Origin of the sequence: Ketogulonicigenium vulgare WSH-001 (assembly GCF_000223375.1) — a bacterium.
GTDB classification, from domain to species: domain Bacteria; phylum Pseudomonadota; class Alphaproteobacteria; order Rhodobacterales; family Rhodobacteraceae; genus Ketogulonicigenium; species Ketogulonicigenium vulgare.
In genome coordinates this window covers 906020-962283 of record NC_017384.1, presented here as the reverse complement: position 1 = coordinate 962283, position 56264 = coordinate 906020, and the positions used below count along the sequence as shown (strand labels likewise).

The window sequence follows — 56264 nt, the reverse complement described above, 5'->3', positions numbered from 1 at the left end:
GTGGTCGATACCGGCGATCGCGCAGCCTTGGCCGATTTCTTTGCCGCCGCGCCGCAGCTCGTCGGCCTTTTCACCCCAGCCGCCAGCTATCAAACCGGCGCCTTTCGAGACGGCGATCCGGCTAGCAGCGAGGGGCTGTTTGCCGCGAAATTCTGGGGACAATATTGGGCGACTCTGGCGGCGCTGCCCGCGCTGCGCGAGGGTGCCGCGGTGGTTCTGATGTCGGGCGCCGCCTCGGCCCGGCCCATTGGCGCGCCCGCCTATGCTGCCTGCAACGCCGCGCTCGAGGGGCTGGCCCGCGGTCTTGCGATCGAGCTGGCGCCGCTGCGCGTCAACTGCCTCTCACCCGGCACTACCGATAGCGATCTGTGGCGTAACCGTGCGGAAGATATCAGAAATTCGGCCTATACGGCCTGGGCCGGCATGACGGTTCAGGGCCGTCCCGCGACGGTTCAGGAACAGGCCCATGCCGCGATTTTCCTGCTGGACAACACGCATATGACCGGCAGCACCCTCTATTGCGATGGGGGCTATACACTGCGCTAAGCTTGCGAGCCGCGACAATTTGCGCCATCAACCCGCAAACAGCCGCGGGCAAGGACGTGCAATGACCGATGTCGCAACCCCTACCACTCCCGCGCGGGCAGCCATTGCGGCCCGTGCGGCACAGGCCCGCGCAAGGCGCCGGGCGCTTATCATTTCCGCACAGATTGCAATCGCCGTTTTGCTGCTGGCGGGCATGTATGCGCTGAACGGCGCGCAGGGCAATCTGGTCATGCCGCGCCCCGATGCCGTCGCGCGCCAATTCGTGGCGATGACACTGGATGGCACCATTCCGCGCGCACTGGGGCAGACGCTGACGGTGCTGGTTGCGGGCTTTGTGATCTCGGCCGTGACCGGGGTTCTGGGCGGCATTATCCTTGGCGGCTTTCCGACCATCGGCCGCGTGATGGAGCCGTTCGTGAACGCGATCAACGTCACGCCCTCGGCCGCGTTTATCCCGCTGCTGATCGCCTGGTTCAGCCTGTATACCGAGGCGAAGATCGCCCTTGTCTGGCTGGCGGCGTTTTTTCCGATCCTGCTGAATACGACCTCGGGGATTGCCAATGCGAACAAAGACCTGACCGAAATGGCGCAGGCCTTTGGCGCGCGGCGCCGGGCGCTGTTCTGGTCGGTGATGGTGCCGGATGCGCTGCCCTCGATCCTGACAGGGCTGCGCATTGGCGTTGCGATTTCCACCATCGGCACCGTGATTGCAGAGCTGACGATGGCGCAATCCGGCCTTGGAGGTCTGCTGACCGCTGCCGGAAACCGCTTTCAAATGGATCGCTATTTCGCGGTGGTCGTCGTGCTGATGGCGCTGGGGATTCTGATCACATCGGGCATACGGCGGGTCGAGCGTCACTTTGGCCGCTGGCGGATTTCGCAGGCCGAGGGGCGCTGAACATGCTGATTTCCCTGAAAAATGTCGATAAAACCTTTAAAGACGGCAAGGTTGTCGCGCTGGAAAATATCTCGCTGGATATTCGCGCTGGCGAATTTGTCAGTCTGGTCGGGCCCAGCGGTTGCGGCAAAACCACCCTGCTGCGCCTGATCAACGGGCTGATCACGCCCGATGCGGGGCAGGTGCTGTACAAGGGCAAAGCGCCGTCGCCCGAGGCGGATATGGCCATGGTGTTCCAATCCGCGCGCCTGCTGCCGTGGAAATCTGTGGCGGAAAATATCACCTTCGTCCTTGGCCTGCGCGGCATGGCCCGCAAAGACCGCTTGCCCCGCGCGCAGGCTTTGCTGGGTGCGGTGGGCCTGCGCGATTTCGCGGACGCTTTCCCGCATGAACTTTCGGGCGGGATGCAGCAGCGCGTCGGCCTTGCCCGCGCTTTGGCGGTCGAGCCAGAGGTGCTGCTGATGGACGAGCCTTTTGCCGCACTCGACGCCATGACGCGCGAGACTTTGCGCGCCGAGCTTGCCCGTATGTGGGCGCGCAGACGCATGGCCGTTGTCTTTGTCACTCATGATATCGACGAGGCGATCCTGCTGTCGCAGCGCATCGTGATGCTGAAACCACGCCCGGGCCGCATCGATACCATTGTCGATGTCGATCTGCCAGAGGCGCGCTGGGACGGCGATATTCGAGCAAGCGCGGCCTTTACCAGCCTGCGCGCCCAGCTATGGGACCGGATTCACGGCATGGCAGGCGATGGCGCGGTGCTAGAGGAACTGGCGCGGGCGTTTGATGACACCCCATAGGATAATCCTATGGGGTGAATAGGGCGACAGTAGGTCGCAGGCGGATTAGGTCTTCGCGCGTCAGCCTATCAGGTTGATGCACAAGGGAAGACCAATGGATACGCTGCTTTCGCATAACCCTGCCGGGGCCGAGGATTTGACCCAGATCACCCCCTCGGACTGGACGGCGGCGCGCGCCAGCCATCTGCTGGAACGCGCAGGATTTGGCGGAACGCCGAGCGATATCGCCGATCTTGCTGCGATGACGCCCCAAGCTGCGGTCGAGCATCTGCTGCTGGGCGCGGGCACATCCGATCTGCAACCCTTTGACGCATCACCCATTTGGGATGAAACGCTGAAAGATTTTCCCGTCAGCCGTCCCGCCGCGACCGCATTGGCCGAACGCACCGGCTGGGCGATGGGGGTGGCCGTCAAACCCGGCGGCAGTCGTCCGCTGCAACCTGTGACGGATCGGTTCTTTTACTGGCTGCGCGCCACCGTGCTGGAAACGCACCGGCTGGCGAACTGGTGGATGGACCGCATGGTGCGATCAAACCATCCGCTGCAGGAAAAAATGGCGCTGTTCTGGCACGGCCATTTCGCCACCAGCGAAGAAAAGCTGCGCGATTACCGCAAGATCCAGCTGCAGCTAAAAACGCTGCACGCGGGCGGGCTTGGGTCGTTCCGCGATCTGCTGAGCGCCATCGCCAAAGACCCGGCGATGCTGGTGTTTCTGGACGCCGCGCAGAACGTCAAAGGCGCCCCGAACGAGAATTTCGGCCGCGAGGTCATGGAACTCTTCACCATGGGCGTCGGCAATTACACTGAGGACGACATCCGCGAGGCGGCCCGCGCCTTTACCGGCTGGGGCAATGACGATCTGACCTTCGTGATCGACCCCGAGAAACACGACGCGGGCGACAAGCATTTTCTGGGGCAGGTGGGGCCGTTTGACGGCGATGACATCCTGCGCATCATCCTGGATCAAAAGCAGACGGCGATCTATATCGCCCTGAAAATCTATCGCTTTTTCGTGCGCGAGGAAGTCTCGCCCGCTTTTGCCGAACGCTTGGGCGCGCTGCTGCGCGATGGCGATTACCAGATCACGCCATTTCTGCGCGCGATTTTCCTGTCGCAGGATTTCTATGCCGCGCCCTCGGTGGGCACGCATATCAAATCTCCGACCGAGCTGATCATCTCGACCTATCGCAAGCTGGGTGTCCGCGCGCTGCCCGGCGTGCCCGATGCGGGATCGGTCGGCAAGGTGCTGGGGCAGGTGCTGCTTTACCCGCCGACGGTTGCGGGCTGGGGCGAGGGGCGGTCGTGGATCACGCCGGGCCTGTTGTTCGAGCGCGGCAATTTCGCGCAAGACGTGCTGTTCCCCGATATGATCAGCTTCCGCGATCCGCAGCTGAACCCGGGCGCAGAGGTCCGCCGCGTGAACCGTAACATCAATGCCGGTATGGAAATTACCGCCGCAACGCTGGAAGATGGCGCCGCGCCCAGTTCCTCCGCCGGTCTGCGCGAGACATTCAACACCCGCTACGCCAGTCTGATGGGCTGGCAAGAGGCGATGCGCCGCGTGAAGCCCATACCCCGCAGCGCCGCCGATTTCAGCCTGTCCGATATGGTGCGCGACGCGGGCGCAACAACGACCGGCGACGCCGTCGATGTGCTGATGGTCCGCTTTCTTCAGGTTGCGCTGCCCGACAGCGTGCGCACCAGCCTGATCACATCGCTGAATGAACAGCTAGGCACAGAAAACCTCGCCGATGCACAGAGTTACATGGAACACCCGCTGCGGCTGATCGCACACGGGATCATGAGCTCGCCCCAATACCAACTCGCCTGAGCCAGGCGCAGCGGGAGACGACAGATGGCAAAGACACCCAAACTCACCAGTGCCGAACGCGATGGCCTGATCCGCGACGGCTATAGCAGCCTTGTGATGGAGGGGGCAGGCGGCATCACGACCTCGCCGGTCTTCTCAAAGGTCGCGGGGCGCGATCAGGGCGACAAGATCCTTGTGATTGTTGAACTTTCTGGCGGCAATGACGGGTTGAACACGGTCATTCCCTATCAAAACGACGCTTATTATAACGCGCGCCCCCATTTGGGTATCCGCAAGAACAACCTGATCCCCATCGACGACACATTCGGCTTTCAAAAGACGATGACCGGGTTCGAGCGGCTGTTCAAAGACGGCAATATGGGCCTGATCCACGGCGTCGGCTATGATCAGCCCAGCTTTTCGCATTTCTCGTCCATGGCCTTTTGGCAGACCGGCGCGCCCAATAGTGGCGAGGCCTATGGCTGGCTGGGTCGGATGGCGGATGCGCTGGACCCGCTGGGGCATAATGCCAATCTGCTGGTGAATATTGATGATCATCAATCCCTTGCGGTGCGGGCGATGAACCATGTGCCGCTGGTGTTCGACGCGCCCGAAAAGTTCACCCGCCGCGCCTATCACGAACAGGCCGATGTGATGGAGGCGATTGACCGGCGCAGCAACGGGGCAGGGAACGCATCGCTTGATTTCATGATGGATATCGCCGCCAGCGCCAGCCAGTCCGAACAGCTGGTGCGCGATGCGTGGAATGCCTATGCGACGCCGGTGGATTACGGCCTTGTCCGCTTTGGCCTTGAACGCGTGGCCGCGCTGGTCGCCGCCGACTTCCCGACCCGCGTTTACTATGTGCCGTATCGCAATAATGCTTTTGATACGCATGTTTACCAGGGCGATCTTCATGCGCGGCTGTGGTCCTATACATCCGATCACATCGCGGCCTTCGTCGCGGATATGGAGCGGCTAGGGCGGGGCGATGATGTCGTGGTCATGGTCTTTAGCGAATTCGGTCGCCGCGTCGCGGAAAACACCAGCCTCGGCACCGATCACGGCACCGCTGGGCCCGCCTTCATCATCGGCAAGCCCGTTTTGGGCGGGCACTATGGCGCAATGCCCAGCTTGAGTGATCTGGATGATGGCAATCTGAAATATACCACTGATTTCAGGCGGATATATTCAACCTTGATCAAGGGATGGATGGGGCATGACAAAGTCTCGCAGGTGCTGCACGACGACTTTTCACCCTTCAAAATGTTTAAACAATAACAACATCTAACCGTGTGATATTCACACGAGGAGTGAAGAATGAAGAAGCTTTCTCTTGGCGTGGCTTTGGCCGCTCTGGTTGCCGCTGGCCCGTTGGCCGCGCAGGACGCCAATCCGCAGCTGAACGTGGCGCTGGCCGTGATCGATGCTAACTTCAACGTGACCAATGCCTCGGCGTTTCGTCTGGCCGAAAGCATGGGGTACTTTGAGCGTCACGGCGTTGATGTGAACTTCATTACGCTTGACGGCACGCCGCAGGCTGTTGCGGCCCTGCGTTCGGGTGATGTGGATCTGGCCGATATCAGCATTGATGCCGCCATCCGTCTGCGCGCCGAAAACGACATCCCGGTGCGCGGCGTTGTGGCCGTATCCATCGGCAGCGCATTCCTGATTGCGGCGAAATCCGATATTGAAACCGTCGCGGATCTGTCGGGCCGCAGCTTTGCCATCGCGGACAACGGCAGCCTTGATCATACGCTGACCCAAGCCGTAACGCGCGGCTATGATGTGGATCCGGCATCGCTCAACTACGTCGCCATCGGTGCGCCGGATGTGCGCGTCCATGCGCTGGCGGCTGGCCGGGTTGATGCGACAACGGTGTCCTTTGGCACATATTCGTCGATCGCTGGCACCGAAGGCATCCATGTTCTGGTCAATCCGGATGACTTCTCGCAACGCGCGCCGGCGCTGTCTAAATTCGTCGCGGGTCTCGAGCCAGTGCTGGAAGAGAAAGCCGACGCGGTCGAGCGTTTTACAGCAGCTCTGATCGAAGTGTCGCGTGACATGCGCGCCAATCCCGAAGCATGGGTCGATGCCGCGGCAGCTGCGCGCAGCGATCTGTCGCGCGAAAGCCTGGAGCGGACGGTTCAGATCCTTGCTCGTCGCTGGTGCGTGAACGGCTGTCTTGGCGAGGAGGATCTGAGCGGGTCGATCGCGTTCATCTATCAAGGCGCCGATTTCGCCAACACGCCCGTGCTGGGCACGCAGGATCTTGTTGATTTCCGCTTTACCGATGCGGCGATTGCGCAGCTGGGCGTTGCAACGGGCGACGCATTCGACGCACGTAACTGATTTTAACTGGCGCTGCGGCCTATGCTGCAGCGCCAATTGCTTTAATATTACATAATATTGATTAGATGCAATTTTTTCGTAATTTCGTTGATTTCAAGGCAGGAGCGAGGGGTTCCTTGCCCTTCTAAGCCTATATGTTATTCGCATAATCAATATTATGTAATATTAACGAAAAACGCCGCGCAGGATGAACCCACGCGGCGCCTTATTTTCAACGCTTTTCAGCGCAAATCAGCCTTGCAGCGTCTTTGCAACTTCAGCAGCGAAATCTTCTTCGACTTTCTCGATGCCTTCGCCGACAGCGACGCGGGCATAGCCGGTGATCTCGACGCCCGCCTCTGCCGCAGCTTGCGCAACGGTCAGGTCGGGGTTGATGACGAAGGCTTGGTTCAGCAGCGTCACTTCCGACAGGAACTTCTTCATGCGGCCCGGGATGATGTTGTTGTGGATCACAGCATCAGGCTTGGGCTTGGCGGATTCGGCGTTCTCTTCCAGTGCTTTCTGGGTTTGAACAGCCAATTCGCGCTCGAGCACAGCAGCGTCGACGTCAGCTTCCGACAGCGCCAGCGGTGCAGTTGCAGCGATGTGCATTGCGAATTGCTTGCCGATTTCCAGCGCTTTGTCTTCGGGACCGTTCAGCGCAACCAGCACGCCGATACGGCCAAGGCCCTCGGCAGCAGCGTTGTGAACATAGGACACGATGGTCGTGCCTTCCAGAACGTGCAAGCGGCGCAGGTTCAGGTTTTCGCCGATACGTGCGATAGCGTCGGTCAGCACGTCAGCAACGGTCTGGCCGTTCAGCTGGGTGGCTTTCAGCACTTCAACGGTCTCGCCGGTTTCCAGTGCAACCTTGGTGATATCACGCACCAGGTTTTGGAAGTCGACGTTTTTGCCAACGAAGTCCGTTTCCGAGTTGATCTCGACAGCAACACCGCGACCGCCCGAAACGGCAACGCCGATCAGACCTTCAGCAGCGACGCGATCAGCTTTTTTAGCGGCTTTAGCCAGGCCTTTGGTGCGCAGCCAGTCGGTTGCAGCTTCCATATTGCCATCGGTTTCGGTCAGAGCTTTTTTGACATCCATCATGCCTGCGCCCGTCATTTCGCGCAGCTCTTTAACCATTGCGGCGGTGATCGACATGGTCATCTCCATCAAATGGGTTGGGTGCGGGTAGGAGTAAGCCCCCTACCCGACAGTTTCGCGAAAGCCTTAGGCTTGCTCGCCAGCAGCAGCGACAGCGGCGGCGGCAGCGGCTTCTTCAGCCACGGTTGCTTCTGCCAGCACTTCCATGGCGCCCAGATCGACGCCAGCGGCGCCCAGCTGTGCATCCATACCGTCCAGAGCCGCGCGTGCGATCAGGTCGGTGTAAAGAGCGATGGCGCGTGCGGCATCGTCGTTACCCGGGATCACATAGTCAACGCCTTCGGGCGAGCAGTTGGTGTCAACGATCGCCACAACCGGGATACCCAGCTTGTTGGCTTCTTTGATGGCCAGTTGCTCTTTGTTGACGTCGATGACGAACAGCAGGTCAGGAACGCCACCCATTTCGCGGATGCCGCCCAGCGAGGCTTGCAGTTTGGCCTGCTCGCGCTCAAGACCCAGACGCTCTTTCTTGGTCATGCCTTCAAAGCCACGATCCGAGTATTCGTCGATCTGCTTCAGGGCCTGAATGCGCTGGCTGATGGTCTGCCAGTTGGTCAGCGTGCCGCCCAGCCAACGGTGGTTGATGTAGTATTGTGCCGACTTTTCAGCAGCATCGGCGATTGCCGATTGAGCCTGACGCTTGGTGCCGACGAACAGCACACGGCCGCCACGGGCGACGGTGTCGCGCACGACTTGCAGGGCTTTGTCCAGCAGCGGGACAGTCTGCGTCAGGTCAAGAATGTGGATACCATTACGCGAGCCGTAGATGAACTCGCCCATACGGGGGTTCCAGCGCGAGGTTTGGTGACCAAAGTGAACGCCTGCCTCAAGCAGCTGGCGCATGGTGAACTCGGGAAGAGCCATGTTCTTTCCTTTCCGGTTTTATGGCCTAGACGAAGGGTTCAGGGTTTCCCCCAACCGGTGGACCTTGCAGGATTTCTCCCTGCTCGACCCGCCTTCGCCTGTGAAGTGACGCCCCATTAGCCGAAGTGCACGCCCTTGTCCATAGGCCCACTTGCGCAAATCCGCGCGTCGCGGCATCTAAAGCTATGGAAAAAACACCTGATATCCTTTGTATCGGCGCCGTCCTATGGGACATTATCGGCCGCAGTGCCAGCCACATGCGGCTGGGGTCTGACGTGCCGGGGCGCATTACCCGCCTGCCCGGCGGCGTTGCTATGAATATTGCCATGACGCTGGGCCGTTTCGGTATGGCCCCCGCCGTCCTTTGCGCCACCGGTCGCGACGCCGAGGGCGATGCCCTGCTGTCCGAGGCTGAGACCTTTGGCATCATCACCGATTATGCCTATCGCTCGGAAGATCTGCCAACCGACCGCTATATGGCGGTCGAGGGTGCAAATGGCCTGATCGCCGCAATCGCCGATGCGCACTCGCTGGAAGCGGCCGGCGCCAAGATCCTGCGCCCGCTGGAAGATGGCCGTTTGGGCACGCTTGATCGGCCTTGGTCCGGGCCGATTGCGCTTGATGGCAATCTGACGGTCGATCTGCTGCACACAATCGCGCATTCGCCGCTGTTTCGCGCCGCTGATCTGCGCGTCGCGCCCGCAAGTCCCGGCAAGGCCGAGCGGCTTTTGGCACTGGTCGGCCATCCCGGCGTCACCCTCTACGTTAATCTTGAGGAAGCCGGGCTTTTGTGCCAATGCGAGTTCTCCGACAGTAGCGCAGCCGCAATGGGGCTGATGCAACGCGGCGTAACCCATGTTCTGGTGACAGACGGTGGGCGTGCAGCGGCGGACGGGCTATCGGGTGATATCATCACCCATTGTCCGCCTTCGGTGCTGGTGACGCGCGTGACTGGTGCAGGTGATACATTCATGGCGGCGCATATCGTATCCGAACGCGCCGGAATGGACAGGGCCACCAGCCTTGCCCGTGCTGCGAAAGCCGCCGCTACATACGTTTCGGGAGATACACCCCTATGACGACCCTACCCATGGTTTTCGCCCCCGAGGTCGAAGCCGCCCGCGCCGCCGGTCAACCCATCGTCGCGCTGGAATCCACCATCATCACCCATGGCATGCCTTTTCCGCAAAACGTCGAAACCGCACGTCTGGTCGAGGCCGAAGTGCGCGCTCATGGCGCCACCCCCGCGACCATTGCGATCCTGGACGGCACGCTGCATATCGGCCTGACCGATGCGCAGCTTGATCATCTGGGCCAGTTGAAAGACGTGATGAAGGTCAGCCGCGCCGATATGCCGGTCTGCATCGCAATGGGGCGCAATGGCGCGACAACTGTGGCCGCCACGATGATCGCCGCGCATCTGGCGGGGATCAAGGTCTTTGCCACCGGCGGCATCGGCGGTGTCCATCGCGGCGCGGAGACCAGCTATGACATCTCGGCCGATCTGCCGGAACTGGCGCAAACGCCGGTGACTGTGGTTTGTGCCGGGGCAAAGGCGATCCTCGATCTGCCAAAGACCTTTGAATATCTGGAAACTTTGGGCGTGCCGGTGATCGCCTTCGGCCAAGACAACCTGCCCGCCTTCTGGTCGCGCGACAGCGGCATCAAGGCGCCCCTGCGCATGGATGACGCCGCCGATATCGCCCGCGCCGCCCAAATGCGCGCGGCCATGGGCCTGCCGGGCGGCCAATTGGTCGCAAACCCGATCCCGCTCGAGGCAGAGATCACCGCTGATATTCTGGCCCCTCATATCGCCGCCGCCTTGGCCGAGGCAGATCAAGGGTTTATCGCCGCAAAAGCGGTCACGCCCTTCTTGCTGCAACGACTTTTTGAACTGACGGATGGCGCGTCACTGGTCGCCAATATCGCGCTGGTGATGAATAATGCACGTCTGGCGGCAAGAATCGCCGCGGCGCATCACTGATTCGTAGAACTGGCGGATTTCAGCCACTTAGCGGGGGATTGGGATCAATTCCCCGCGAAAGCCAACAAAACAAAGAAAAAAACGCCGGCACAAGGCCGGCGCTAAGTCTTTGAGGCAGGTTTCATACAGGCAAGAAACCTATCGAGCAGTGACTTCTTCATAACCACTTTACCCCTGCGATTCCAGCTAAAAGTTTGAAAAGCCTCAGGTGAGCGGCTATCCTGCCCAAAACGACAAACCATCCATACGGGGCAAGGGAAATGATCACTTTACGCAGGACATGCACGCTCGCGGCCTTCGCGCTTTTACCCAGCTTTGCAGTGGCTGAGGCGCAGCACGGCATCGCCATGTATGGCGCACCTGCCCTGCCCGCCGACTTTACCCACCTGCCCTATGCCAACCCCGATGCGCCCACGGGCGGCCGTGTGGTCACGGCCGAAGTTGGCAGTTTCGACAGCCTGAACCCCTATGTTCTGCGCGGCTCGGTGCCGTGGCAACTGGCCTCGCTGACGGGCGAAAGCCTGATGGGCCGCACGCTGGACGAGCCGTTCACCCTGTATGGCCTGCTGGCCGAAAGCGTCGAGACGCCCGAGGATCGCTCTTGGGTCGAATTCACGCTGAATGCTGCCGCGACCTTTTCCGATGGCACGCCTGTCACGACCCAAGATGTGATCTGGTCGTTTGAAACCCTCGGCACCGCCGGCCATCCGCGTTACGCCACCTTTTGGACCAAGGTCGAAAGCATCGAACCCGTAGGCGAGCGCGGTGTGCGGATCACCTTTAACACGCCCGATCGCGAACTCGCGCTGCTGGCCGCCCTGCGCCCGATTTTGCAAAAAGCACAATGGGAGGGCGTCGATTTCGCCGCCAGCGACGGCTTGCAGCAGATCCCCGTCACCTCTGGCCCCTATGTCATCGACCGGTTTGAGGGGGGCCGCTATGTCAGCCTGCGCCGCAACCCCGATTACTGGGGCGCCGACATTCCGTTTCGCGAAGGCACGATGAATGTCGACGAGGTACGGTTTGAATTCTTTGGCAATGAAACCTCGGCGTTCGAGGCCTTTAAAACGGGCGAAGTGAATTTCACCCGCGAAACCAATGTGCTGCGCTGGAACACGCAATATAGCTTTCCCCGCGTGCAATCGGGCGAGGTTGTGCTGGAAGAGCTGCTGCATCAGCGCCCCACCGGCATGACCGGCCTTGTGATGAACACCCGCCTGCCGCAACTGGCGGATTGGCGCATGCGCGAGGCGCTGATCCAGGCCTTTAACTTTGAATTCATCAATGAGACCGTGAACGGCCAGCCGCAGCCGCGCATTGAAAGCTATTTCGGCAATTCGCCCCTTGGCATGACCGAGGGGCCCGCGACGGGCCGTGTCGCCGAACTGCTGGAACCCTTTGCCGCCGATCTGACCCCCGGCACGCTGGAGGGTTATGCCTTTCCCGTTTCGGATGGCACCGAGCGTAATCGCGCTGGCATCGCGCAGGCGCTATCGCTGTTCGAACAGGCCGGTTGGACGGTCGGCAGCGACGGCGTGATGCGCGACGGCAGCGGCACCGCCTTTACCTTTGAAATCGTCATTGAGACCGGCGCGGGCGAAGTGCAATCCATCGTCGAGATCTATGTGCAGGCGCTGAACCGTCTGGGCATCAATCCCACCGTCAGCGCCATCGACAGCGCGCAATATCGCGAACGCACCGACCGTTACGACTTTGGCATGACCTATTTCCGGCGCGGCCTCTCCCTCAGCCCCGGCAATGAACAATATCTGTATTGGGGGTCCGAGGGCGCCGACACGGTGGGTGGGCGCAACCTGATGGGCGCGCGATCCCCCGCGATTGACGCGATGATCGGCACGCTGCTGACCGCCGATAGCAACGGTGATTTTCTGGCCGCCGCACAGGCGCTGGACCGCGCGCTGACCGCAGGGCGCTATGTCATTCCGTTCTATCAATGGAACGTCGCCCGCATCGCGCATGATGCAACGCTGCATTATCCGGCACATCACCCGCTGTTCGGCGACTGGCCGGGCTGGATGCCCGACGTTTGGTGGTATGAGGCACCCTAACAGGCCCCAAACACAGCAATGTGACCTTGCAATACAGCCGTCAGGGGTCTAGCCAGAACCCACACCCCTGACGGACCGCTGTTATGATAAAGCTCGATATTCTGGGCGACCCGACCGATGCGTGGTCGATGATCGCCCTTGCCGCCTTGCAAGCCGCACTGGCCGAAAGTGGCGAGAACCCCTTTGTCATCGAATGGCATCCGCTGCGGCGTTTTCCCAAACTCGACCCAGCAGGCGCGCCGCGCCACGACGTCCTTGGCGAGGCCTTGGGCGGGCGCGAAGGCGTCGCGCAATATGACCGCGAGGTGATGGAAGCGGCCACCGCCCTCGGCCTCGAGGTGAATATGGACCGCGTCCTGCATCTGCCCAATGCGCTGAATGCGCTGCGTCTGATCCATTGGGCCGGACAAGAGGGCCACCAACTCGACATGGTCGAAGCCCTGCAAACCGCCTATTTTCGCGATGGCGCCGATATTGGCGACATCGACACGCTGGCCGCTATTGCAGCAACGCTGGATATGGACGGCGAGGCGGTCAAACGTCTGCTGTCCGGCCCCGCCGATGCGGCAGAGTTGCGCGAGCGCGAGGCGCATTCACGTAAAATGGGTGTCAAAGCCGTTCCGACCTTTATCGTCGGCAGCCACCACGTTCTTCCCGGCGCGCAACCTCCCGCGCTCTGGCTTTCAGTTATCAAGGATATCATCGCTGAGACCTCCGCCCCGCCGGATGGGACAGTGCATTAAAAACAATGGAAAAAACAGCCTCCTCCTCCACCTCCTCATCCAATCCGCTCGGGCTGGTCGAATTCGTCGCCCTGATGGCGATGCTGAGTGCCGTCGTCGCTTTCTCGATGGATTCGATGCTGCCGCAGATCACGCAGATCGGGCTGGAACTCAGTCCTGACCGCCCGAATCTTAGCTTGCTTATTATTACCAGCTTTACCATGGGCATCGGGATTGGCACGCTATTCGTCGGTATTCTGGCCGACCGCTTTGGGCGCAAGGCCGTCATCGTCGGCGGCCTTGTCATCTATGTCATCGGGGCGCTGATCTCGTGGCAATCGCAATCCATCGTGCCGATGCTGATCGGGCGGTTCATTTCGGGCATGGGCGCAGCCGCGCCGCGGATCGTCTCGATCGCCGTGGTGCGTGACCTGTATCAGGGCCGCGAAATGGCGCGGATCATGTCGATCATCATCACGGTGTTCGGCATCGTGCCCGCGCTGGCACCTGCGGTCGGCGCGCTGATCGCCTTTGCGGGCGGCTGGCGGACGATCTTTTTGTCCTTCTTGCTGCTGGCGCTGGTCTGCTATCTGTGGCTGACGACACGCCTGCCCGAAACGCTGGCACCCAAAGACCGCCGCCCGATCAATATGCCCAGCATTATCAGCGGGATGCGCCAGATCTTTAGCAACCCGATGGTGCGCCTGTCGCTGGTAATCCAAGCACTGCTGTTCGGCACATTGTTCACCATGCTCTCGGCGGGAGAGCCGATCTATCACCGCGTTTACGGTGTGACCGACACCTTCCCGCTTTGGTTCGCCGTCAGCGCGGTCGTCGGGATCATGGGCAGCGTGCTGAACGCGCGGATCGTCATGAAAGTGGCCGTGCGCAATATCGTCATGACCACGCTGGCGGTGCAGATTGCGATCTCGATCCTCTATCTGGTCATCTCGCATCTGAACGTGCCGCAAGAGGTCGAGTTCGGCTTCTTCGTCCTGTGGGCCTCGTCGATCTTTGCCCAAGGCGCGCTGACGATGGGCAATCTGAACTCGGTCGCCATGATGCCGATGGGACATTTGGCCGGACTTGCGGCCTCGGTTCTGGCGGCGGCGGGCACGATCGGCGGCACGATCATCGCGACGCTGATCGGACAACTGATGCGCGACAGCGTGACACCGGTGAATATCGCCATCATTCTGGTGGCCAGCCTGTCACTGTTCCTGGCACGCAAACTGCCGAACCGCGTGATGTAAAAGAAAAGGGGCCGAAAGGCCCCTTTCCTTATTCCGCCTTGCCCATGCCGTCGCGCATCTTATTGAACCGCGCGCTTTGCACCTGGGTCCATTTCAGCGACAGCGTCATGCCGAAATCGTCCCGCACCTCGCCCTCGACCACGCCCTCGGCATAAAGCCAGGCGCGCAATTTGCCGGCGGTATGCGGCAGGCGCAAATCCTCGATCAAGAACGGCGGCGCCAGCGCGGCCGAGATCTGCTCCAGCAGCGCCTCGACACCCTCACCCGTCAGCGCGGATACGGCGATCTTTGCATCCTTGCGCGCAGCCTCGGTCTGGAACGCCTCGCGGCCCGCCTCATCCAGCAAGTCGATCTTGTTCAGCACTTCCAGCATCGGCGCATCTTCGGGCACGCCGATCTGGTGCAGGATCTGCATCACATCACGGGCCTGCTGCGCGGTCTGCGGATGGCTGATGTCGCGCACATGCAAGATCAGATCGGCCTCTAGCACTTCTTCAAGTGTCGCGCGGAAGGCGGCCACCAGTTGCGTCGGCAGATCGGAAATAAACCCCACCGTATCCGACATGATCACCTCTTGCCCATCGGGCAAGGTCAGGCGCCGCATGGTGGGGTCAAGCGTTGCGAAAAGCTGGTCTTTCGCCAGCACATCCGCACCGGTTACACGGTTGAACAGACTGGATTTTCCGGCGTTGGTATAGCCGACCAGCGCCACAATTGGATAGGGCACTTTGGCCCGCGCGGCGCGATGCAGCGCACGGGTTTTCTGCACCTTTTCCAACTGCCGTTCCAGCCGCAAAAGCTGCTCGTCAATGGCGCGGCGGTCGTTTTCACGTTGCGTCTCGCCGGGGCCGCCAACGAAACCGAAACCGCCGCGTTGGCGTTCAAGGTGCGTCCACGCCCGCACCAGCCGCGTGCGCTGATAGGACAAAGCCGCAATCTCGACCTGCAACACACCTTCGCGCGTGCGCGCCCGATCCGAGAAAATCTCGAGGATCAGGCTCATCCGGTCGAGGATCTTGACCCCCCATTCGCGTTCCAGATTGCGCTGTTGCACGGGCGAGAGCGCGCCATCAATCAGCACCAGCTTGACGCCATGGGCTGTGATCCGTTCTTTCAATTCCTGCACTTTGCCGCTGCCGAACAGCATGCCGGCATGCACTTTGGGCAAGCGCACAATTTCAGCCCCCAGAACATCAAGCCCCGGCAGAGCATCTGCCAGGGCCTTTGCCTCATCGAGGGCAGCGTCCGCCTCGCGCCGACTGACATCCGATTTAATCTCGGGATGTACGATCCATGCGGGGGTATCTACCTGCTGGTGGTTCAGCAAAATCTATTCTTCGCCTTCATACAAAGAGATGGGCTGCGCGGGCATAATGGTCGAAATCGCGCTTTTGTAGACCAGTTGCGATTGGCCATCGCGGCGCAGCAGCACGCAAAAGCTATCGAACCACGTAATCACACCTTGCAGTTTCACGCCATTGACCAAGAAAATCGTGACGGGGATTTTGGCTTTGCGGACATGGTTCAAAAACGCGTCCTGCAGGTTCTGTTTATCAGAAGCCATGGATTTTTCCTTTGTTATTGCGGCTGTTTCAGCCGATTTGTTCTTATTCTGTGCAATCGCGCGCCTGCCGTCAAGCTGGCGCAGGATGCAAGGTAGGCGCCCCCGAAGGGGCGCCCCAGTTGGTTAATGGGCGATGCCGATACCTTCGCCGCCCGACCGCGATTGCTGCGCGGCAAGGGCTGCGGCTTCCTCGGCCTCTTCGTCCCATTCGATCGGCTCGGGCTGACGGGTCAGCGCACGGGCCAGCACTTCGGACACATGGTGTACAGGCACGATTTCCAGACCCAGCTTCACATTCTCAGGAATGTCGGCCAGATCCTTTTCGTTCTCAATCGGGATGAACACCGTCTTGACGCCTGCCCGCAGCGCAGCCAGCAGCTTTTCTTTCAGACCGCCGATGGGCAGCGCATTGCCGCGCAGGCTCACTTCACCCGTCATGGCAATATCCTTGCGCACCGGAATCCCGGTCATCACCGATACCATCGAGGTCACCATCGCAAGACCGGCCGAAGGCCCGTCTTTCGGGGTGGCACCATCGGGGACGTGCACGTGGATATCCACCTTGTCAAAGCGGGTGGGCTTCACCCCCAGCTTTGGCGCGATCGAGCGGACATAGCTGGCCGCCGTCTCGATGGATTCCTTCATCACGTCGCCCAGCTTGCCGGTGACCTTCATGCGACCTTTACCCGGCAGACGCAGGGCTTCGATCTGCAAGATGTCGCCGCCAACCGAGGTCCAGGCGAGACCGGTGACAACACCGACCTGATCCTCTTTCTCGGTCAGACCCCAACGGAAACGCTTCACGCCCAAGAAGTCATTGATGTTTTCCGCAGTCACCTCAATGGATTCTGCTTCGCCCTTAATGATCTTGGTCACGGCCTTGCGGGCCACTTTGGCGATCTCGCGCTCGAGGTTACGGACGCCAGCCTCGCGGGTATAGCTGCGGATGATTTCCTGCAGCGCATCATCCGAGATGCTGAATTCCTTGGGCTTCAAGCCGTTGTTTTTCAACTGCTTGTCGACCAGATACTGGCGGGCGATCTCGCGCTTTTCGTCTTCGGTGTAACCCGAAAGCGAGATGATCTCCATCCGGTCCAGCAGGGGCCCGGGCATATTGTAGCTGTTCGCGGTCGTGATGAACATCACGTTCGACAGATCGTATTCCACCTCAAGGTAGTGGTCGACGAAGGTGTTGTTCTGTTCCGGGTCCAGCACCTCGAGCAGGGCCGATGCGGGGTCGCCACGATAATCCTGCCCCATCTTGTCGATTTCATCGAGCAGGATGAGCGGGTTCGTCGTTTTGGCCTTTTTCAGCGCCTGAATGATCTTGCCGGGCATCGAGCCGATATACGTCCGACGGTGACCGCGGATCTCGCTTTCATCATGCACACCGCCAAGGCTGATGCGGATGAATTCGCGCCCCGTGGCCTTTGCAATCGACTTACCCAGCGAGGTTTTACCCACGCCCGGAGGGCCGACCAGCGTCAGGATCGGGCCTTTCAGCTTGTCACTGCGGCTTTGCACGGCCAGGAATTCGACGATGCGTTCCTTGACCTTTTCAAGGCCGTAGTGATCGGCGTTCAGGATGGCCTCGGCTTTGGGCAGATCTTTCTTGACGCGGGATTTCACACCCCACGGCACGCCCAGCAGCCAGTCCAGATAGTTGCGCACGACCGTCGCCTCTGCCGACATCGGCGACATCGACTTCAGCTTTTTCAGCTCGGCTTCGGCCTTTTCACGGGCCTCTTTCGACAGCTTGGTCTTGGCGATCTTTTCTTCCAGCTCGCCCAGCTCGTTGCTGCCGTCCTCGCCCTCGCCCAGCTCCTTCTGAATGGCCTTCATCTGCTCATTCAGATAATATTCGCGCTGGGTGCGCTCCATCTGCGATTTGACGCGCGACTTGATCTTCTTCTCGACCTGCAGCACCGACATTTCGCCGTCCATCAGGCCATAGACCTTTTCCAGACGGGCCGAGACGGTCAGCGTTTCCAGCAGTTCCTGCTTTTGCGCGACATCAATGCCAAGGTGTCCGGCAACCAGATCCGCCAGACGTGCGGGTTCGGTCGCCTCGACAACAGCGGCAATGGCCTCTTCGGGGATATTCTTTTTAACCTTAGCGTAACGCTCGAAATCTTCGGCGACCGAACGCAGCAAAGCATCGACCACTTCGCCATCGCCGAGGGTCTCGTCCAGCGGCTCGGCATGGGCCTCAAAGAAACGGTCGTTCTCGACGAAATCGGTGATGCGCACGCGGGTTTTACCCTCGACCAGCACTTTCACCGTGCCATCGGGCAGCTTCAGCAGTTGCAGCACATTCGCCAACACGCCTGTGCGATAGATTCCGTCAATGCCGGGATCATCGACGCCTGCATCCATTTGGCTGGACAGCAGGATCTGACGATCCTCAGACATGACCTCCTCCAGCGCCCGCACGGATTTCTCGCGCCCCACAAACAGCGGCACGATCATATGCGGAAACACCACGATGTCGCGCAACGGCAGCACCGGGTAGGAAGGGCTGAAGTGATCGTTCATCTTATTTCCTTTCCTAGGCAGGATGGACTTGGCCCCAAAAGTGGCAGCCCTTGCGCCATCCCCTCTTTCACTGACCAGATCTGGTAGCGCGGGGCTGCCAATTCAAGTCATCCCCTCCACCTTGAACAACGGGCGGAGGTTCTGCAAGTGTTCGATTGGTTCAAATTTAAAGCGGATCGATATCGCCTTGCGCGCGCTTGGCATGGAAATCAGCCTCGAACGCGGCAAAACGGCCGGCGGCGATTGCCGCGCGCATCCCTGCCATCAACTCTTGATAGTAATGCAGGTTATGCCACGTCAGCAGCATCCCCGAGATCATCTCTTGCGAGCGGAAGACGTGATGCAGATAGGCGCGGCTGTATTTGCTGCAGGCCGGACAGGTGCAGTTTTCATCCAAGGGGCGTGGATCATCCGCATGACGGGCGTTCTTGATATTGACCTGACCGCGATGCGTCCAGGCCTGCCCCGTGCGCCCCGAACGGCTAGGCAGCACGCAATCCATCATATCGACGCCGCGCTTGACGGCGCCCACGATATCATCGGGCTTGCCGACGCCCATCAGATAGCGCGGCTTGTCGGTGGGCAGCATATCGGGCGCGTAATCCAGCACGCCGAACATCGCCTCTTGCCCCTCGCCCACGGCCAGACCGCCAATGGCGTAGCCGTCGAATTCAATGGCGCGCAAAGCGTCTGCGGATTCGCCGCGCAGGCTTTCTGTCACGCCGCCTTGCTGGATACCGAACAAAGCATGGCCCGGGCGATCACCGAACGCATCGCGCGAGCGCTGCGCCCACCGCATCGACATACGCATCGACTGGGCCACGGTTTCCTCGGTTGCGGGCAGCGCGGGGCATTCATCAAAAGCCATCACGATATCCGAGCCGAGCAGCTTTTGGATTTCCATGCTGCGCTCGGGGCTGACGAAATGGCGCGAGCCGTCGACATGGCTGGAAAAGGTCACGCCTTCCTCGGTCAGCTTGCGCAAACCGGCCAGCGACATGACCTGAAAACCGCCCGAATCCGTCAAGATCGGCTTTTCCCAGTTCATGAACCTGTGCAATCCGCCCAGACGGTCGATCCGCTCGGCCGTCGGGCGCAGCATCAGGTGATAGGTATTGCCCAGCAAAATATCGGCGCCAGTGGCGGCGACAGACTCGGGCATCATCGCCTTGACCGTCGCAGCAGTGCCCACCGGCATAAACGCAGGCGTGCGGATTTCGCCGCGCGGCGTTGAAATAACGCCCACACGCGCCTTGCCATCCGTCCCGTTCAGGGTGAAACTGATACCGCTCGCCATAATCCGTCCTATTCGTTGAGGGCGCCTTTTAGACCGCAAGCCCGCCAAAGGAAAGGCACCCCGCCTTTACCTTTGCCCTGCCCGCACCTATATTTGCGACAACACGTTCTCAGAGGCTGCCATGTCCGATACAACCGTCCCGTTCGAGGGTGATCCCCTGATCGCCCCCTCCAGCACCGACCATCCTTTGTATGAGTCGATTGTCGAGGCATGCCGCACCGTTTACGATCCGGAAATCCCGGTGAATATCTATGACCTCGGCCTTGTCTATACGATTGATATCAACGACGAATCCGAAGTGAATATCGCGATGACCCTGACCGCCCCCGGCTGCCCCGTTGCGGGCGAGATGCCCGGCTGGGTTGCGCAGGCGATTGAACCTTTGCCCGGCGTCAAACAGGTCGATGTCAATATCGTCTGGGAGCCGCAATGGGGCATGGCGATGATGTCGGACGAGGCGCGCCTCGAACTTGGCTTCATGTAAGGAACGGATCATGTTCGCAATTCCCGGCAAGCAAGCCGTCTCGCTTACCCCCGCCGCCGCCACGCGCATTCGCGCGCTGATGGAGACTGCGGGCCATGCTGGCCTGCGCCTTGGCGTGAAAAAGGGCGGCTGTGCGGGCATGGAATATACGATGGAATACGCAGATCAGGTGAACCCGCTGGACGAGATCGTCGATCAAGACGGCGCGCGCGTCATGATCGCGCCGATGGCACAGATGTTCCTGTTCGGCACCGAGATCGACTTTGAGGACACGCTGCTGCACACCGGCTTTAAATTCAACAACCCCAATGTTGTCGAAGCCTGCGGCTGCGGCGAGTCGATTAAGTTCGCAGTTTAAGCCAACTGCCGGCTAAGTTTGCAGTTTAATCGCACTGCCGGTAAATTTGCAGTTTAAGCAAACTGTTAGGGTTAACCGTTAGGGTTATCAGGGTTTCTGACCCTCCCCGCTGCTGTTAGACGACCCAAAGACATATCGGAGGGGCTTATGCGTCGTAAAATTGCTGCGGGTAACTGGAAGATGTTTGGCACGGTGGCGGATCTGTCGCAGATCGCAGCCATCGCCACGGGCGCCGACAAAGCTGTCGATACGCTGATCTGCCCACCTGCCACGCTGATCGCCGCCGCCGCCCCCCATGCCGCAGCCAGCTTCGCCATCGGCGGTCAGGATTGCCACCCGTTGCAAAGCGGCGCCTATACGGGCGAGATTTCGGCCCTGATGCTGCGCGACGCGGGCGCAACCCATGTCATCGTCGGCCATTCCGAACGCCGCCGCGATCATGCCGAGACCAATGACCTTGTCCGCGCCAAAGCCGGTGCCGCATTGGAAGCGGGTCTGACCGCCGTGATCTGCGTTGGCGAAAGCCTCGAGCAGCGCGAAGCGGGCATCACATTGGACGCCATCACCGCAGAACTCGAGGCCTCGCTGCCCGAGGGATGCGTGGGCGGCAACACCATCGTCGCCTATGAGCCGCTCTGGGCTGTGGGTACCGGTCTGATCCCGACCCCTCAGCAAATCGCCGAAGTGCATGGCCGCATCCGCGCTATCTTGCGCGCGCGCTTTGGGCACGAGGCCGAGATGATCCGCATCCTTTACGGCGGCTCGGTCAAAGCCTCGAACGCGGCCGAGATTTTCGCGGCCGCCGATGTCGATGGCGCGCTGGTGGGCGGCGCGAGTCTGAAGGCCGCAGACTTCCTGCCGATCATCGCGGCGCTCGCGGCTGCGGCACTGGTCACCGCTTAAGCCTTGCCATCTGGCGCAGGGCCTGCGACATCCAGTCTATCATGACCGAAGAAGTAATCCTGCGCCGCTCCATCATTGCCACATTCATCATTGCCGCCTATGGGGTCACCCTCGGGCTATGGTCAGGCTCTGCCGCTGTCATTTTTGACAGCGCCTATTCGCTGATCGACGCCTCGATGACGGTGCTGTCGCTGGTGGTCGCCTCGCTGATCCTGCGCTCTGCCGCGCCGGACGGGTTGTCGCACCGGCTGCGCAGCCGGTTCAGCATGGGGTTCTGGCATCTGGAGCCCATCGTGCTGGCGTTGAACGGCATGATGCTGATCATCATCTCGGCCTATGGGCTGATGAACGCGATCATCAGCATCGGCCACGGCGGGCGCGAGCCTGACTTTGGCATCGGCCTGATCTATGCCGTCACGACGCTGTTCGTTTATTTCGGCATGATGGCGTGGGAGACCCGCCACAATCGCCGCATCAAATCCGAACTGATCGCGCTGGATATCCGCTCGTGGCTGATGGGCGGATCGATCACCGCCGCGCTGCTGGTCTCGTTCGTCATCGCGCTGATCTTGCAGCGCACCGAACATGCGTGGATGGTGCCCTATGTCGATCCGGTCATTCTGGCGGTGATCTCGCTGGGGCTGATGCCGCTGCCGATCCCTATCGTGCGTCAGGCGTTCTCTGAAATTTTCCTGATGACTCCGATGGAGTTAAAGGCCGATGTTGATGCAATATGCGAACGCGCGGTCGCGCAGCATGGCTTTTTGGATTACCGCGCCTATGTCGCCAAGATCGGCCGCGGCTTGCAGATCGAGATTTACTTTATCGTCGCCCCCGACACCCCAACCCAAAGCATCACGGCATGGGATGCGCTGCGCAATGATATTGCCACCCAGATCGGCCAACCCGGCCCTGACCGCTGGCTGACGATCGTCTTTACCGCCGATCACGCCTGGGCAGAGTAAACGGGCCGAATAGCGGGTTGCACCCCCGCGCGCGCGCGCATATGCGAGCATCAAAAGCGCGGCCCAGCCTTTTCCTTTCCGCCCGGCCTGCCTATAACCCCCATAAATAGTTGAGAGGAATTCCCATGGCGGAAGGCAGCAAGATCATCTCGCCCGATGTGCAGACGGTGACCAAGGTGACGCATTATTCGGACGGGCTATTTGCCTTTCGTATGACGCGCCCGCAAAGCCTGCGCTTCCGCTCGGGCGAGTTCGTGATGATCGGCCTGCCCGGCGATAATGGCAAGCCGATCCTGCGCGCCTATTCGATTGCCTCGCCCTCTTGGGATGAGGAACTCGAGTTCTATTCGATCATCGTCCCGGACGGCCCGCTGACCTCGCGCCTGCAGCATATCAAGGAAGGCGATCAGATCATTCTGCGCCCCAAGCCGGTGGGCACCTTGGTACTGGATGCGCTGACGCCCGCCAAACGTGTCTATTTCTTTGCAACTGGCACCGGCTTTGCGCCCTTTGCCTCGCTGCTGCGCGACCCCGAGACCTATGAGCGTTTCGAGGAAGTGATCATCACCCATACCTGCCGCGAAGTGGCCGAGTTGACCTATGGTCGCCAGCTGCTAGAGGATCTGGCCAATGACCCGCTGATCGGCGAATTCGCCCATCAGGTGAAATACTATCCCACCACCACGCGCGAGGAGAGCGCCAAGATGGGCCGTATCACCGCACTGATCGAAAGCGGGCAGATGTTCACCGATCTTGGCCTGCCGCCGCTCGATCCGGCGGTGGATCGCGCCATGGTTTGCGGCAACCTTGCCTTTAACCTCGATATCAAGGCGCTGCTGGAAAAAGCCGGTCTGCGCGAGGGTGCAAATTCCGATCCGGCCGAATTCGTCATCGAAAAGGCCTTCGTTGATTGATTATCGGGGCCTTGGCCCCGAATTGAGGTTGAAAGCCGCGCGCCACGGCACTATTTTGCGCGCCAAAGCCTAATGTCAAAAGGAACAAAGTCATAGGACGTAGACCGCATAACGCGCCGCCCACACGCGAAACCGGACCCCGGATCAACGAGCGTATCCGTGGGGGTGACATCCGCCTGATTGGCGCGGACGGAGAAAATATCGGCGTCGTCTCGCCCGAGCGTGCGCTGATGCTTGCAGAAGAAGCTGGCCTCGACTTGGTCGAAATTTCGCCCAACGCCGTGCCGCCGGTCTGTAAGATCATGGACTTTGGTAAATACAAATACGAGACCCAGAAGAAAGAGGCCGAAGCGCGCCGCAATCAAAAGGTCATCGAGATCAAGGAAGTCAAATTCCGCCCCAACACCGATACGCATGACTATGATGTCAAAATGCGCTCGGTGCTGAAATTCCTGGGCGAAGGCGACAAGGTCAAAGTCACGCTGCGTTTTCGTGGTCGCGAAATGGCGCACCAGGATCTGGGCCGCCAATTGCTGGACCGCGTGGCCGAAGATGTGAAGGCCGAGGGTAAAGTCGAAAGCATGCCCAAGCTGGAAGGTCGCCAGATGGTCATGATGATCGGGCCGGCACCTGCCAAATAAGGCATCCGCGACATAGGGCGTCAGCCTGATGGAATAAGGGCCGCGCGATCTGCGCGGCCCTTTTGCATTAGTAAGGCAGTTCGGTGATGATCAACGTGCCATTGGGATAGCTGCCCTCGGTGATCGTGCCGACCCAGATGTCGTAAAGACCGGCGGGGGCATTCTCGATCACGATGGCGGGGTTCAGGCCTTTGTAATCGTCATTGTAATACCATTCCCATTGCTGGCCGTTCACCAGCAGGACGGTGTCCTCGTCCGATTCAAAGGCGATGGTCAGCGTGCCGTTGCCCTCCCAATACAGATCGTAATCGGGCGCCTCGCTGATAAAGCCGATACCCGGCTCTTCGGTGCAGGTGCTGAGGTTGATCGGGCCACCCGCCGCCATGTCCAGCGTATGGGGATCGGGCATAAAGCCAGCGGCCAGGGTCACATCGCCATAGCTCGGCGGCAGTTCCCAGTTGGTGCAGGCCAAAGCCGATGTTGCGCTCAGCGCCAAAGCGGCGACCGCGCCGGTAATTAAGGTCTTCACGTCTCTCTCCATTCCCAAAAGTCTTTGCTTTAGAAACGATTATCGACCTGATGGTCAAGTATTCACTCTCGCGTAGGTTAACGCGGGCGTGACATGCGGCGGTATTCCGCCTTCGCCGCTATCTTCCCCGCCCTCTTCCCCGCGGGGAAAACGCTCGTTGCATTCAGCCCTTATTTACGCAACGCCGCCTGACGATTGCGGCACATTCGCGCAATCAAAGCGTGGAAAGAAAAAACGCGGCGGGCTATACAGTCGCTACCCTTGCCCTTGGGCGTGAAATCCCGCATGGGCATCAGACTGCACCTGTTTCCAAAAGCGATGGCTATGACACAGACGATCACCTTGCGCCGCCCCGATGACTTTCATTTGCATCTGCGTGATGGCGCGATGTTGCAGGCTGTCCTGCCCGAAACCACCCGCGATTTCGCCCGCGCGCTGATCATGCCCAATCTGGTGCCGCCGGTCGTCACCGCCGCCCAAGCGGCCGCCTATCGCGAGCGTATCCTGTCCGCCCTGCCCGCAGGCGCGGATTTCACCCCGCTGATGACGCTGTATCTGACCGAAGATACCGATCCGAACGATCTGGCCCGCGCCCATGCCGAGGGGATCGCCGTTGCCGTAAAGCTTTACCCCGCAGGCGCGACGACGAATTCGCATTCGGGCGTGCATAATTTCGACAAAGTGCGCCCCGTGCTGGAAAAGATGGCCGAGATCGGCATGCCGCTGTGCACGCACGGCGAGGTGACCGACCCCGAGGTTGATATTTTCGACCGCGAAGCCGTGTTTATCGACCGCGTGCTAGAGCCGATCCGCGCCGCGACCCCGGGCCTGCGCGTCATCATGGAACATATCACCACCCGCACCGCCGTCAGCTATGTGCGCGGCGCGACGGGCGGCGATCTGGCGGCCAGCATCACGATGCACCACCTGATCATCAACCGGAACCATATTCTGGCGGGCGGCATCAAGCCGCATTACTACTGCCTGCCGGTCGCCAAACGCGAAACGCACCGCCTTGCGCTGGTCGAGGCGGCAACCTCGGGCGATGGCCGGTTCTTCCTTGGCACTGATAGCGCGCCGCACACCGATGCGAACAAGCTGCTGCCCTGCGGCTGCGCCGGCTGCTTTACCGCCACCAATACCATGTCCTGTCTTGCCGAAGTGTTCGAGCGCGAGAATGCGCTGCAGCACCTCGAGGCGTTTACCGCGCTGAACGGCGCGGCGCATTACCGTCTGCCGGCAAACACCGGCACGCTGACGCTGACCCGCAGCGAGGCGCCCGTCAGCTTCCCCAGCCATATTGAAACCGGCGACGGCCCCGTTACCGTCTTTGACCCCGGTTTTGCGCTGCATTGGCGCGTCGCAGAATAAAGAAAGGCCCCTTTGATGATCCCGACTTCTTATCCGCCCAAGGAAGAAATCGCCCGCCTCTCGGCGCGGATGCTGCTGGAAATCGGCGCGGTGCATTTCAACGCGCGCGCGCCCTTTACCCATGCCAGCGGTAAAAAGGCCCCGACCTATATCGACTGCCGCAAGCTGATCTCCTATCCGCGTATCCGCTCGACCCTGATGGATTTCCTGACCATCACCGTGATGCGCGATGCCGGTTTCGAGGCGTTCGACAATATCGCAGGCGGTGAGACGGCGGGCATTCCCTTTGCCGCTTTTGTGGCCGAGCGTATGGCCCTGCCGATGACCTATGTGCGCAAAAAGCCCAAGGGCTATGGCCGCAATGCCCGGATTGAGGGCGCGATGTCCGAGGGCCAGCGCGTCCTGCTGGTCGAGGATCTGACCACGGATGGCGGCTCGAAACTGTCGTTTGTGGATGCGATCCGCGACACCGGCGCGACCTGTGGCCATACGGCGGTGATCTTTTATTACGACATCTACGAAGGCGTCCATGAGACGCTGGGCGCGGCTGGCATCAAGCTGCACCACCTGTGCACCTGGTGGGATGTTCTGGCCGAGGCGCGTGCCCAAGAGCTGTTCGACGACGAGACGCTTTCGGGTGTCGAAAGCTTCCTGAAAGACCCCGCCGCATGGCAGGCCGCAAACCCGTAAGGAGCATTTGGGATGAACGACATCAGCGCCTTTTCCCCTGATGGCACGCCGCTGACCCAAGCGGCGGTGGATGATCCCATGCCCCAGTCGATCGAGGCCGAGCAGCAATTGCTCGGCGCGATCCTGACGAATAACGAGGTCTATGACCGCGTGGCGATGATCATCAAACCCGATCATTTCTACGACCCCGTCCACGCCCGCATTTTCGAGGTGGCGGCGCAGCGGATCACCCGCAACGCGCTGGCCTCGCCGGTGACGCTGAAGCCGTTTTTCGAGGAAGACGCCGGGCTGAAAGAGCTGGGCGGCACGGCCTATCTTGCGCGCCTTGCCGGGGCTGCGATCTCGGGCTTTGCCGCGCGCGACTATGCGCAGATGATCTATGATCTGTCGGTGCGGCGCGATCTGATCCGCCTGGGTCAGGATATTTCGGCGCAGGCCAAGACATTCGAGGCCGAGACCGACCCCAAAGAGCAGATCATCGCCGCCGAACAGCGTCTTTACAAGATGGCGGAACAGGGTAACGCTGAATCCGGTTTTACCAGCTTTCTCAGCGCCTTGCGCGAGGCTGTTGAGACAGCGAATGCGGCCTACCAGCGCGACGGCGGCCTTGCGGGCCTCTCTACCGGCCTGATGGATCTGGATAAAAAGCTGGGCGGTCTGCACAATTCGGACTTGCTGATCTTGGCGGGGCGTCCCTCGATGGGGAAAACCTCGCTGGCGACGAACATCGCCTTTAACGTGGCCAAGGCCTATCAGCGCGGTATCCGCCATGACGGATCAGAGGGCGCGGTGAATGGCGGCGTCGTGGGGTTCTATAGCCTCGAGATGTCGGCAGAACAGCTTGCGGCGCGGATCTTGTCCGAGGCGGCCGAGATCCCGTCCGAACAGATCCGGCGCGGCGATATGACCGAGGCCGAGTTCCGCCGTTTCGTTGAGGCGGCCAAGCAACTCGAATCCTGCCCGCTGTATATCGACGACACGCCCGCGCTGCCGATCAGCCAGTTGGCCGCCCGCGCCCGCCGCCTGAAACGGACGCACGGCCTAGATGTGCTTTTCGTCGACTATTTGCAGCTTGTCCGCCCCGCCAGCGCCAAAGACAGCCGTGTGAACGAAGTGTCCGAGATCACGCAGGGCCTGAAGGCGATCGCGAAAGAGCTGAACGTGCCGGTGATCGCGCTGTCGCAGCTGTCGCGTCAGGTGGAATCGCGTGAAGATAAACGGCCGCAACTGTCGGATCTGCGCGAATCCGGCTCGATCGAGCAGGACGCCGATGTGGTGATGTTCGTGTTCCGCGAGGAATATTACAAAGAACGCGAAAAACCGGGCGACCATGAAATGGACAAAATGGCCAAGTGGCAGGAGGATATGGACCGCCTGCATGGCCGCGCCGAGGTCATTATCGGCAAACAGCGCCACGGGCCGATCGGTTCGGTTGACCTCAGCTTCGAAGGGCGCTTCACGCGCTTTGGAAATCTTGTAAAACCGTGGCAAGAAGGTGCTTCGGTCGAGTTCTGATCGAATGCCAGCAGTAACGAGAAGCCAGACGACATGACCACCGGAATTCTGACGATTGATCTTGATGCCATTATCGGCAACTGGCGCAAGCTGGCGGCCATGTCGCGTGCCGAAGCGGGCGCCGTGCTGAAGGCCGATGCCTATGGCACCGGCGCCGCCCGCGTTGGCGCCGCGCTGGCCGAGGCTGGCGTGCGCAAATTCTTTGTCGCTGTGGCCGAGGAAGGCGTGGCCCTGCGCGAAGCCGTCGGCCCCGCGCCCGAGATCTTCGTGCTGTCCGGCCATGGTACGACGGATACGGCATTGATCCGTCAACTGAATTTGACGCCGGTGCTGAATTCGCCGCAACAATTGCGCCGCCAGTTCGATGCGCTGCCGGGGCGTCCCTTCGCCATTCAACTGGATACGGGTATGAACCGTCTGGGGTTTGAATGGGAAGATTGGGCCGCGGTCACCGACGAGGTTCTGGGCGCGGGCCCGCGGCTGATCATGAGCCATCTGGCCTGCGCCGATGAGCCGGACCATCCGATGAACGCCTATCAGCTGGATCTGTTCAAACAGATGACCGAAGGGATGCGCGTCAGCCGGTCTCTGGCCGCCACGGGTGGCATTTTGCTGGGGCCGGACTATCATTTCGATCTGGTGCGGCCGGGGATCGGGTTGCACGGTGCCGCGCCTTATGCCCAAGGCGCGCAGGCGCTGCAGCTTGACCTGCCCGTCATCCAGACCCGCGATCTGATCGAGGGTGAGGTCGTGGGTTACGGCAACACCTGGCAAGCGCGGCGCCCGACCCGTGTGGCGACATTGGCGGCTGGCTATGCCGATGGCGTTTTGCGCGTGCTGGGGGCTGGCACAAATGTATACAGCGGCGATATCGCCTGCCCGATCATTGGCCGCATTTCGATGGATTTGATCACGGTCGATATTACCGATCTGGACGCCGACCCCGAGGTGCTGACCCTGATCGGCCCGCAGCAAAGCGTCGATGATCTGGCGGTGACCGCCAAGACCATCGGATACGAGATTCTGACCTCGCTCTCGCCGCGCTATAGCCGCCAATATATTGGCGGCTAAGGGTTTTTAGCGGCGCGTCCAGCCATAAAGGGCGATCAGCTCCATCGCCACATGGGCGCCCGCGACAGCGGTGGCGCCCGTGGGGTCGAAGGGGGGCGAGACCTCGACCACATCACCGCCGATCAGATTGATCCCCGCCAGATCGCGCAGGATCGCCGCCGCCTGCCAACTGGCAAGACCACCCCAAACCGGCGTGCCGGTGCCCGGCGCGAATGCGGGATCAAGGGCATCAATATCGAATGTGATGTATACAGGATGGTCGCCCACGGCGGATTTGGCCTGTTCCACAACCCAAGTCGCGCCCTTTTCATGGACAGTGCGCGCGTCGATATAGGGCATACCCAGATAATCGTCGCATTCGGTGCGGATGCCGATTTGCAGGCTGCGGCTGACATCGACCAACCCTTCGCGCACGGCCTTATACATGAATGTGCCGTGGTCGATACGGTCTGGATCGTCGTCCTGCCACAGATCGGAATGCGCGTCGAAATGGATCACCGACAGGGGCCCGAACTTTTCGGCATAGGCACGCAGGATCGGCAGCGTGATAAAGTGGTCACCGCCCAGCGTGATGCTGCCTGCGCCCGCCGCCAGAATACCGCGAATATGTTCGGTCAACGCGCCCGGGAAGGCCGCCGTTTTCGCGTAATCGAACGCCAGATCGCCGTAATCCACCACCGACAGCGTCGATAGCGGATCATAACCCCAGCCATAGGGCGGATCATAGGGCTGCAAGGTCGAAGCCTCGCGCAGCGCCCGCGGCCCGAAACGGGGGCCGGTGCGATGCGTGACGGCCTGATCAAAGGGCACGCCGGTCACGGCCAGATCGACGCCGCTCAAGTCCTTGCTATAGCGGCGGCGCAGGAAAGACACCGCCCCGCCAAAGGCATTCTCATGCGAGAGGCCGCGCAAAGATTGGCGCGTAAACGCCTGATCAACCTGGGTTTTGGCGTCCTCGAGTGCCATTGATCAGCCCTTTAGCGGCAAGGCGCGTTCGGCGACACGCGCAAGGAAGGAAGCCCCAAACGGCGCGGTTTCATCGTTGAAATTATACGATGGGCTATGCAGGCCAGCCGTATCGCCATTGCCTAGGAACAGATAGGCACCGGGGCGCTGTTCCAGAAAATACGAGAAATCCTCGGCCCCCATGCCGCGCGTGCAATTGGCATCAACGCCCAGACCAACCTCGGCCGCGATCTCGGCCGCGATGGCGACTTTGGCGGGATCGTTGATCGTCGCGGGATAGTTGCGGTCATAGACCAGCTCGGCTTGAACGCCGTAGGCTTGGGCCTGACCCGCGACAATCGCCGCCATCCGCGCCATGACCATATTCTGCACATCCTTGTTAAAGGTGCGCACAGTGCCGTTGATATAGGCGGTTTCGGGGATGATATTGCTGGCGCTGCCGGTGTGGATCTGCGTCACCGAAACCACCAGATCCTGCACGGGATCGTGGTTACGGCTGACGATGGTTTGCATCGCCGCGACGATGCCGCAAGCGGCCACAACCGGGTCGGCGGTCTCATTCGGGCGCGCGCCATGGCCGCCGCGACCGGTGATATTCACAGTGAATGTATCGACCGCCGCCATGATCGGGCCCGGCGTCGTCTCGAACCGACCGGGCTCCAGACCCGGGTGATTGTGCAGGGCGTAAACCTCGGCAATCTGAAAGCGATCAAGGACGCCTTCACGCACCATGACGCCCGCGCCGCCGCCATCTTCCTCGGCCGGTTGAAAGATCAGCGCGACCGAACCCGAGAAATTGCGCGTCTCGGCCAGATATTTCGCGGCGCCCAGCAGCATGGTGGTATGGCCGTCATGGCCGCAAGCATGCATCGCGCCGGGATTTTGCGAGGCATAGTCGACGCCCGTAATCTCGGTCAGCGGCAGCGCATCCATATCGGCGCGCAGGCCAACGGTGGGGCCATCCTCGCGCCCCTTGATGATGGCGATCACGCCCGAGGTCGCAATACCAGTGTGAATTTCGTCGACGCCGAACTCGCGCAGGCGTTCTGCCACGAAATCAGCGGTTTGAAAGCAGTTAAAGCCCAGCTCGGGGTTGGTATGAAGGTGGCGGCGCCATGTCTTCATCTCATCGGCGAAGCTGGCAATACGATTGATGACGGGCATGGGTTCACCTTCGGGCTATAGCGGTCTAGGGTTCTGTTATCGCCTTTTGCAACGGACACCGCAATGCCCGCCCTTTCCAGTTTGATCACTGATGAAACCCCCGATCTTGCCATTCAGATCAGGCGGTTGGAAATTATCATGGAGGCGCTGCGCGATCCTGAAACCGGCTGTCCGTGGGATATCGCGCAGACATTCGCCACCATTGCGCCCTATACGATCGAGGAAGGCTATGAGGTGGCCGATGCGATCGCGCAGGAAAACTGGGGCGAGCTGCGCGGCGAGCTGGGCGATCTGCTGTTCCAGACCGTATTTCACGCCCAGATGGCGCGCGAGGCCGGGCATTTCACCCTGACCGATGTGGTCAAGGCGATTGCAGATAAGATGGTGTTCCGCCATCCGCATGTCTTTGGCGATCAATCCAACGCAAAATCGCCCGAACAACAGGTCAAGGATTGGGAGACGATCAAAGCGCGTGAGCGCGCGGGCAAGGCGCAAAAGGGCGTTTTGGACGGCGTGGCCCTGGGTCTGCCCGCGCTGCTGCGCGCGGCCAAGCTGCAAAACCGCGCGGCGCGGGTCGGGTTTGACTGGCCCGAGGTGGCGCAGGTGGTCGACAAGCTGGCCGAGGAGGTTGGCGAGCTGGTCGAGGCGCGCGACACGCTGACGCCTGATGACCTCGAGGAAGAATTCGGCGATCTGCTGTTTGCCATGGCGAATATCGGGCGGCACCTTGGTCTTGACCCCGAAGGCGCGCTGCGCCGCGCCAATGATAAATTCACACGGCGTTTCGCCTATATCGAGGCGGGCCTATCCGCGCGCGGAAAATCGCCCGAGCAATCTGATCTGGCCGAGATGGATGCGCTATGGAATGAAATCCGGCAGGCGGAAAAAGCCGCAAAAGGTTGACCTGAGAGCGCTTTCACGGTTCACTCACGCCAAATTCAGCAACGAGTGCGCCATGAAAATTTCCTTTATGACTTTGATTATTGCCGGCGCTGTCGTCGGCACTTTACCTATGGCCGCCGCCGCGCAACATGTGCCGCGTATTGTTGTCATGACCCCTAGCGTGGGCTTTAGCGGTGGCTATGTCGGATTTGGCCTGAATCGCGACAGCGGGTCTATCGATATGAACGGCGAGACTGGCGATCAGGCGCAGCAATTGCTGGGCACGCGGTCGCTGGGTGAGCCGTCGGGACTGGGCCTGAACCTGCGCGCGGGTTATGACTGGCGCACCGGCAATACGATCTTTGGCGTCTGGGGGGAAATCGCCCAAAGCTGGGCCAAGGACGATGTTGTCATTCCCGCCGTCAGCGACACCTGGAGCGTTGGATTTGGCACATCCACGGCCGCGATGCTGCGTCTGGGCTATGATATGGGCGGCGTCATGGTCTATTCAAACGCTGGCTACCGCTGGACAGATGTCGAGTTGGAGACCTTTAGCGGTGCGTATTCCGACCGTTCGGGCGGTATCAGCTATGGTGTCGGCATTGAAACCGAATTCAGCCACCACATGTCGGGCTATCTGGAATTCCACCGCAACACCGGCAAGGTAGATATTGAGGGTCTGACCGCTGATCTGTCCCTCAATACCTTTACCCTGGGTGTGAACTATAAGTTCTAAGCCGCTTAACTTGCGGCTTTTTCCTCTAGTTCCAGCCACTCCATCTCGGCAGCGTCCAAACTGCCCTGCCGCTCGGCCAGCATCTCGCTGGCCTTGCGGAATTTCACCGGCTCGCGCGTGAACAGATCGGGATCGGCCATCAGCGTGTTCAGCTTGGCGATCTCGGCATTCAGGCGGTCAATGACGGCGGGCAATGCCTCGAGACGCTTTCTTTCGGTGAAACTCAGCCCTTCGGGTTTTTTCACCTCGGGCGCTGCGGCGCGCAGCTCGGCTTTCGGCTTTGGTGCGCTGGCAGCGGCGGCAAGATCCGCGCCGCGCTGGTCACGATAATCACTCCAGCCACCGGCGTAGGTGACGGCCTCGCCGCCGCCCTCCATGGCGATCGTCGTGGTGGCGACGCGATCAAGGAAGTCGCGGTCGTGGCTGACCAGCAGCACGGTGCCGTCATAGCCGTCGAGCAATTCCTGCAGCAGATCAAGCGTTTCGATATCCAGATCGTTGGTCGGCTCGTCCATCACCAGCACATTGCTTTCGCGCGCCATCAGACGCGCCAGCAGCAGCCTGGCCTTTTCGCCGCCGGACAAAGCCCGCACCGGCGCACGCGCCTGCGACTCGTCGAACAGGAATTCTTTCAGATAGCCGACCACATGTTTGGGCTGGCCGCGCACCATAATCTGGTCAGCCTTGCCGGACACCCGCATTTCGGGATCGCCCGTCAGGCTTTCCCACAGCGTCTGCTCGGGGTCGAGGGCGGCGCGCGTCTGGTCAAAGACTGCGACTTGCAGGTTGGTGCCGTGTTTCACTTCGCCCGCATCGGGTTGAAGTTTACCCAGCAACATATTGATCAGTGTCGTTTTTCCGGTTCCGTTGGGGCCAACGAAAGCCACACGGTCGCCGCGCATCACCGTCAGATCGAAATCATGCACAATGGTTTTATCGCCAAAGACTTTGGTCAGACCCGTCGCCTCGATCACCTTGCGGCCCGAGGATTGCCCGCTTTCCAGCATCATCGCCGCCGCACCCTGACGGCGGATTTGCGACGAGCGTTCGGCCCGCAGCTCTCCCAGCGCACGCACGCGGCCCATATTGCGCTTGCGGCGGGCCGAGATACCCTCGACCGCCCAACGCGCTTCGGCCTTGATCTTGCGATCCAGCTTGTGGCGGGCGCTATCCTCGTCTTCCCAGACCTGATCACGCCACAGTTCAAAATTCTCAAAGCCGCGATCTTGGCGACGGACGGTGCCGCGATCCAGCCAAAGCGTGCCGCGCGTCAGATTGCGCAAGAAGGCACGGTCGTGGCTGATCAGCACATAGCCCGCCTTGGTATCTTTTAGCTGTTCTTCCAGCCAGGCAATCGCGTTGATATCCAGGTGGTTGGTCGGCTCGTCCAGCAGCATCAGCTCGGGCGCTTCGGCCATCAGCTTGGCCAGCGAGGCGCGGCGACGCTCGCCGCCCGAGGCGGTGTCGGGCGCGCGTTCGGGATCAAAGCCAAGGCCCTCGGCCGCCAGCGCAACGCGATACTCCTCGCCCTCGGGCAGGTTCGAGGCGGCATATTCGCCCAATGTGGCAAAGGCCGACAGATCGGGGTCTTGCTCCATATAGCCGACGGTCACGCCGGGGCCGCGCACGGCCTGCCCGCGGTCAGGCTCGATCAAGCCTGCCATCAGTTTCATCAGCGTGGATTTACCCGAGCCGTTGCGCCCAACCAAAGCGATACGATCGCCGGGTTGAACCGTCAGGTTCAGATCATGAAAGACGGGATCGCCTCCGAAAGTCAGAGAGATATCGCCAAGTTGTAAAAGGGGTGCGCGTGCCATAACCCGCAGCTAAAGCGACTGCGCGCGGCTTTCAAGCCCCTTCCAGCGCAACCCCTGCAGGCGCGGCCCCCTGACCGCGCGCGGCAAGCTGGCGCAGGCCGTGCAAACGGGCGGGCTGCACGCCGGCCAGTTCGACATTGGTAAAGACATGGATCGTATCCAGCGCATGATCGACCACGGCGTGATCACTGACCCAACCATTCATCTGCAAATAAGAGCGCAGCAGCGGCGGGATCTGACGACGCGCTTGCAGCTCGTCCACCGGGCGACCGATCAATTCCTCGGCAAAAGTGTAAATCTCGGGCGCGCGGGGGTTCGGGCGATGCCCCTCGGTTCCGACATTGCCGTTCGCCAGCAGCGTCAGCGCGGCGGTATGCAGTAAGGGGTCAGACCCTTTGAACGACGAGCAGCCGATCATCCGCGCCACGCCATTGGCGTCCGAGATTGCCAGCAGCGCGGCCCAGATCAGCTTGACCACTTTGGGATCGTGGCAATTGGCGTCCAGACAGAACCGCCCCAGTTCCAGCGCGGCCCCCGGCTGCGCCATGACCGGCGCCAGATCATAGAATTGCGCGCTATAGCTATGAGCAAGGCTGTCATCGCTGCGCAGCACCATCACGCGTGTATAGCCGACCAAGGTTTGCGTGCGCTGATCGATGATCATCAGATGCGCGCAATAGTGATCGGTGTCGTCATAATCGCGCCCCTCACCCATGCCAGGGTGAAAGCTGCGCCAGCGCAAGGCTTGCGCGGCATCAATCATTGCGGGATCATTTGATAATCCCGCCCAATAAGGCTCGCTAACGATCGGGTTAAAAACCACCTGCATGGGCGCCTCCCAAGGCCGCGGTGGCATCCTGCACCGCTTGGCATCAAAACTGGCAACACCTATATGTTAACACTATGACAGAAGGGGAAACGATATTGAATAAAATTGTAAAATCTGAGGCCGAATGGCGCGAACAACTGTCACAGCTTGCCTATGAAGTAACCCGTAACCACGCAACCGAGCGTCCTTTCACCCACGATGACTTCCCCGAGGTGGCCGGAACCTATTACTGTGTGTGCTGCGGCGCGGCTTTATTCAAGGCGGATGACAAGTTTAACGCCGGTTGCGGCTGGCCATCCTTCACTCAACCGCTGGACGGCGCGGGTGTCGGCGAATCAGTCGACCGCAGCCATTTCATGGTGCGCACCGAAGTGCATTGCGACCAATGCGATGCGCATTTGGGCCATGTCTTCCCCGATGGGCCGCCGCCCACCGGTCTGCGCTATTGTATTAACGGCGTGGCCCTGCGGTTCGAGGAAGCCGACTGAAAAGGCGGAGGGCTTAACGCCCTCCCCTTATTCACTCGTGCCCAGCATCGAGGCCGCATCAACGCGACCAAAGTTGCCCAGCAATTGGCGGATAAAGGTCATATCGCCGACCTGTTCATCCGTCACGCGGCGGGACAGGATCACGACATTGCCGTCCTGCAGCCCATAGCGCGCGATGTTTTGCAGCGTGCCTGCGGGGGTAAAGGTGACGGCCAGCACCTGGCGATCAATTTCGCGCGGGGCAAAGGCACCAAAGGTCTCGAACCGGCTTTGAACGTAATAGAACGCGCCTTGGCCCTGCACGCTTTGGGCCGCGGGCTCGCCAATCGCGCTGATGACGCTGGCGCGGCTGTCGCCGACGTTCAGGCCCGCGATCATATCTTCGGTCGGGATATAGCCATGGTTGCGCTGGACCGGTGTGCAGGCCACCACCAGCGCGATCACCGACGAGGCCAGCACCAGGCGCAAGCCGCGCTGCAATCCAACGGCCCGCTTGACGCCTGCCTGCGAGATTTCATGTTTCATGATGTCAAAGGCCCCTTGTCGCAAACTTGCATGCCCCGTATTCCCGCATGTCACCAAAGGCATTACATGACAGCGGACGGGGTTTTCAAGGAACTCTGTAGCTTACACCTTGACGGAGCGCTAGATGAACGACCAACCGGCAATTCCCCGCCATATTCTGCGGCTGAATGATGTGTCAGGCCGCAAGGCGCATCACTTTGATCTGCAACCCGATCTTGCGGGACGCACCGCATTGGGCAGCGCGTTGGGCATCATCGCCCTTAAAAAGCTGCGCTTTACCGGTACGCTGACGCCCATTGGTCGCCACGACTGGCGGCTAGAGGCAAAGCTGGGCGCCAGCGTCGTGCAAGAATGCGTTGTGACCTTTGCCCCGGTGCCAGCGCGGATCGACGAAGATGTGATCCGCAACTATCTGGCCGATTTCACCGAGGATCTGAGCGGCGAAGTCGAGATGCCCGAAGACGATACGGCCGAGCCATTGCCCAAGTCCCTCGACCTTGCCGAAGTGATGGCCGAGGCGCTGTCGCTGGCCCTGCCCGCCTATCCCCGCGCGCCTGACGTTGCGCCAGTTGATATTGATACAGATGACGCGCCAGAGGCCGCCGAGCAGCGTCGGCCCTTTGCTGGCTTGGCTGATCTGCGTGATAAACTGACGAAAAAAGACGAAGGCTCGCATTAGAATTCGGCAAAGGCGCAACTTCGCCCTTGCCAAATGCGCCGCGAAGGTTATGTAGCGGGCTTCATTAACGTCGCTTCTCGACAGCGCTGGTCAAAAGGTATAGTGACCGCGCCATATCGCAAAAGCGACCTTTCGAAACTGGGCCTTGAACGCCCGATATAACCCGGGGTTTGTGACATGGCTGTCCCACAGAATAAAATTTCCAAGTCGCGCCGCAACATGCGCCGCGCACATGATGCCCTCGTTGCGGCGAACCCGAACGAGTGCGGCAACTGCGGCGAGCTGAAGCGCCCGCACCACGTTTGCCCGTCGTGCGGTCACTATGACCAGCGCGAAGTCGTTGCGGTTTCGACCGGCGTCGACATCGACGAAGACGCAGCATAAGCCTGCGTGACTGACTGACCTGCCATGAATATTGAACCTCAGGGCAGCATTTCTGCGCAGGTCAGCCAGATTGTGATTTCTGTCGACGCTATGGGCGGCGACAAGGGGCCTGCGGCTGTTGTCGCGGGCCTCGATCTGTTTCTGGCCAGCCGACCCGATGCGCAGATTTTGCTGCATGGCAATCAAGATGTGCTGAACGGGCTGGTTGCGGGACTTGCGGCAAAAGACCGTATCACCATCATCCATGCCCAAGATGTCGTGCAGATGACGGATAAGCCGGCGCAAGTGATCCGCACGGGGAAAAACACCTCGATGTGGTCGGCGCTGGATTCGGTGCGTGAGGGCGCTGCGGCAGCCTGCATTTCTTGCGGCAATACCGGCGCACTGATGGCGCTGTCGACCATGCGCCTGCGCCGGATCGAGGGCGTCAAGCGCCCCGCCATCGCCTGTATGTGGCCCTCGCTGAACCCGTCGGGGTTCAATATCCTGCTGGATGCCGGGGCTGATCTAAAGGCCGATGCGCCCGATTTGCTGAATTACGCGTTCATGGGCGCCTCCTATGCGCGCAACGGGCTGGGCCTGACCATGCCCCGTGTCGGCCTGCTGAATGTCGGCACCGAAGAACACAAGGGCCGCGCCGAGCTGCGCGAGGCGCATGATCTGCTGACCGCCGCCCAAGAGGCTGGCGGCTTTGATTATGTCGGCTTTGTCGAAGGCGGCGATATTCCGATGAGCACCGTCGATGTGATCGTCACCGATGGCTTTACCGGCAATGTCGCGCTGAAAACCGGCGAAGGCACCGCACGCCTTGTAGCAAAGATGCTGCGCGATATGTTTGGCACCAATATCTTGTCGAAACTCGCAGCGATTCTGGCTTACGGCGCGCTGAAGAAATTCCGCCATCAGATGGACCCCCGCCGCGTGAATGGCGGCGTGTTTCTGGGTCTGAATGGCACTGTGGTGAAAAGCCACGGCTCGTCCGATGCGACCAGCTTTGCAGCCGCGATCTCGCAGGCCTATGATCTGGCCAAGATGAACTTTACGGATCGCGTTGCGGCACGTTTGGCAACCAGCGCCAGCTTTACGGCAGGTCTGGACAGCGCCGAACCCGCAACTGCGACGGATTAATCGCATATCGCCGCAGGCGCGCAGCCCGCGGCACGTTACAAGAACGGAGCCATTGCAATGACGCGACGCGCTGTTGTCAAAGGTGTGGGTCACTATCTGCCCGCACGTGTCGTGCCCAATGTCGAACTCGAGACACTTGTCGACACGACGGATGAATGGATCCGCACCCGTTCAGGGATCGAGCGCCGCCATTTCGCGGCAGAGGGCGAAGGCACCGCCGATATGGCCGCCCATGCCGCCCGCGCCGCGCTGGCAAATGCCGGGCTGGAAGCTGGTGATATCGACGCGATTATCGTCGCGACCGCCACGCCCGATCTGACCTTCCCCTCGAGTGCGACGATGGTGCAGCAGCGCCTTGGCATGACCACGGGCTTTGCCTTTGACGTGCAGGCGGTTTGCGCGGGCTTTGTCTATGCGCTGGCGAACGCGAATGCGCTGATCATCTCGGGTCAGGCCAATCGCGTGCTGGTCATCGGCGCCGAGACCTTTACCCGCCTCTTGGATTGGAGCGACCGCGCCACCTGCGTCCTGTTTGGCGATGGCGCAGGCGCGCTGGTGCTAGAGGGTGCGGACGGCACCGGCGACAGCCGCGATCGCGGCATTCTGGCGACCGACCTGCATTCGGATGGCAGCTATCGCGACCTGCTGTATGTCGACGGCGGCACCGCAACGGGTGTGACCGGCCATCTGAAGATGGAGGGCCGCGAGGTGTTCCGCCACGCTGTCGAGAAACTGGCGCAGACGGCGCGCACCGCCGTTGAAAAGGCGGGCCTCGAGGAAGCCGATATCGACTGGGTTGTACCGCATCAGGCCAATATCCGCATCATTCAGGCCACCGCCAAAAAGCTGGATGTGCCGATGGAGAAGGTGATCGTCACCGTACAAGACCACGGCAACACCTCGGCCGCCTCGATCCCGCTGGCCTTGTCGGTGGGCGCCGCCGATGGTCGCCTGCAGCCGGGCAATCTGATTGTTGTCGAGGCAATCGGCGGCGGTTTGGCCTGGGGGGCCGCGGCGATCCGCTGGTAGAGCGGATTTCCCGCAAACCCCTTATTGACTTGAAAAATACATCTGTCCTAGTCTCAACCTGACAGCAGGAGATGACCATGTCTGAAAAAACTCTGACGCGAATGGATCTTGCCGAAGCCGTCCACAACAAAGTGGGCCTGTCGCGCAATGATAGTGCCACGCTGGTCGAAACCGTTTTGCAGCATATCTCGGATGCGCTGGTGGCGGGCGAAAGCGTGAAGATTTCCTCGTTCGGGACGTTTTCGGTGCGCGAGAAATCGGCCCGTGTCGGCCGCAATCCCAAAACCGGGATCGAAGTGCCGATTAATCCGCGCCGCGTGCTGACGTTCCGTTCGTCGCATCTGATGAAGGAACGCGTCGCCCACGGCGATAGCTGATGGCCAGTACCAAGGCAGACAGCGCCTTTCGCACCATTTCAGAGGTTGCGGACTGGCTAGAGCTGCCAACCCATGTGCTGCGCTTTTGGGAGACGAAGTTCCCCCAGATCCACCCCGTTAAAGGGGCTGGCAGCCGCCGCTATTACCGCCCCGAGGATATGGCGCTGATCGGCGGCATCAAGGTTCTGCTGCGCGACCAAGGTCTGACGATCAAGGGCGCGCAGAAATTGATTCGCGAACAGGGTGTGCGCTATGTTGCGTCCTTGGGGCCGCAACCGCCCAGCTTCGCGCCGCGCGCTGTGCCCGCCCCGCGCAAGCCCAGCCCCGTCGTCACCGCCATCGCCGCCGCCCCCACGCCAGAGGCGCGCCCCAGCCTGCTATGGGTTGCAAATCACGTTACAGCCACGCCCGAGACGCTGGGCGCGCTGCGCAAGGCGCTCTCGCGTCTTGAGGAGCTGCGCGCGCGGATGTTGCGCGCCGCCTGATACGCCGCGATCCTTGCCGCGCGGTCTTTGCGCTGCGTCAAGCCAAGCCGCCGCAAGGTAAGGTAAAAACCCCCTTGAACTTACGCGCAAAACCACTGATAAGGCCCTCAGTCGGGCTATAGCGCAGCCTGGTAGCGCGTCCGTCTGGGGGGCGGAAGGTCGCAGGTTCAAGTCCTGCTAGCCCGACCATCAAAAAGCCTGCTAAGGTCATTGCCTTGGCAGGCTTTTTCATATCCGCTGACCACAGATCAATACGCGAGGGATCATGACCGGCGTTCTGCCTCACACCCAAATTCAGGCCATGATCGATGCGGCGCATATTCGCCCCGAACGTCCGCTGGCACCGGGACAATTGCAGCCCGCCAGCCTTGATCTGCGCCTTGGCACAGTGGCCTATCGGGTGCGGGCCTCGTTCCTTGCGGGCACGGGCCGCTCTGTTGCGGATCGGCTGGCGGCGTTCGAGATGCACCGTGTCGACCTGACCGAGGGCGCCGTGCTGGAAAAGGGCTGCGTCTATGTCGTGCCGCTGATGGAAGAGCTGGCCCTGCCCGCCGATGTCTCGGCGGTGGCGAATGCGAAAAGCTCGACCGGGCGGCTGGATTTGCTGACGCGCACGATTACGGACGGCGGCGCGGAATTCGATCGCGTGCCTGCGGGCTATAGCGGGCCTCTCTATGCCGAGATTTGCCCGCGCTCTTTTTCCGTGCTGGTGCGCGCGGGGATGCGGCTTAATCAGATCCGGTTTCGCCGGGGTGGTGCGGCGCTGGATGATGATGCGCTGCGCGCGCTGCACAGGCGCATCCCGCTGGTCGATGGCACGCCGGTGATCTCGGACGGGCTGGCGTTTTCGGTCGATCTGTCGCCTGCCCGCGGCACATTGGTCGGCTATCGCGCGAAACCCCATACCGGCGTCATCGACCTTGATCTGATCGGCCATTACGACCCCGCTGATTACTGGGAAGAAATCCACAGCAAGCAGGGGCAGATCATCCTCGACCCCGGCGCCTTTTATATTCTGGTCAGCCGCGAATCTGTCTGCATCCCGCCCGATTACGCCGCCGAAATGTCGCCCTATCTGGCGATGGTGGGCGAGTTCCGCGTGCATTACGCGGGCTTTTTCGATCCCGGCTTTGGCTATGCCGCAGCGGGCGGCGCAGGATCGCGCGGCGTCCTCGAGGTGCGCTGCCACGAATCGCCCTTCGTGCTGGAACATGGCCAGATCGTCGGGCGGCTGGTGTACGAGCGCATGGACGCCGCCCCGCAGCAGCTATACGGCGCGGGGATTGCCTCGAACTACCAAGGCCAAGGGCTGAAGCTATCTAAGCATTTTCGTTAAGGCGCGCGACTTTAAGGGGCTGTAGCGGCGGCCAAAATACGGCCCGGCCCTGCTTCTTGCACCAGAATCACCGCTGGCTGATCGCCCTCGATATTTTGCGACAGATCGAGGGCGGCGCTGCCGTCCCATGCGCCGATCTGCTCGAGCTGGGTGACGATATTCACATAGGTCAGGGTCTGGCCGGCATTCTCGCCGCCTTCGATCTGCACCTCTTCCTCGGGCATATAACGCACAAGCTGCACGATCATCGGGCGAGCGATCGCTGTCTCGGCAATGATATGCAGCGCATTGCCGTCACGCTCGACCCGCAGAGCGACGGGGCGCGGTGCGTCCTTGGCGGCCGAAATCGCATCCATCACCGCCATACCATCGCCGCCCAGCACCGAACGTGTGCCATCGATCACCATTTGCGGCGTATAGATGTAACGCTCGTTGCGGATATCGGCATAGGCATTTTGGCGCTGGGTAAAGGCGGCCTGGCCAAAAGCGTCGATCCAGCCGATATAATCCCAATAATCCACATGCAGCGCCAGCGGGATCACCCCCGGAATATCGCGCAGCTTGGACAGCACCACATCGGCGGGCGGACAGGCGGCGCAGCCTTGGGCGGTGTAAAGTTCGACCACGACGGGCGAGCGTTCCTCAGCTGCGGCTGCACCTGCCGTTACGGCGATTGCAGCGACCCATCCCAGCGCGAATTTCATTACCGGCTCACCCTTTGTTGCCCTTATGCTGTGCTAGATCATCCGAGCGCGCTTTTCCAATCAACCCCGCGCGACCGAAGTGACGCAAGGGATCACCCTTTCGCGCGCAAAACTTGATCACCTGTGGCGTAAATATTTCATCTAAGGGCTCTTCCCTCGCTCTGCATACAAATGTATACGAAGGAAATATCGCCACAGTGCAGGTCTTTGTTGATTACCGGGCCCGGCTTTGGCACACCATCATAGACCTAGCTAGATAGCCAGAAAGGGACTGCTATGCCCATTACCGTTGGCCTCGATACCGCCAAAAGTCGGCGCAAGCTGACTGTTGGGGCGCAGAGCCTTTCCTATTATTCGATCGCCGCCGCGCAAGACGCCGGCCTTGGCGATTTCTCGCGCCTGCCCGCCGCGCTGAAAGTGGTGCTGGAAAACCTGCTGCGCTTTGAAGACAATGGTTTTTCCGTGGCTGTGGACGAGATCGCGGCCTTTGCCGAATGGGCCAAGAACGGCGGCCAGAACCCGCGCGAGATCAACTATCGCCCTGCCCGCGTGCTGATGCAGGATTTCACCGGCGTGCCCGCCGTGGTTGACCTCGCTGCGATGCGCGACGGTATCTTAGGCCTTGGCGGCGATGCGCAAAAGATCAACCCGCTGAACCCGGTGGATCTGGTCATCGACCACTCGGTCATGATCGACGATTTCGGCAATCCGCGCGCCTTCCAGCGCAACGTGGACCTGGAATATGAACGCAATATGGAGCGGTATCAGTTCCTGAAATGGGGCCAGAACGCCTTCCGCAATTTCCGCGTCGTGCCGCCCGGCACCGGCATTTGCCATCAGGTGAACCTGGAATATCTGGCGCAGACCGTTTGGATCGATACCGACCAAAATGGCGAGCTGGTCGCCTATCCCGATACGCTGGTCGGCACCGATTCGCACACCACCATGGTGAACGGCCTTGCCGTTCTGGGCTGGGGCGTGGGCGGGATCGAGGCCGAGGCCGCGATGCTGGGCCAGCCCGTGTCCATGCTGATCCCCGAAGTTGTGGGCTTTAAGCTGACCGGCAGAATGCTGGAAGGCACCACGGCGACCGACCTTGTGCTGAAGGTTGTGCAGATGCTGCGCAAACACGGCGTGGTCGGCAAATTCGTCGAATTCTACGGCGAGGGTCTGGATCACCTGCCCTTGGCCGATCGCGCGACCATCGCGAATATGGCGCCCGAATATGGCGCGACCTGCGGTTTCTTCCCCATTGACGGCGAGACCCTGCGCTATCTGCGCAATACCGGCCGCGACGAGGATCGCATTGCGCTGGTCGAGGCCTATGCCAAGGCGAACGGCATGTGGCGCGACGCGGGTTATGACCCGATCTATACCTCGACCCTGCATCTCGACATGGGCGAGATTGTTCCCGCCATCTCGGGCCCGAAACGCCCGCAAGATTACCTGCCGCTGACCGATAGCGCCTCGGCCTTTTACAAGGTCGTCGCGGATTATCGCGGCATCGACATCACCGATGACGCCAAGGATATGACATCCGAGGGTGGCGGCATTGTCGCCGCGCCCGTGGATGCGCGTAAAACCGTCGCGGTCGAGGGCAAGGATTACACCATCCGCGACGGCTCGGTGGTGATCGCGGCGATCACAAGCTGCACCAATACGTCGAACCCCTATGTGATGATCGGTGCGGGTCTGGTGGCGCGCAAGGCACGCGCACTGGGTCTGAACCGCAAGCCTTGGGTGAAAACCTCGCTGGCACCGGGTAGCCAAGTCGTGGGCGAATATCTGCAAGCCGCGGGTCTGCAAGAGGATTTGGACGCCATCGGGTTTAACCTTGTGGGTTACGGCTGCACGACCTGTATTGGGAACACCGGCCCCTTGGGCGATCCCGCGATTTCCAAGGCGATCAACGAAAACGATCTGGTCGCGACGGCTGTTCTGTCGGGTAACCGCAACTTTGAAGGCCGCATCAGCCCCGATGTGCGCGCGAACTTCCTTGCCTCGCCGCCCTTGGTTGTGGCCTATGCCATCGCGGGCGATCTGAATATCGACCTCTCGCGCGAGCCTTTGGGCCAGACGCCGGCGGGCGAGGATGTCTATCTGAAAGACATCTGGCCGACCCAACAAGAGATCGCCGAACTGGTCGAGGCGACCGTGACCCGTCAGGCTTTCCTGACGAAATACGCCGATGTCTTCAAAGGCGACGAGAATTGGCAAAAGGTCGAGACCACCGATACCGAGACCTATAACTGGCCGCCCACCTCGACCTATATCCAGAACCCGCCCTATTTCCGCGGCATGTCGCCCGAAAAAGGCAGCATCCAGAACATTCGCGGCGCGCGTATTCTGGCGATCCTTGGCGATATGATCACCACCGACCATATCAGCCCGGCAGGCTCGTTCAAACCGACCACGCCTGCCGGTAAATATCTGGAGGAACGCCAAGTCGCGCCCAAGGATTTCAACTCCTACGGCTCGCGTCGTGGCAACCACGAGGTCATGATGCGCGGCACATTCGCCAATATCCGCATCAAGAACGAGATGCTGGACGGCGTCGAGGGTGGCTATACATTGGGGCCGGACGGTCAGCAGACCAGCATTTTCGACGCGTCGATGGCCTATCAAGAGGCGGGCGTGCCGCTGGTGATCTTTGGCGGCATCGAATATGGCGCGGGCTCTAGCCGTGACTGGGCGGCCAAGGGCACAAACCTTTTGGGCGTCAAAGCCGTGATTGCGGAAAGTTTCGAACGTATCCACCGCTCGAACCTGATCGGGATGGGCGTGGTGCCGTTCGAGTTCTTGGCAGGCGAGAACCGCAAGACGCTGGGCCTGAAGGGCGACGAAGTGATCGCGATCGAAGGTCTGGAAGGCAAGATCGAGCCGCGTTCAACCGTGCCGTGCCACATCACCTATGCCGATGGCACAAGCCGCACGATCCAGATCAAAAGCCGCATCGATACAGCGGTCGAGATTGAATATCTGGAAAATGGCGGCGTGCTGCATTACGTGCTGCGCAACCTCGCCAAGCAATAAAAATAAGGCCCCGCAATCACTTGCGGGGCCTTATTCATTCAGTTGTTTAGCGCTGCGTCTAGCGCGGGGCGGAACCGGTTGTCATATAACCCGCCCACCAGAGGCCCCGCGATACGCTGGATGATCTTGCCATCCGCACCCACAAGGAAGGTTTCCGGGACGCCGTAGACCCCCCATTCCAGCCCCAACCGCGCTTGCGGATCGGTGCCGATGGCGGTGAACGGATTGCCAAGCTCGGCCAGAAATTTCACCGCATCATCAGGATTGTCGCGGTAGTTCACGCCATAAACCGGCAGGCCGGTCTCGGAGAGTTCCATCAGGTTCGGATGCTCGAGGCGGCAGGGCGCGCACCAGCTGGCCCAGAAATTCACCACCTTCACCTGACCATCGCGCAAAGCCGCATCGGTCAGTGGCGGCAGATCCGCCAACGCAGTGATATTCGTCGGCGGCAGTTCCTGCCCGACCAAGGTCGAGGGCAGACCCGCATCATCGCCGCGCATCATGCCAATCGCAAAGAACCCCGCAATCGCCACGAAAACGGCAGGCGGGATCAGAACCAGCGGGTTAATTTTCATCCTTACCCTCGATATCGCGCAGGGTGCGGCGCGCCTTGATATGCTGCGCGATGCTCAGCCAAGTGATGCCGATCAGCAGCGCCAGCGAGACGCCATAGGCAGACAGAACGGCAACGGCATAACGACCCAGATCCGGCATGATCATGCTCCTTCGCGGGTTTGACGGTTCAGCAGCGCACGGGCGCGGCGTTTGCGGATTTCAGTGCCGGTGCGCATCAGCAAAAGGCCCAGCACAAGCAGGAAGAAACCGGCAATCGACAGCAACAGCGGCTGATAAAAGACGTTCGAGACTTCGGTATTCTGATCCATCGTGATGACCGAGGCGCCCTGGTGCAGGCCTTGGTTCCAGAAACTTGCGGCATAGCGCGACAGCACGGCAAAGACCGAACCCACGATACACAGGATCGAGGTCAGATCGGCGGCGGTATCGGGATCTTCAATCGCGGCCCAGAGGGCAACATAGCCCAGATAGAACAGGAACAGGATCAGGAACGAGGTCAGACGCGGGTCCCAGGCCCACCATGTGCCCCACATCGGCTGGCCCCAGACCGCGCCGGTGACCAGCCCCATGACGGTCAGCACGATACCAATCGGCGCCATCGCCTTTGCGGCCAGCGCGCTGACATGGTGACGGCGGATCAGCCAGATCAGCGAGGCGACCAGCATCATCACCCAGGCATTGATCGCCAGCATCGCGGCGGGCACATGGACATAGATGATCTTGACGGTCGAGCCCTGACGGAAGTCATCAGGCGTGAAGAAGAACCCCCACGTCAGCGCCACCACCAGCAGCGCAATGCCAGCCCCGACCAGCCACGGCATGATCGGCTGCGTGGTTTTCAGGAACTTGGTTGGATTTGCATATTCCCAGATCGACATGCCTGTTCATACCCCATGGTTTCGGGCCGCTCAATCGCGGCCGCGCGTTGTTCACCGCAGATTGACCCGCAGCACGGCGGCGGCGGCGAATGGCAGCAGTGCAACACTGCCCAGGCTGATCGCCACCAACATAAGTAAAGGGGTCACAAGGGGAAAACCCTCGGCCCCGCGACGGGCGACTTCGGCCCCGTAGATCAAAGTCGGCACATACAAGGGCAGCACCAGCAGCGACATCAAAAGGCCGCCCCTGCGGATGCCCACGACCAAAGCCGCGCCAAATGTGCCGATCATCGACAAAGCGGGCGTGCCCAGCAGCAGCGACAGGCTAAGCCAGCCAAAGCCCGCAACCGGCAGGTTCATTAGCACACCCAAGAACGGTGCGATGATCACCAGCGGCAGGCTGGTGGTCAGCCAATGCGCCAGCGCCTTTACCAGCGTGACGCCTTCCAGCGGGATCGGCGCGGTCGCGATCAGCGGCAGCGCGCCATCCTCGTGATCCAGCGCGAAAATCCGGTCCAGCGACAACAGCGCCGCCAGCAGCGCGCCAACCCACAAAATACCGGGGGCGACGCGGGCGTGCAGCTCGATCTGAGGGCCGATGCCAAAGGGCACCATGACGATCACGATCAGGAAAAACGCAAGCGCCAGGCCAAAGCCGCCGCCTGCCCGCACCGCCAGACGCAAATCCCGCAGCAGCAGCGCGATCATAGGAAGGCCTCGTCACTTTGGGCGGCGCGCCCCTCGGGGCGGGACGGGTCGGCGCGAAAGGCCGTGATATCCATCTCGCGCGCCTCAAGGCCAAGGTCGATATGGGTCGCAATGACAGCAATGCCGCCCGCCGCCAGATGACGATCGCGGACCCAAGCGCCAAACCGCGCGACCGATTGGCGGTCAAGCGAGACGGTCGGCTCGTCGAGAAACAGGATCTTGCGCCCAATGACACCGAGACGCGCAAGGCCAAGGCGGCGCTTTTGGCCCGCCGAGAGGTTCCCGGCCAAACGGTGTTCCAGATGGGCAATGTCGAAATCGACCAGCACCGCATCAGGCAGCGGGAGGCCGTAAAGACTGGCCCAGAATTGCAGATTTTCACGCACCGTCAGTGCGGATTTCACGCCATCGGCGTGGCTGGCATAGGCGCTATCGCCGGCCTGCATTGTCATCTCGCCCGCATCTGCCGGCTGTAACCCGGCCAGAACGCGTAAAAGTGTGGTCTTGCCCGCGCCGTTGGGCCCGCGCAAGACCAGAGCCTCGCCAGGGGCCAGCGTGAAGCTGACCCCCGTTAGCACCGGAACACCGCCCCGGCTGCACGCAAGGTTTGTGACCTTCAGCATTACTCAGCCGAGGTCGTGAACTGCGTGCCCGAGGGGCCGGTATCGGTCTTTTTCTCCCAATCGCGCTTGACGCCCAGCCACAGCACGACCTGCGCGCTGACAAAGATGGTCGAATACACCGCGATCACCGATCCGAACAGCATGGCAAAAGCAAAACCGCGGATCACATCGCCGCCCCAGATATAAAGGGCCACCAGCGCAAGGATCGTCGTGACCGTTGTCATGACGGTGCGGCTGAGGGTTTCGTTCAGCGCGACGACCATCAGCTCGGGCAAGGGAGTGGTGCTATCGCGGCGCAGGATTTCCCGCACACGGTCGAACACCACAACCTTATCGTTGATCGAAAAGCCGACAATGGTCAGAACTGCCGCCACGATGGTCAGATCGAACCGCACCTGAAACACCGAGAACAACCCCACCGTGATCATTGCATCGGTGAACAGACCCACCACAGCGCCAAAGCCGAACTGCCATTCAAAGCGCAGCCAGACATAGGCCATGATCCCCAAAAGCGAGGCCGCAACCGCCAGAACGGCGGTCTGGATCAGCTCGCCCGAGACTTTGGGACCAACGGTTTCAACCGCGGTAAAGACGACCTGCGGGTCAACGACCTGCAAAGCGGCCTCGACCTGACCGATCAGCGCGTTCGAGACTTCGGTCTCGTTGGCGGCCTGAATGCGGACTTGCTTGACGAATTGGTCGGCACGAAAACCCGGGTCAAAAACCTCGGTAATCGTGACATCGCCCAGCTCGATCTGATCAAGCGCGCTGCGATACTCCGACACGGCGACATTCTCGCTCGATTCCGCGCGGATGGTCGTGCCGCCCAGAAAGTCGATGCCATAGTTCAGACCGATGGTCATCACCGCAATCAGCGAGGCCAGCGCCAGCGCAAAGGTCGCATGGGTCGGGATACCGCCCCATTTAAAGAAGTTGACGGATGTTTTATCCGGCACAAGTTTCAGACGAAAGGCCATCTTACAGCTCCAACTTCTTCGGTTTGCGCATCTCGAACCAATGCAGCAGGATCAGACGGGTGACGAACACGGCCGTAAACATCGAGGTCGCAACCCCAAGGCCCAGCGTCACCGCAAAGCCGCGCACCGCGCCCGAGCCGATGACGTACAAAATGATCGCGATCATGATCGAGGTGATGTTCGAGTCGATAATCGCCGACATCGCCTTGTCATAGCCCAGCTCGAAACACCGCCACGGCGCTTTGCCACGCCTGATTTCCTCGCGCATCCGCTCGAAGATCAGCACGTTCGCATCGACCGCCACGCCCATTGTCAGCACGATACCCGCAATGCCGGGCAATGTCAGCGTCGCCCCGATGATCGACAGCAGCCCCAGCATCATCGTCACGTTCAGGATCAGCGCGATATTCGCGATCATACCAAAGAACAGGCCATAGGACAGGACCATATAGCCCATGACCAGCAGGCCCGCGATGATCGAGGCGCGCACGCCTGCGTCGATACTGTCTTGGCCGAGCTCTGGCCCGATGGTGCGTTCCTCGAGGAAGACGAGATCGGCGGGCAGCGCACCTGCGCGCAGCAGCACCGCAAGGTTGGTCGTCTGTTCGATATTGAACGTGCCCGAAATGCTGCCCGAGCCGCCAAGGATCGGCTCGCGGATTTGCGGCGCGGAAATCACCTCGCCGTCCAGCACGATGGCAAACAAAGATCCGGTATATTGCGCCGTATGCTCGCCAAAGGCGCGCGCGCCGGTGGGGTTAAAGCGGAATGTCACAACCGGACGACCGGTCTGGTCAAAAGACGGCTGCGAATCAACCAGTTGCTCGCCCGAGACGATCTCTTGGCGATCCAGAATGTAATAGACGCCCGGCTGATCGAGCGCGGGCAGAACCTCTTGATCGGGGGTTACTTGCGCATTTGGGTCATTGGTCGAGCTGACGACATGTTGGAACGTCAGGCGCGCGGTGGCACCGATCAGATCCTTGACCTCTTGCGCCGAACCCACGCCCGGCACCTGCACCAGAATACGGTCCTCGCCCTGACGGATGATGGTCGGCTCACGCGTGCCGACCTCGTCGATGCGGCGACGGATGATTTCCAGCGACTGGCGCATGGCGCGCTCGTCGGTGGCGGCGCGCTCGGCCTCGGACAGGGTGATGCTGATGACGCCGTTATCGGCGCGTACATCCAGATCGGTCGCGCCAATGCCGGTCAATGTCTGCACGGGCTGCGCCAAGGTGCGGATCAGATCAACCGCGCGCCCCGCCTGATCGGCGTTCGAGATGCGCACGCGCAGCGCCGAAGGGTCACCCCCTTCGATCCGCTGCACAAAGCCCAACGTGTCGCGCTGTGCGGCCAGCAGGTCGCGGACCTGCGGCCACATCGCGTCGACCCGCTCAGCATAAACCTGTGACAGTTGAACCTCGGCCAACAAATGGGCCCCGCCGCGCAGGTCCAGCCCAAGGCTGACAATGCTGCTGGGCAGCCATGCCGGCCATCCTGCGGCCTGCGCGCGCAGCGCATCATCTGATACGCCTGATTCTATTTGGCTTTTGGCGTCATTCGACTGCTCGACCGTTGCGTAGAACGCGTTGGGCACAGCAGCCAAGACGCCTGCGGCCACCACCACCCAAGTCAGGATGCGGCGCCATAAAGGGATATGCATGTTGCGGGTCTCCGCCTGCGGTAAGTCGTTGGTTGAACCGGCTTATTTCGCCGCCGGCTCGGTCTTGTTCAGCACTTGCGAGATGGTCGAGCGCATGACGCGGACGGTGACACCCTCGGCGATTTCGACTTCGACCTCATTGGTCTCTTCTTTGACCTTAGCGACCTTGCCGATCACGCCACCCTGGGTCACGATCTGATCACCACGGCGCAGAGCCTTCAGCATTTCCTGATGCTGCTTCAGTTTCTTTTGCTGCGGACGGATCAGCAGAAGATACATGATCACAAAGATCAGGATCATCGGAATAAAGGCTTCTAAACCCTGCATGGCGGTCCTTTCAGATGGTTGGGCCGCAAAATGTGGCCGGTAAAAGTGGCGGCACCTTATTGCCGGTCGCTGTAATTGGCAACCAAGCGGATTTGGGTATCGCGATGTGATCTTTCCAGTTCCCCTTGGCGAAACCTTGCGGCATAGGAGAGGCACTGAAATGAATTACTACAGACAGGTGTGACATGCACGATATCCGCGCTATCCGCGAAAACCCGACCGCTTTTGACGCGGCCCTTGGGCGCCGTGGGATCTCGCCTGTTTCATCGCAGATCCTGGCCCTTGATGAGGGCCGCCGCGCCCGCATTCTGGCCGCCGAGACCGCCACGGCCGAGCAAAACCGGGCCAGCAAAGAGGTTGGCGCCGCAAAAGCCGCTGGAAATGAAGCGGAATTTGAACGCCTGCGCGCGCTGGTCGCCGAGAAAAAGGCCGAAGTGGCCCGCCTGACCGACGAGGCAAAGGCCGAAGATCTGCGTCTGAATGAATTTTTGGCGGCGATCCCGAACCTGCCCTATGACGATGTGCCCGATGGCGTTGACGAGAATGACAACGTCGAAATCCGTCGCTGGGGCACGCCGCGCGTGTTTGATTTCGCGCCCGTTGAACATTACCAGATCCCCGCCGTTGCGGCCGATTTGGACTTTGACACCGGCGGCAAGCTGTCTGGCGCACGATTTGTTGTTCTAAAGGGCGCGGCGGCACGGCTGCATCGGGCGCTGGCACAGTTCATGATCGACACCCATGTCGATGAACATGGCTTGCTCGAGGTGCAAACCCCCGTGCTGGTGCGCCCTGAAATGATGTATGGCACCGGCCAATTGCCGAAATTCGGCGAGGACAGCTATGAAACCACCAATGGCTGGTGGCTGATCCCGACCGCCGAGGTGACGCTGACCAATACCGTCAACGGCGATCTGCTGGACGAGACCGCCCTGCCGATCCGCATGACCGCCGATACGCAGTGCTTCCGATCCGAGGCCGGCAGCGCCGGTCGTGATACCGCCGGGATGCTGCGCCAGCACCAGTTCGAAAAGGTCGAGATGGTCTCGGTCGTCGCCCCGGATCAATCCGAGGCGGAACATGACCGCATGACCACCTGCGCGCAGAATATTCTGGAAAAGCTGGGTCTGCCCTATCGCACGATGAAACTCTGCGCCGGTGACATGGGTGCAGGCGCGCGCCGCACGCATGACCTAGAGGTCTGGCTGCCCGGTCAGACGCGCTATCGCGAGATCTCCTCGGTCTCGACCTGTGGCGATTATCAGGCGCGCCGCATGAACGCGCGTTTCCGCCCTGCAGGCGGCGGCAAGCCCGAATTCCTGCATACGCTGAACGGATCGGGTCTTGCGGTTGGTCGCACGCTGATCGCGGTGCTGGAAAACGGCCAGCAGGCCGATGGGTCGGTGACCCTGCCCGCCGTTTTGTCGCATTACCTGGGCGGCAAGACCCGCATCACGGCCGAAGGCAAGCTGGCCTAAAGCCTGCGGCAAACTGGCATAAGCAAAAGGCCCGGGAATTCCCGGGCCTTTTTTATGATCAGCGGCCTTCTTTTCGGGGGCCATCCATATGTTTGCGCAGCGCCGAGGGGCCTGGCTTTTTCTTGTCTTTAAACGGGTTCTTGTCCGATTGGTCGCGCAGCGTCAGACGGATCGGCGTGCCGGGCATGTTGAACGCCTCGCGCAGACCATTGGTCAGGTAACGCTTGTAGCTTTCGGGCACATGTTCGGGGTGGCTGGTCATCACGACAAAGGCCGGCGGGCGGGTTTTCACCTGCGTCGCATAGCGCATTTTGATCCGGCGACCACCCGGTGCGGGCGGCGGGTGCGCCTCAGTCATGCCCAGCAGCCAGCGGTTCAGCTGGCCGGTGGTGACGCGGCGGTTCCACATCTCATAGGCCTTCATGATCGCGCCATGCAGACGGTCAAGACCGCGCCCGGTGCGGGCCGAAACGGTGACCAACGGCGCGCCGCGCAGCTGCGGCAGCAGACGCTCAAACGCCTCGATCAAACCGGCGAGTTTCGCCTGTTTGTCTTCCTCGAGGTCCCATTTGTTCACGGCAACGACCACGGCGCGGCCCTCGCGTTCGGCCAGATCGGCGATGCGCAGATCCTGTTGTTCGAAGGGGATCGAAGCATCCAGCAGCAGCACGACAACCTCAGCAAAGCGCACGGCGCGCAGACCGTCGGACACCGACAGCTTTTCCAGCTTATCCTGAATCTTGGCGCGTTTACGCATCCCGGCAGTGTCGAAAATCCGCATCGGGACGCCGTCCCATTCGAACGGCAGCGAGATTGCGTCGCGCGTGATACCAGCCTCGGGGCCGGTCAGCAGACGCTCTTCGCCGATGATCTGGTTGATCAGCGTCGATTTTCCGGCATTCGGGCGACCGATCACGGCGATTTGCAGCGGGCGCGCAGTGGTCGGCATCCGGAAGGCGCCTTCCTCGGCATCCTCATCCGAGACGTCAACGTCGGTTTCGGGCACCGAGGCCTCTTCGCGCAGATCCTCGATCTCCGAGACAATCGGATAGAGGGCGTAAAGCAGCTCGTTCATGCCCTCGCCATGCTCGGCGGAAAGGCGGATCGGCTCGCCAAGGCCCAGCGAATAGGCCTCAAGATAACCACCCTCGCCCGCGCGGCCTTCGGATTTATTGGCGGCCAGAATGACATTGGCGTTTTTGCGGCGCAGGATATCGGCAAAGACCTGATCGGTCGGCGTGATGCCCACGCGCGCATCGATCATGAACAGGCAGACATCGGCCATCTCGACCGCGCGTTCGGTCAGGCGGCGCATCCGGCCCTGCAGACTGTCGTCGGTCGCCTCCTCGAGACCGGCCGAGTCGATCACCGTAAAACGCAGATCGCCAAGGCGCGCCTGCCCCTCGCGCAAATCGCGGGTGACGCCGGGCTGGTCATCAACCAATGCCAGCTTTTTGCCGACAAGGCGGTTGAATAGTGTCGATTTCCCCACATTGGGACGCCCGACGATCGCTAGGGTGAAACTCATGGCCGCTTCCTTTGGTCAGACTGCGGGGATTACACGCATATTGCGGTATGTGAAACCCCCCGCAAGCCGCCTATGCCCGACTATTGAAAGGCGCGCAGATTGCCATCCTCGGTGACCAGATACAGCACCTGCTGCGCGACGATCGGTTGGGTCGCGGCGGGCGAGGCCAATTCCACCTCGGACAGCAGCGCGCCGCTGGTCGCATCGAACTGACGCAGCATCCCGTCCGAGGATGCGATAATGACACGGCCACCCGCGATCACCGGCCCGAAATGGACAAAGCGCGTGTTGCGGCCACCCCAACGACGGGTCTGATACAGCGGCAATTCTTGCCGCCAGACCAGCGCGCCGCCGCGGCTGTCGCGGCGCACAAGCTGGTTTTGGTCATTCACAAAGAACAAGGCTTCGCCAACCAGCGCCAGACGGCCCACGGCCCCCTCGCGCACGGCCCAGAGTTCTTCGCCGTTTTGCAGGTTCAGCGCCGCGATCCGGCCTGAAACATTGCCGACGAACACACGGCCACCCGAAATCACCGGATCGCCTGCGATATCGGTCAAGAATGCGCCCGCCGCATCGCCCGGGCGCGCGCCCGCAACGAAATTGGTCCAGCGCGTCGCGCCGCCACCCGGAAACAGCCCCATGACTTCGCTGGACGAGAACGGAAACACCACCGTATCGCCACTGATTGCCGCGCCCGCGCCGCCAATATAGCCCGCATCCGATCCGTTGCCGATCACCGCCCAACGTTGCAGACCCGTGGCGGCATCAAAGGCGCGCGCGCGGCCATCGCGGCCCATCACATACAGCGTATTGCCCGAAACCGTCGGCGACGAGCCGCCCGGCGCATCGGTATCTTGTTCCCACAGCACGGCGCCGCTCTCGGCACTCAGCGCCAGCAGGCGGCCAAAGCCGGTGGTGACGAACAGACGCCCGCCGCCGACCGCCAGACCGCCGCCCGAGGCCGCCTCGGACGAGACGCCCGCGCGGGTGACATCGCGGCGCCAAATCTCGGCCCCTTGCAGCGTCAGCGCGGTGACGCGGGCGCGCGCGTCCATGGTAAAGATGCGACCGCCATCGATGACAGGTTCGGCCGCGATTCGCGTGCGGCGGTCATTGCCTGCACCGATCGAGGTGACAAAACCCGACTGCAGATTACTTCCCAGCGCCAGATGCCCGATCTGGTGCGTGGCACTGCCGCCGCGATGGGTCCAGGCGGTGTTCACCTGCGCCGCCGGCAGCGCCGAGGGCGCGGCCGTGGCCTCGGCCGCAGCGGCACCTTGCAGCGGCACGCGCAGGCCGGGCAGGATTTCTTGGTTACGGCTGCCACAGGCGGCCAGCAGGCCCATGGCGGTGAAGGTCAAAAATGAGCGACGCAGCATGATCTTTCCTCGCCCTATTTATTGCGCGACCGGCGCGCCGAGCGCCTCGAGCAGCGCCGCGATCCGGCTGCGCTGCACATCGCTGGTGGCCGCATCATCAACCATCGCCTGCAGCGCGCTGCGGGCGGCATCGACATTGCCGGTTTCCAGATCAATCAGCGCCAGTTGTTCACGCGCCAGCGACAGATAGGTGCTGTTCTGTGCGACCAGCCCTTCCAGGGCGGCACGGCGCAGGTTCGCGTCAGTGACACCCGCACCCGTAATGGCGGATTTCAGCGTGG

Annotated in this window: 57 protein-coding genes and 1 tRNA gene (2 of these 58 running past the window's edge); 34 read left to right on the top strand and 24 right to left on the bottom strand. The window is 61.1% G+C overall.

Going from position 1 to position 56264, the window contains the following annotated elements; all coding sequences use genetic code 11:
• The 6 genes from KVU_RS04795 to KVU_RS04770 all read left to right on the top strand — a co-directional run.
• Nucleotides 1–546 carry the 3' portion of an SDR family oxidoreductase gene (locus KVU_RS04795; protein WP_014537703.1) on the top strand. It extends 165 nt beyond the left edge of the window, so 546 of the gene's 711 nt are visible here — the last part of the coding sequence; the start codon falls outside the window, past its left edge; it ends in the stop codon at nt 544–546.
• Between the two features lie 61 nt (nt 547–607).
• Nucleotides 608–1444: an ABC transporter permease gene (locus KVU_RS04790; protein WP_013384206.1), complete on the top strand. Its 837-nt coding sequence runs from the start codon at nt 608–610 to the stop codon at nt 1442–1444.
• A gap of 2 nt (nt 1445–1446) precedes the next feature.
• Nucleotides 1447–2247, top strand: a complete 801-nt coding sequence (locus KVU_RS04785; RefSeq protein ID WP_014537702.1) for an ABC transporter ATP-binding protein — start codon at nt 1447–1449, stop codon at nt 2245–2247.
• A gap of 94 nt (nt 2248–2341) precedes the next feature.
• Nucleotides 2342–4078 (top strand): DUF1800 domain-containing protein, encoded by a 1737-nt coding sequence (locus KVU_RS04780; RefSeq protein WP_014537701.1) that lies wholly within the window; start codon nt 2342–2344, stop codon nt 4076–4078.
• A gap of 24 nt (nt 4079–4102) precedes the next feature.
• Nucleotides 4103–5338: a DUF1501 domain-containing protein gene (locus tag KVU_RS04775; RefSeq protein ID WP_013384203.1), complete on the top strand. Its 1236-nt coding sequence runs from the start codon at nt 4103–4105 to the stop codon at nt 5336–5338.
• A gap of 39 nt (nt 5339–5377) precedes the next feature.
• Nucleotides 5378–6409, top strand: a complete 1032-nt coding sequence (locus KVU_RS04770) for an ABC transporter substrate-binding protein (RefSeq protein ID WP_013384202.1) — start codon at nt 5378–5380, stop codon at nt 6407–6409.
• Between the two features lie 231 nt (nt 6410–6640).
• Here KVU_RS04770 and tsf read toward each other — a convergent pair whose 3' ends face one another.
• Both tsf and rpsB read right to left on the bottom strand, forming a co-directional pair.
• The gene (tsf, locus tag KVU_RS04765) at nt 6641–7549 is read right to left on the bottom strand and encodes a translation elongation factor Ts (protein ID WP_013384201.1); all 909 of its coding nucleotides are present in this window, start codon (nt 7547–7549) and stop codon (nt 6641–6643) included.
• A gap of 69 nt (nt 7550–7618) precedes the next feature.
• Nucleotides 7619–8416, bottom strand: a complete 798-nt coding sequence (gene rpsB, locus KVU_RS04760; RefSeq protein ID WP_013384200.1) for a 30S ribosomal protein S2 — start codon at nt 8414–8416, stop codon at nt 7619–7621.
• 185 nt (nt 8417–8601) lie between these two features.
• On the opposite strand from rpsB, the gene KVU_RS04755 reads away from it, so the two are divergent.
• The 5 genes from KVU_RS04755 (at nt 8602) to KVU_RS04735 (ending at nt 14444) form a co-directional block, all read left to right on the top strand.
• On the top strand, nt 8602–9495 hold the full coding sequence (locus KVU_RS04755; RefSeq protein ID WP_013384199.1) for a PfkB family carbohydrate kinase: 894 nt from the start codon (nt 8602–8604) through the stop codon (nt 9493–9495).
• A gap of 11 nt (nt 9496–9506) precedes the next feature.
• The gene (locus KVU_RS04750; RefSeq protein ID WP_013384198.1) at nt 9507–10400 is read left to right on the top strand and encodes a pseudouridine-5'-phosphate glycosidase; all 894 of its coding nucleotides are present in this window, start codon (nt 9507–9509) and stop codon (nt 10398–10400) included.
• 260 nt (nt 10401–10660) lie between these two features.
• Entirely contained in the window at nt 10661–12469 is a 1809-nt protein-coding gene (locus tag KVU_RS04745) for an extracellular solute-binding protein (RefSeq protein WP_014537699.1), read from the top strand.
• An 83-nt stretch (nt 12470–12552) separates the two neighbouring features.
• Nucleotides 12553–13212 (top strand): DsbA family oxidoreductase, encoded by a 660-nt coding sequence (locus KVU_RS04740; protein WP_013384196.1) that lies wholly within the window; start codon nt 12553–12555, stop codon nt 13210–13212.
• 5 nt (nt 13213–13217) lie between these two features.
• Nucleotides 13218–14444 (top strand): multidrug effflux MFS transporter, encoded by a 1227-nt coding sequence (locus KVU_RS04735; RefSeq protein ID WP_013384195.1) that lies wholly within the window; start codon nt 13218–13220, stop codon nt 14442–14444.
• 28 nt (nt 14445–14472) lie between these two features.
• Here the strand turns inward: KVU_RS04735 and hflX are convergent, their stop codons facing one another.
• The 4 genes from hflX to tgt form a co-directional block, all read right to left on the bottom strand.
• Nucleotides 14473–15771, bottom strand: coding sequence for a GTPase HflX (gene hflX / locus KVU_RS04730; protein WP_013384194.1), 1299 nt, complete (start codon nt 15769–15771; stop codon nt 14473–14475).
• Nucleotides 15772–15774: 3 nt separating this feature from the next.
• On the bottom strand, nt 15775–16008 hold the full coding sequence (gene hfq / locus KVU_RS04725; protein WP_013384193.1) for an RNA chaperone Hfq: 234 nt from the start codon (nt 16006–16008) through the stop codon (nt 15775–15777).
• Nucleotides 16009–16131: 123 nt separating this feature from the next.
• Complete coding sequence (lon, locus tag KVU_RS04720) at nt 16132–18543, bottom strand: endopeptidase La (protein ID WP_014537698.1); 2412 nt, start codon at nt 18541–18543, stop codon at nt 16132–16134.
• A 166-nt stretch (nt 18544–18709) separates the two neighbouring features.
• On the bottom strand, nt 18710–19840 hold the full coding sequence (tgt, locus tag KVU_RS04715) for a tRNA guanosine(34) transglycosylase Tgt (RefSeq protein ID WP_013384191.1): 1131 nt from the start codon (nt 19838–19840) through the stop codon (nt 18710–18712).
• A gap of 121 nt (nt 19841–19961) precedes the next feature.
• Between tgt and KVU_RS04710 the strand changes: the two genes are divergently transcribed.
• The 6 genes from KVU_RS04710 to infC all read left to right on the top strand — a co-directional run bounded on the left by KVU_RS04710 (nt 19962) and on the right by infC (nt 24105).
• Entirely contained in the window at nt 19962–20324 is a 363-nt protein-coding gene (locus KVU_RS04710; RefSeq protein ID WP_013384190.1) for an SUF system Fe-S cluster assembly protein, read from the top strand.
• Nucleotides 20325–20334: 10 nt separating this feature from the next.
• Nucleotides 20335–20682: a HesB/IscA family protein gene (locus KVU_RS04705; RefSeq protein WP_013384189.1), complete on the top strand. Its 348-nt coding sequence runs from the start codon at nt 20335–20337 to the stop codon at nt 20680–20682.
• A gap of 147 nt (nt 20683–20829) precedes the next feature.
• Complete coding sequence (tpiA, locus tag KVU_RS04700) at nt 20830–21585, top strand: triose-phosphate isomerase (RefSeq protein WP_014537697.1); 756 nt, start codon at nt 20830–20832, stop codon at nt 21583–21585.
• A gap of 41 nt (nt 21586–21626) precedes the next feature.
• Nucleotides 21627–22550, top strand: a complete 924-nt coding sequence (locus KVU_RS04695; RefSeq protein WP_013384187.1) for a cation diffusion facilitator family transporter — start codon at nt 21627–21629, stop codon at nt 22548–22550.
• Between the two features lie 125 nt (nt 22551–22675).
• Nucleotides 22676–23464 carry a ferredoxin--NADP reductase gene (locus tag KVU_RS04690; protein ID WP_013384186.1) on the top strand — a complete coding sequence of 263 codons (789 nt, stop codon included), beginning with the start codon at nt 22676–22678 and terminating at the stop codon, nt 23462–23464.
• Nucleotides 23465–23556: 92 nt separating this feature from the next.
• The gene (gene infC, locus KVU_RS04685; RefSeq protein ID WP_044008036.1) at nt 23557–24105 is read left to right on the top strand and encodes a translation initiation factor IF-3; all 549 of its coding nucleotides are present in this window, start codon (nt 23557–23559) and stop codon (nt 24103–24105) included.
• Between the two features lie 67 nt (nt 24106–24172).
• On the opposite strand, the gene KVU_RS04680 is transcribed toward infC, so the two are convergent.
• The gene (locus tag KVU_RS04680) at nt 24173–24634 is read right to left on the bottom strand and encodes a peptidase S1 (protein ID WP_013384184.1); all 462 of its coding nucleotides are present in this window, start codon (nt 24632–24634) and stop codon (nt 24173–24175) included.
• A gap of 324 nt (nt 24635–24958) precedes the next feature.
• Between KVU_RS04680 and pyrC the strand changes: the two genes are divergently transcribed.
• The 4 genes from pyrC to alr are packed head-to-tail and all read left to right on the top strand — an operon-like array spanning nt 24959 to nt 29281.
• Nucleotides 24959–26005 carry a dihydroorotase gene (pyrC, locus tag KVU_RS04675; protein WP_044008156.1) on the top strand — a complete coding sequence of 349 codons (1047 nt, stop codon included), beginning with the start codon at nt 24959–24961 and terminating at the stop codon, nt 26003–26005.
• Nucleotides 26006–26020: 15 nt separating this feature from the next.
• Entirely contained in the window at nt 26021–26695 is a 675-nt protein-coding gene (locus KVU_RS04670; protein ID WP_013384182.1) for an orotate phosphoribosyltransferase, read from the top strand.
• Nucleotides 26696–26707: 12 nt separating this feature from the next.
• Nucleotides 26708–28210, top strand: a complete 1503-nt coding sequence (locus KVU_RS04665) for a replicative DNA helicase (protein ID WP_013384181.1) — start codon at nt 26708–26710, stop codon at nt 28208–28210.
• Nucleotides 28211–28243: 33 nt separating this feature from the next.
• Entirely contained in the window at nt 28244–29281 is a 1038-nt protein-coding gene (gene alr / locus KVU_RS04660; RefSeq protein WP_013384180.1) for an alanine racemase, read from the top strand.
• A 6-nt stretch (nt 29282–29287) separates the two neighbouring features.
• Here the strand turns inward: alr and speB are convergent, their stop codons facing one another.
• Together speB and KVU_RS04650 are read right to left on the bottom strand one after the other, a co-directional pair.
• Nucleotides 29288–30247 (bottom strand): agmatinase, encoded by a 960-nt coding sequence (gene speB, locus KVU_RS04655; RefSeq protein ID WP_013384179.1) that lies wholly within the window; start codon nt 30245–30247, stop codon nt 29288–29290.
• A gap of 3 nt (nt 30248–30250) precedes the next feature.
• Complete coding sequence (locus KVU_RS04650) at nt 30251–31411, bottom strand: M20 aminoacylase family protein (protein WP_013384178.1); 1161 nt, start codon at nt 31409–31411, stop codon at nt 30251–30253.
• A gap of 63 nt (nt 31412–31474) precedes the next feature.
• Here KVU_RS04650 and mazG point away from each other — a divergent pair, with 63 nt between their 5' ends.
• Complete coding sequence (gene mazG, locus KVU_RS04645; protein ID WP_013384177.1) at nt 31475–32314, top strand: nucleoside triphosphate pyrophosphohydrolase; 840 nt, start codon at nt 31475–31477, stop codon at nt 32312–32314.
• 52 nt (nt 32315–32366) lie between these two features.
• Complete coding sequence (locus KVU_RS04640) at nt 32367–33029, top strand: outer membrane protein (RefSeq protein ID WP_013384176.1); 663 nt, start codon at nt 32367–32369, stop codon at nt 33027–33029.
• Between the two features lie 5 nt (nt 33030–33034).
• On the opposite strand, the gene KVU_RS04635 is transcribed toward KVU_RS04640, so the two are convergent.
• Together KVU_RS04635 and KVU_RS04630 are read right to left on the bottom strand one after the other, a co-directional pair.
• Nucleotides 33035–34846, bottom strand: coding sequence for an ABC-F family ATP-binding cassette domain-containing protein (locus KVU_RS04635; RefSeq protein WP_013384175.1), 1812 nt, complete (start codon nt 34844–34846; stop codon nt 33035–33037).
• A 31-nt stretch (nt 34847–34877) separates the two neighbouring features.
• Nucleotides 34878–35609, bottom strand: coding sequence for a GNAT family N-acetyltransferase (locus tag KVU_RS04630; RefSeq protein ID WP_236953152.1), 732 nt, complete (start codon nt 35607–35609; stop codon nt 34878–34880).
• Between the two features lie 140 nt (nt 35610–35749).
• Here KVU_RS04630 and msrB point away from each other — a divergent pair, with 140 nt between their 5' ends.
• Nucleotides 35750–36163, top strand: coding sequence for a peptide-methionine (R)-S-oxide reductase MsrB (msrB, locus tag KVU_RS04625; RefSeq protein ID WP_014537695.1), 414 nt, complete (start codon nt 35750–35752; stop codon nt 36161–36163).
• A 27-nt stretch (nt 36164–36190) separates the two neighbouring features.
• Here msrB and KVU_RS04620 read toward each other — a convergent pair whose 3' ends face one another.
• Nucleotides 36191–36688: an outer membrane protein assembly factor BamE gene (locus KVU_RS04620; protein WP_013384172.1), complete on the bottom strand. Its 498-nt coding sequence runs from the start codon at nt 36686–36688 to the stop codon at nt 36191–36193.
• 124 nt (nt 36689–36812) lie between these two features.
• Between KVU_RS04620 and KVU_RS04615 the strand changes: the two genes are divergently transcribed.
• From KVU_RS04615 to KVU_RS04580, 8 genes are all read left to right on the top strand, one after another.
• Nucleotides 36813–37367: a YceD family protein gene (locus tag KVU_RS04615; protein WP_013384171.1), complete on the top strand. Its 555-nt coding sequence runs from the start codon at nt 36813–36815 to the stop codon at nt 37365–37367.
• A 177-nt stretch (nt 37368–37544) separates the two neighbouring features.
• Nucleotides 37545–37751 carry a 50S ribosomal protein L32 gene (rpmF, locus tag KVU_RS04610; protein WP_014537694.1) on the top strand — a complete coding sequence of 69 codons (207 nt, stop codon included), beginning with the start codon at nt 37545–37547 and terminating at the stop codon, nt 37749–37751.
• 24 nt (nt 37752–37775) lie between these two features.
• The gene (plsX, locus tag KVU_RS04605) at nt 37776–38879 is read left to right on the top strand and encodes a phosphate acyltransferase PlsX (protein WP_013384168.1); all 1104 of its coding nucleotides are present in this window, start codon (nt 37776–37778) and stop codon (nt 38877–38879) included.
• A 57-nt stretch (nt 38880–38936) separates the two neighbouring features.
• On the top strand, nt 38937–39908 hold the full coding sequence (locus KVU_RS04600) for a beta-ketoacyl-ACP synthase III (protein ID WP_014537693.1): 972 nt from the start codon (nt 38937–38939) through the stop codon (nt 39906–39908).
• 77 nt (nt 39909–39985) lie between these two features.
• Nucleotides 39986–40285: an integration host factor subunit alpha gene (gene ihfA / locus KVU_RS04595; protein ID WP_013384166.1), complete on the top strand. Its 300-nt coding sequence runs from the start codon at nt 39986–39988 to the stop codon at nt 40283–40285.
• A complete protein-coding gene (locus KVU_RS04590) occupies nt 40285–40770 on the top strand; it encodes a MerR family transcriptional regulator (RefSeq protein ID WP_013384165.1) in 486 nt (161 codons plus the stop codon). The genes ihfA and KVU_RS04590 overlap by 1 nt, the downstream gene beginning before the upstream one ends.
• 112 nt (nt 40771–40882) lie before the next feature.
• Nucleotides 40883–40959, top strand: a tRNA-Pro gene (locus KVU_RS04585).
• 76 nt (nt 40960–41035) lie between these two features.
• Nucleotides 41036–42106: a 2'-deoxycytidine 5'-triphosphate deaminase gene (locus KVU_RS04580; RefSeq protein ID WP_013384164.1), complete on the top strand. Its 1071-nt coding sequence runs from the start codon at nt 41036–41038 to the stop codon at nt 42104–42106.
• Between the two features lie 11 nt (nt 42107–42117).
• Here KVU_RS04580 and KVU_RS04575 read toward each other — a convergent pair whose 3' ends face one another.
• On the bottom strand, nt 42118–42810 hold the full coding sequence (locus tag KVU_RS04575) for a DUF1223 domain-containing protein (protein WP_014537692.1): 693 nt from the start codon (nt 42808–42810) through the stop codon (nt 42118–42120).
• A gap of 276 nt (nt 42811–43086) precedes the next feature.
• Here KVU_RS04575 and acnA point away from each other — a divergent pair, with 276 nt between their 5' ends.
• Nucleotides 43087–45843 (top strand): aconitate hydratase AcnA, encoded by a 2757-nt coding sequence (gene acnA, locus KVU_RS04570; protein ID WP_013384162.1) that lies wholly within the window; start codon nt 43087–43089, stop codon nt 45841–45843.
• A gap of 38 nt (nt 45844–45881) precedes the next feature.
• Here acnA and KVU_RS04565 read toward each other — a convergent pair whose 3' ends face one another.
• Genes KVU_RS04565 through yajC form a run of 8 tightly spaced genes read right to left on the bottom strand, consistent with a single transcriptional unit; the run spans nt 45882 to nt 51598 of the window.
• Entirely contained in the window at nt 45882–46418 is a 537-nt protein-coding gene (locus tag KVU_RS04565; protein ID WP_013384161.1) for a DsbE family thiol:disulfide interchange protein, read from the bottom strand.
• Nucleotides 46408–46557: a heme exporter protein CcmD gene (ccmD, locus tag KVU_RS04560; RefSeq protein WP_013384160.1), complete on the bottom strand. Its 150-nt coding sequence runs from the start codon at nt 46555–46557 to the stop codon at nt 46408–46410. The genes KVU_RS04565 and ccmD overlap by 11 nt, the downstream gene beginning before the upstream one ends.
• A 2-nt stretch (nt 46558–46559) precedes the next feature.
• On the bottom strand, nt 46560–47297 hold the full coding sequence (locus tag KVU_RS04555) for a heme ABC transporter permease (protein ID WP_013384159.1): 738 nt from the start codon (nt 47295–47297) through the stop codon (nt 46560–46562).
• 51 nt (nt 47298–47348) lie between these two features.
• On the bottom strand, nt 47349–48005 hold the full coding sequence (gene ccmB / locus KVU_RS04550; protein WP_013384158.1) for a heme exporter protein CcmB: 657 nt from the start codon (nt 48003–48005) through the stop codon (nt 47349–47351).
• Nucleotides 48002–48628, bottom strand: coding sequence for a heme ABC exporter ATP-binding protein CcmA (gene ccmA / locus KVU_RS04545; RefSeq protein ID WP_013384157.1), 627 nt, complete (start codon nt 48626–48628; stop codon nt 48002–48004). The genes ccmB and ccmA overlap by 4 nt, the downstream gene beginning before the upstream one ends.
• The gene (secF, locus tag KVU_RS04540; RefSeq protein WP_060486254.1) at nt 48628–49605 is read right to left on the bottom strand and encodes a protein translocase subunit SecF; all 978 of its coding nucleotides are present in this window, start codon (nt 49603–49605) and stop codon (nt 48628–48630) included. The genes ccmA and secF overlap by 1 nt, the downstream gene beginning before the upstream one ends.
• Nucleotide 49606: 1 nt before the next feature.
• Nucleotides 49607–51271 carry a protein translocase subunit SecD gene (gene secD, locus KVU_RS04535; protein WP_013384154.1) on the bottom strand — a complete coding sequence of 555 codons (1665 nt, stop codon included), beginning with the start codon at nt 51269–51271 and terminating at the stop codon, nt 49607–49609.
• A 42-nt stretch (nt 51272–51313) separates the two neighbouring features.
• Nucleotides 51314–51598, bottom strand: coding sequence for a preprotein translocase subunit YajC (yajC, locus tag KVU_RS04530; RefSeq protein WP_013384153.1), 285 nt, complete (start codon nt 51596–51598; stop codon nt 51314–51316).
• Nucleotides 51599–51783: 185 nt separating this feature from the next.
• Between yajC and serS the strand changes: the two genes are divergently transcribed.
• Nucleotides 51784–53076: a serine--tRNA ligase gene (gene serS / locus KVU_RS04525; RefSeq protein WP_014537690.1), complete on the top strand. Its 1293-nt coding sequence runs from the start codon at nt 51784–51786 to the stop codon at nt 53074–53076.
• A 58-nt stretch (nt 53077–53134) separates the two neighbouring features.
• On the opposite strand, the gene der is transcribed toward serS, so the two are convergent.
• The 3 genes from der to KVU_RS04510 all read right to left on the bottom strand — a co-directional run.
• The gene (gene der / locus KVU_RS04520; RefSeq protein ID WP_014537689.1) at nt 53135–54604 is read right to left on the bottom strand and encodes a ribosome biogenesis GTPase Der; all 1470 of its coding nucleotides are present in this window, start codon (nt 54602–54604) and stop codon (nt 53135–53137) included.
• Between the two features lie 80 nt (nt 54605–54684).
• Nucleotides 54685–55983 carry an outer membrane protein assembly factor BamB family protein gene (locus KVU_RS04515; RefSeq protein WP_013384150.1) on the bottom strand — a complete coding sequence of 433 codons (1299 nt, stop codon included), beginning with the start codon at nt 55981–55983 and terminating at the stop codon, nt 54685–54687.
• Between the two features lie 18 nt (nt 55984–56001).
• On the bottom strand, nt 56002–56264 hold the end of the coding sequence (locus KVU_RS04510) for a hypothetical protein (protein WP_013384149.1). It continues 388 nt past the right edge of the window; the window shows 263 of its 651 coding nt (coding positions 389–651); its start codon lies off the right edge, out of view — the gene reads right to left on this strand; it ends in the stop codon at nt 56002–56004.

Bases quoted from the DNA above. Each gene is read 5' to 3' on its own strand.
- secF (WP_060486254.1), bottom strand. From the start codon at position 49,605: ATGGCCTTTCGTCTGAAACTTGTGCCGGATAAAACATCCGTCAACTTC.
- KVU_RS04555 (WP_013384159.1), bottom strand. From the start codon at position 47,297: ATGTCGATCTGGGAATATGCAAATCCAACCAAGTTCCTGAAAACCACG.
- ccmD (WP_013384160.1), bottom strand. From the start codon at position 46,557: ATGCCGGATCTGGGTCGTTATGCCGTTGCCGTTCTGTCTGCCTATGGC.
- alr (WP_013384180.1), top strand. From the start codon at position 28,244: ATGACCACCGGAATTCTGACGATTGATCTTGATGCCATTATCGGCAAC.
- acnA (WP_013384162.1), top strand. From the start codon at position 43,087: ATGCCCATTACCGTTGGCCTCGATACCGCCAAAAGTCGGCGCAAGCTG.
- plsX (WP_013384168.1), top strand. From the start codon at position 37,776: ATGAATATTGAACCTCAGGGCAGCATTTCTGCGCAGGTCAGCCAGATT.
- KVU_RS04630 (WP_236953152.1), bottom strand. From the start codon at position 35,609: ATGATTGATGCCGCGCAAGCCTTGCGCTGGCGCAGCTTTCACCCTGGC.
- ccmB (WP_013384158.1), bottom strand. From the start codon at position 48,005: ATGATCGCGCTGCTGCTGCGGGATTTGCGTCTGGCGGTGCGGGCAGGC.
- KVU_RS04710 (WP_013384190.1), top strand. From the start codon at position 19,962: ATGTCCGATACAACCGTCCCGTTCGAGGGTGATCCCCTGATCGCCCCC.
- KVU_RS04590 (WP_013384165.1), top strand. From the start codon at position 40,285: ATGGCCAGTACCAAGGCAGACAGCGCCTTTCGCACCATTTCAGAGGTT.
- KVU_RS04600 (WP_014537693.1), top strand. From the start codon at position 38,937: ATGACGCGACGCGCTGTTGTCAAAGGTGTGGGTCACTATCTGCCCGCA.
- yajC (WP_013384153.1), bottom strand. From the start codon at position 51,598: ATGCAGGGTTTAGAAGCCTTTATTCCGATGATCCTGATCTTTGTGATC.
- KVU_RS04785 (WP_014537702.1), top strand. From the start codon at position 1,447: ATGCTGATTTCCCTGAAAAATGTCGATAAAACCTTTAAAGACGGCAAG.
- KVU_RS04755 (WP_013384199.1), top strand. From the start codon at position 8,602: ATGGAAAAAACACCTGATATCCTTTGTATCGGCGCCGTCCTATGGGAC.
- KVU_RS04665 (WP_013384181.1), top strand. From the start codon at position 26,708: ATGAACGACATCAGCGCCTTTTCCCCTGATGGCACGCCGCTGACCCAA.
- der (WP_014537689.1), bottom strand. From the start codon at position 54,604: ATGAGTTTCACCCTAGCGATCGTCGGGCGTCCCAATGTGGGGAAATCG.
- KVU_RS04650 (WP_013384178.1), bottom strand. From the start codon at position 31,411: ATGCCCGTCATCAATCGTATTGCCAGCTTCGCCGATGAGATGAAGACA.
- hfq (WP_013384193.1), bottom strand. From the start codon at position 16,008: ATGGCTTCTGATAAACAGAACCTGCAGGACGCGTTTTTGAACCATGTC.
- KVU_RS04705 (WP_013384189.1), top strand. From the start codon at position 20,335: ATGTTCGCAATTCCCGGCAAGCAAGCCGTCTCGCTTACCCCCGCCGCC.
- KVU_RS04790 (WP_013384206.1), top strand. From the start codon at position 608: ATGACCGATGTCGCAACCCCTACCACTCCCGCGCGGGCAGCCATTGCG.
- serS (WP_014537690.1), top strand. From the start codon at position 51,784: ATGCACGATATCCGCGCTATCCGCGAAAACCCGACCGCTTTTGACGCG.
- KVU_RS04750 (WP_013384198.1), top strand. From the start codon at position 9,507: ATGGTTTTCGCCCCCGAGGTCGAAGCCGCCCGCGCCGCCGGTCAACCC.
- tpiA (WP_014537697.1), top strand. From the start codon at position 20,830: ATGCGTCGTAAAATTGCTGCGGGTAACTGGAAGATGTTTGGCACGGTG.
- KVU_RS04515 (WP_013384150.1), bottom strand. From the start codon at position 55,983: ATGCTGCGTCGCTCATTTTTGACCTTCACCGCCATGGGCCTGCTGGCC.
- KVU_RS04770 (WP_013384202.1), top strand. From the start codon at position 5,378: ATGAAGAAGCTTTCTCTTGGCGTGGCTTTGGCCGCTCTGGTTGCCGCT.
- KVU_RS04640 (WP_013384176.1), top strand. From the start codon at position 32,367: ATGAAAATTTCCTTTATGACTTTGATTATTGCCGGCGCTGTCGTCGGC.
- secD (WP_013384154.1), bottom strand. From the start codon at position 51,271: ATGCATATCCCTTTATGGCGCCGCATCCTGACTTGGGTGGTGGTGGCC.
- KVU_RS04695 (WP_013384187.1), top strand. From the start codon at position 21,627: ATGACCGAAGAAGTAATCCTGCGCCGCTCCATCATTGCCACATTCATC.
- KVU_RS04635 (WP_013384175.1), bottom strand. From the start codon at position 34,846: ATGGCACGCGCACCCCTTTTACAACTTGGCGATATCTCTCTGACTTTC.
- KVU_RS04780 (WP_014537701.1), top strand. From the start codon at position 2,342: ATGGATACGCTGCTTTCGCATAACCCTGCCGGGGCCGAGGATTTGACC.
- KVU_RS04740 (WP_013384196.1), top strand. From the start codon at position 12,553: ATGATAAAGCTCGATATTCTGGGCGACCCGACCGATGCGTGGTCGATG.
- KVU_RS04670 (WP_013384182.1), top strand. From the start codon at position 26,021: ATGATCCCGACTTCTTATCCGCCCAAGGAAGAAATCGCCCGCCTCTCG.
- rpsB (WP_013384200.1), bottom strand. From the start codon at position 8,416: ATGGCTCTTCCCGAGTTCACCATGCGCCAGCTGCTTGAGGCAGGCGTT.
- KVU_RS04565 (WP_013384161.1), bottom strand. From the start codon at position 46,418: ATGAAAATTAACCCGCTGGTTCTGATCCCGCCTGCCGTTTTCGTGGCG.
- KVU_RS04620 (WP_013384172.1), bottom strand. From the start codon at position 36,688: ATGAAACATGAAATCTCGCAGGCAGGCGTCAAGCGGGCCGTTGGATTG.
- rpmF (WP_014537694.1), top strand. From the start codon at position 37,545: ATGGCTGTCCCACAGAATAAAATTTCCAAGTCGCGCCGCAACATGCGC.
- ihfA (WP_013384166.1), top strand. From the start codon at position 39,986: ATGTCTGAAAAAACTCTGACGCGAATGGATCTTGCCGAAGCCGTCCAC.
- KVU_RS04745 (WP_014537699.1), top strand. From the start codon at position 10,661: ATGATCACTTTACGCAGGACATGCACGCTCGCGGCCTTCGCGCTTTTA.
- pyrC (WP_044008156.1), top strand. From the start codon at position 24,959: ATGACACAGACGATCACCTTGCGCCGCCCCGATGACTTTCATTTGCAT.
- lon (WP_014537698.1), bottom strand. From the start codon at position 18,543: ATGAACGATCACTTCAGCCCTTCCTACCCGGTGCTGCCGTTGCGCGAC.
- tgt (WP_013384191.1), bottom strand. From the start codon at position 19,840: ATGGCGAGCGGTATCAGTTTCACCCTGAACGGGACGGATGGCAAGGCG.
- tsf (WP_013384201.1), bottom strand. From the start codon at position 7,549: ATGTCGATCACCGCCGCAATGGTTAAAGAGCTGCGCGAAATGACGGGC.
- ccmA (WP_013384157.1), bottom strand. From the start codon at position 48,628: ATGCTGAAGGTCACAAACCTTGCGTGCAGCCGGGGCGGTGTTCCGGTG.
- KVU_RS04690 (WP_013384186.1), top strand. From the start codon at position 22,676: ATGGCGGAAGGCAGCAAGATCATCTCGCCCGATGTGCAGACGGTGACC.
- KVU_RS04580 (WP_013384164.1), top strand. From the start codon at position 41,036: ATGACCGGCGTTCTGCCTCACACCCAAATTCAGGCCATGATCGATGCG.
- KVU_RS04775 (WP_013384203.1), top strand. From the start codon at position 4,103: ATGGCAAAGACACCCAAACTCACCAGTGCCGAACGCGATGGCCTGATC.
- KVU_RS04575 (WP_014537692.1), bottom strand. From the start codon at position 42,810: ATGAAATTCGCGCTGGGATGGGTCGCTGCAATCGCCGTAACGGCAGGT.
- speB (WP_013384179.1), bottom strand. From the start codon at position 30,247: ATGGCACTCGAGGACGCCAAAACCCAGGTTGATCAGGCGTTTACGCGC.
- msrB (WP_014537695.1), top strand. From the start codon at position 35,750: ATGACAGAAGGGGAAACGATATTGAATAAAATTGTAAAATCTGAGGCC.
- mazG (WP_013384177.1), top strand. From the start codon at position 31,475: ATGCCCGCCCTTTCCAGTTTGATCACTGATGAAACCCCCGATCTTGCC.
- KVU_RS04735 (WP_013384195.1), top strand. From the start codon at position 13,218: ATGGAAAAAACAGCCTCCTCCTCCACCTCCTCATCCAATCCGCTCGGG.
- KVU_RS04615 (WP_013384171.1), top strand. From the start codon at position 36,813: ATGAACGACCAACCGGCAATTCCCCGCCATATTCTGCGGCTGAATGAT.